The organism is Kitasatospora sp. NPDC001261, assembly GCF_042896795.1.
GTDB lineage: Bacteria > Actinomycetota > Actinomycetes > Streptomycetales > Streptomycetaceae > Kitasatospora.
The window spans coordinates 55,991-111,243 of record NZ_JBIAXP010000029.1 but is presented as its reverse complement, the minus strand read 5'-3'; the positions used below and the strand labels follow the sequence as shown (position 1 = coordinate 111,243).

Below are 55,253 nucleotides of genomic sequence, written 5' to 3'. Positions count from 1 at the left end.
CGTCGGTGGAAGTCGGCGGAGCGGCGCAGCAGTCGCAGGGCCGGCGGGAGGAGCGGCAGTCCCACGGCGACCAGGCAGAGGGCGAGGACGACGAGCAGCAGGCAGAGCCCGACCAGCGCGGCCAGACCGGTGCCGAGGCTGAGCAGGAGGTAGCGGGCGGCGGCGGGGAAGCGGCGTGCCGCGGACCGGGCGAAGGCGCGCGGGCCCGGGCGGCCCGGGTGGACGGTCGGCCGGGCCGTGGACCCGTCAATCCTCGGCGTCCGCACGACTGTTCAGTGCCTCCGAGCCCCGAGCCGACTTTTCGATCACCCTAGCACCGGCCCCGGGACCGCCCTGGAATCGCTCCGCAGGCCGCCCCGAGGGCGAAGGCCCTTCCGCCGCCACGCGGGGCGCCTCCACAATGGGCGGATCGATCGCGGAAGTGGGGGACCGGGATGGAGTGGCTGCTGGGGATCGGTGGAGCCCTGCTGCTCGGCGTGGTGACCAATCTGGTGTACGACTTCGCCAAGTTCGGCGGGTCCCGGCTCGGCTCCCGGGTGCCGGTGCCGCGGGTCCGGCGGGCGAGCCTGACGGTGGCGGCCCGGGCGCACGACGTGCGGGCGGACGGGCTGGCGCCGCTGATCACCTGGTCCGCGGCCCGGCCGCTGGTGCCGGGCACGCTGGTGACGGCGCACCGCGGGCGGGTGGAGCGCCCGCACGCGCTGGACGCGGCCGGGTGGGCCGAGGAGGTGGCGCGCCAGCGGGCGGCCGGTGCGGCGGGCCGGACGGCGTACATCTCGCGGCTGACGGTCGATCACGGCGAGCACGGCGGCGCGCGGGTCTGCGAGGTGGACATCGCCGAGAGCGACTACGCGGAGTGCATGGCCACCACCCGGCTGGGCCGGGAGGACCCGGCGGCGGCCCGGCTGCTGCGCGCGGCCCTGGACGAGGGACTGACGAACTTCGTGGCCGTCGCCCCGCCCACGATGGTCAGCGCCTGCGTCGCGGTGCGGGACCGGCTGGGCCGGCTGCTGCTGCTCCGCCGCTCGCTGGCGGTCAACACCTTCCCGGCGCAGTGGACGGTCGGGATCAACGAGACGATGAAGTACCGCGACGAGCCCGGCGCCGCCGAGGACTTCTACGGGCTGGTCCGGCGGGCGCTGGAGGAGGAGCTGGGGCTGCTGCCGGACGACGTCGGGCCGGCCGTGATCACCTGGCTGGGCTGGAGCGAGCCGGCCTCCTGCTACACGCTGGTGGCCACCGTCCGGTCCCGGCTCGACGCGGCCGGGATCGACCGCCGCCGCGAGGCCTGCCACAGCAGCTTCGAGCACGACATGGCCGTCTGGGTGCCCTTCACCCGCCGTACGGTCTCCGAGCTGGTCGAGGGCGGCACCTGCCCGGACGGCTCGCGGCGCTGGTCGTACCTCGCGCCGCTGGTCGCCTGGGAGGCCTGGCGGGCGGCGCAGCAGGAGCGGGCGTAGGCCGGAACGGGCATTCCCGAGAACGCCCGTTCCCGAGAGCGGGCATTCCCGGGAACGGGCGTTCCGCATGCGGAACGAGCGTTCTCGGGGCGGCCGTGGTCAGCCGACGGCGGCCCGCCAGTCCGCCGGACCGCTCGCCGGGAGGTGCCCGGGCAGGCCCGGCGTCCAGCGCTTCGAGCCGTCCGGCAGGACGGCCAGGGCCTCGATGCCGGGTCGGCGGGCGGCCCAGGCGAGGGCGCGGTCCGGGCCCATGGCGAACGCGGCGGTGGCCCAGGCGTCGGTGCGGGCGATGCCGGTGCCCGGGGCGCCGACCAGGGTGAGCGAGGCCAGGCCGTGGGCCGGGCGGCCGGTGTGCGGGTCGAGGATGTGCGCGCCGCGCTCGGCGGTGCCGGAGGTGGCCACGGCGAGGTCGTCACCGGCGAGGACGGCGGCCAGCAGCCCCGGCTGCCGGGGGTCGGCGATGCCGATCCGCCACGGGCCGCCGGCGGTCTGCACGTCCCCGCCGCCGCTGACGCAGTACTGCCGGGCGCCGGAGGAGCGCAGCAGGCCGGCCGCCTGCTCGACCGCCCACCCCTTGACCCAGCCGCTCGGGTCCAGCCGCCCGCCCGGCCGCTCGCTGAAGTGGCCGTCCGTCTCGGCGGCCACGTCGCGGCAGGCCGCCAGCACGGCGCGGACCTCCGGATCGCAGTCGTCCAGGGCGAGTTCGCCCCGGTCGAGGCGGCTGATGTCGCTGTCCGGCCGGTAGGTGGAGAACACCGCGTCGATCCGGTGCAGCCGTTCGGCGATCCGCTCCAGCGCGGCGGCGGTGCCGGGGCCGGGGTCGCGGACGGCGATCGAGAAGACGGTGCCCATCACGGGCTCGGCGTGGCGCAGCACTGGGCGCCTCAGCCCTTGGCCCGGTCGAGGGCGCTCTGGAGAGAGCGGACGTAGCCGTCGCTGGTGTACGTCGCGCCGCTGACCACGTCGATGGCGGCGCTCTGCGCGGATATCGCCTCGCGGTTGAGCACGGGCAGCGCGGAGCTGTTGATCTCGCGGTCGCGCCGCTCGGAGTTCGGGTACTTGACCACGTCGACGGCGGTGATCCGGCTGCCGGCCAGGGTGACCTGCACCTGGACCGGCCCGTACCGGGTGTTGACGGTGTCGCCGCTGACCTTCCGGGTGGTGCCCGTGGCGGAGGCGGAAGAGGAGGGTGCTGGGGCCTCCGACGGCTGCGAGACATCGGAACCGGAACCGGTACCCGCCCCCGAGCCGATCACCGGGGCGGGCCCGGCCGCCTCGTGCGGCTTGAGGGACAGCAGCAGCACCACCCCGGCCGCGGTGGCGGCGCTGGTGACGACGGCTCGGCGCATGGAAATCAACGCTCCTCAGGTGCTTGGCGAGCCGAACGGGCTCAGCGGGCGGAAGGACTCGGCGGGCGAACGGACTCAGTGAGCGGACGGGCTCAGAACGAAAAGCTCTCGTGGTGGATGCGCCCCCGCCGCACCCCCGCGGCCCGCAGCGCGCGCACGGCCTCCTCGGCCATCGCCTCCGGGCCGCACAGGTAGACCTCGTGCTCGGCGAGGTCCGGGAGCAGACGGGCCAGCGCGGCCCCGAGGTCGCCGACCTGCTCGCGCGAGCCGAGCAGCTCGTGCACCGCCGCACCGCGCCGCCGGGCGACATCGTCCAGTTCCGCCCGGAACAGCACGTCCTGTGGCCGCCGGGCCCGCTGGACCAGGGTCAGCTCGCCCGGCAGCGTCTCGAACAGGGCGCGCAGCGGGGTGATCCCCACCCCGGCGCCGAGCAGCAGCACCCGGCGCCGCCGCAGCCGCCGCCCGGTGAACGCCCCGTACGGGCCCTCGGCGCGCACCCTGGTCCCCGGGCGCAGGGCGGCCACGGCGGCACTGTGCCCGCCGAGGTCCTTGACCGTGAAGCGCAGGAAGCGCGGGTGGGGCGGCGCGGACAGCGAGTACGGGTTGGCGGCCCAGCGCAGCCCGGGGGCCTGGAACTGGAGCCGGAAGAACTGGCCCGGCTCGGCGCGGAGTCCGTCCAGCCGCCGCCCGGTCAGGAAGAGCGACACCACGCCGGGGCCCTCCGGCCGTACCTCGGCGACGGTCAGGCCGTGCCGCCGGTCGAGCAGCCACGGCCGCAGCAGCCGGAACCAGCCGAGCAGCGCCGCCGTCCCGAAGTAGAGCGCGTACCAGGCGGCCCGGCCGGGGCCGCCGCCCAGGTCGGCGCCGGTGGCGAGCTGGTGGGAGAAGGCCAGCGCCACCGCGAGGTAGGTCGCCAGGTGCAGGTAGTACCAGGTCTCGTACGGGAGGCGGCGTCGCGCGATCCGGGCGGAGACGGCGCCGGTGCCGAGCAGCAGCAGGGTGCCCAGGGCGGCCTTGACCATCTCGGGGTAGTGGAAGACGATCTCCACGCCCTCGCCGACCACCCCGCGCCCGTCGGTCAGCGCGTAGCCCCAGACGACCGTCAGCACGTGCACCGAGACCAGGGCCACCATCCACCGCCCGCCGAAGGCGTGCCAGCGCGCCAGCCGGTCCGCCCCGACCCCGCGCTCCACCGGCGGCAGCCGGGCCATCAGCAGGAGCAGCACCGGCGCGGCGTAGCCGGCCAGCAGTCCGGTGATCCGGCCGGCGCCGGTCAGCCAGCCGGCCGCGCCGACCACCGCCGGAGTGCCCGTCCACCACAGCGCGAGCACGCCGAGCGCGCCCACGCAGACCAGGCCGAGCGCCGCGCGCGGGTCGAGGGCGAACGGCGGTCGCGGCGCCGCCCGGTGCCTCGGGCGGTCGGGTGCAGACCGGGGCCCGGGCCGCGACGTCGGTGCGGCGGCAGTGCTCATCGGGAACCTCCTCAGCGCCCGGCGGCGAGGGCCGCCGGGCCGCCCACGATCGCAGCGCAAGCTCTGAGCCGGCTCTGAGTCGGCCGGCCGACGGGACCCGCCGTGAAGGCGTTCATGCAGGTCAGTGGCGGTGTGATGGTTCACGAACCACTTTCCGGGGTCTCAGCGCTTTCTCATCGGGGCGGGCCAGGATGAGCACCGCGCAGCACGAGATCGAGGGAGCCCCCATGGACGAGACCGCCGGCCGCCCGGACTGGCGGGTCCTGGTCGTCGACGACGAACCGGACCTGGTCGAGGTGGTGTGCGGGGCCGTCCGCTACGAGGGCTGGCAGGCGCGCGGCGCGACCACCGGCCTGGCCGCCGTCGAGGCCGCCGCGGCCTGGCGGCCGCACGCCGTGGTGCTGGACGTGATGCTGCCCGACCTCGACGGCCTGGAGGTGCTGCGCCGCATCCACGCCGGGCAGCCCGAGGCGCGGGTGCTCTTCCTCACCGCCCGGGACGCCGTCGAGGAGCGGATCGCCGGCATCGCGGCCGGCGGCGACGACTACGTGACCAAGCCGTTCAGCCTGGCCGAGGTGGTGGTCCGACTGCGCGGCCTGCTGCGCCGGGCCGCCCCGCCCGCCGCGCCCGGGCAGCCGCCCCCGCACGCCCTGGTGCTCGGCGACCTGGTGCTGGACGACCGGGCCCGCGAGGTCACCCGGGGCGGGGAGGCGGTCGAGCTCAGCCCCACCGAGTACGCGCTGCTCGCCCACCTGATGCGCCACCCCCGGCAGGTGCTCAGCAAGGCGCAGATCCTGGACGCCGTCTGGTCGTACGACTTCGGCGGGCAGGCGCACATCGTGGAGCTGTACATCAGCTACCTGCGCAAGAAGGTGGACGCCGGGCGCAGTCCGATGATCCACACGGTGCGCGGCGCGGGTTACCTGATCAAGGCCGCGACGTGAGCGGCGCGCAGGCCCGCGACGCGAAGCGCCTGAAATCCCGTGACCCGAAGCGCCTGGGGTCCCGCGTCGCCCGGCTGGTGCCCCGCACCCTGCGGGCCCGGCTGATCGCCGGACTGCTGGTGCTGCTCGTCGTCACCTGCGCCGCCGTCGGCCTCGCCACCACCGCCGCGCTGCGCCACTTCCTGGTCGACCGGCTGGACCAGCAGCTCACCGAGTCCGGCGGACGCTACGCCGCGAGCCTGGAGCACACCGCCCAGGGCGCCGGCCCCGACACCCGGGCCCAGACCCCCGGCACCCTCGGCGTACGGCTGCTCGGCGGCCGGGTCACCGCCGCGGGCGTGGTCGACGGGGACGCCGACGACGTGGACAGCCCCGGCGACGAGGACGACCGGGTCGCCTTCACCCCCGACCAGCAGCACGCACTGGCCGCCCTGTCCGTCGACGGCCCGGCCCGCACCCTCGACCTCGGCCGGGCCCTGGGCCGCTACCGGGTCCGCGCGGTCACCGGGCGGGACGGCGACGTGCTGGTCAGCGGCCTGCCGCTGCGCCCGGCCGAGGACACCGTCGAGCGGCTGGCGACCCTGGAGCTCACCGTGTTCGCGATCTCCGTCGCCGCGGCGGGCGCCGCCGGGGCCGCCTGGGTCGGCGTCTCGCTGCGCCCGCTGCGGCGGGTGGTGGGCATGGCCGAGCGGGTCAGCGCGCTGCCGCTCGCCAGCGGCGAGGTGATGCTCGCCGAGCGCGTGCCCGACGACGACCCGCGCACCGAGGTCGGCCGGGTCGGCGCCGCGCTCAACCGGATGCTCGGGCACGTCGGCGGCGCACTCGCCCGCCGCCACGCGGTGGAGGAGCGGCTGCGCGGCTTCGCCGCCGACGCCAGCCACGAGCTGCGCACCCCGGTCGCGGCGGTCCGCGGCCACGCCGAGCTGGCGCTGCGCCACCCCGGGCCGGTGCCGCCCGAGGTGCGGCACTCGCTGGAGCGGATCGACGCCGAGGCGCTGCGGATGGGGGCGATCGTCGAGGACCTGCTGCTGCTCGCCCGGCTGGACGCCGGCCGCCCGCTGGCCGAGGAGGAGGTGGACCTGACCCGGACCGCCCTCGACGCGGTGGCCGACGCCCGTGCCGTCGGGCCGGAGCACCGCTGGCGGCTCGTCCTGCCCGAGGAGCCGGTGCTGGTGCGCGGGGACGGGCACCGGCTGAGCCAGGTGGTGGCCAACCTGCTGGCCAACGCCCGGAGCCACACCCCGCCCGGCACCGAGGTCGAGCTGCGGCTCGAACGGGCGGACGGCCAGGTCGAGTTGAGCGTCACGGACGACGGCCCGGGGATCGCGTCGGAGCTGGCCGAGCGGGTCTTCGAGCGCTTCGTCCGGGGCGACCGGGCCCGCTCCCGGGCCACCGGCTCGACCGGGCTCGGCCTGGCGATCGTCCGGGCCGTGGTCGGGGCGCACGGCGGCACGGTGACGGTGGCGAGCCGGCCCGGCCGTACGGAGTTCACCGTCCGGCTGCCGTGACGGTCGCCCTGGCAGTGGTGGGGATCGCGGTGGGTGCGGCAGCCGTCCGGAAGCGCTGCCGGTAGTCGGTCGGCGTCGTCCCGAGGCGGCGGCGGAAGGCGCGCACCAGGGTGTCGACGGTGCCGAACCCGCAGGCGGTGGCGATGCGTTCGAGCGTCGCGTCGGTGGACTCCAGCCGGTGGCGGGCCAGTTCGACCCGGGCCGACTCGACGTAGGCGCTCGGGGTGGTGCCCAGCTCCGTCTTGAAGATCCGGGTCAACTGCCGTTCGCTGACGTGGGCGTGGGCCGCGAGGTCCGGGACGGTGAGCCGTCCGGAGAGGTTGCGCAGGATGTGGTGGCGCAGCTCCTCGATCCGCCGGGTGGTCGACACGGGCTCCAGCGGGACGCTGAACTGGCTCTGGCCGCTGGGGCGTTTGAGGTACATGACGAGCTGGCGGGCGACCCGCAGGGCCAGCTCCTCGCCGAAGTCCTCGGCGACCAGGGCGAGCGAAAGGTCCAGGCAGGCGCTGATGCCCGCGCCCGTCCAGACCTCGCCCTCGCGGATGAAGATCGGGTCCGGGTCGACCTCGATCTCCGGGTGCTCCTCGGCGAGTTGGCCGGCCGTGGACCAGTGGGTGGTGGCGCGCCGCCCGTCCAGCAGCCCGGCGGCGGCGAGCAGGTGCGCGCCGACGCAGACGCTCGCCACCCGGCGCGAGCGGGCGGCCAGCGTGCGGACCCGGTCGACCACCGCCGGGTCGGTGAGCGCGCGGACCCGGCGGCGCTCGTCCACCTCGACCGAGCCGGGCACCAGCAGGGTGTCGATCCGGCTCCGGGCGGCCTCGTCGAAGGTGAGGTCGGGCAGGATGCGCACGCCCGCCGAGGTGGTGACCGGCGCCGCCGTCTCGGCGGCGAGGACGACCCGGTAGCCGGTCGCGTCGTCGGTCTCCCGGCGGACCAGGGAGAACACCTCGGGCGGGCCGGTCACGTCGAGCAGGTCGACGCCCTCGAACAGCACGATGACGATCAGCCGTTGCGCAGCCGGTGCGGGCACTGCCTGCCCCCCTCGTTCCCCGGGGCGCTCGTCCCCGTCGATGTCGGAATCTGCATGTTAGGCGACATTGCCGACACGCGAGCGCCGCCCGTAGCGTTCTCGAAGCCGGCCGCACCAGGTGTGACCTGCGAGATCCCCGACTCCCGACCGTGAAGGCGGCACCCCATGCCCACGACGACCCTGCGCACCCTCAACGGCCTCGACGAGCAGCCCGCCGCGCTCGGCGACGCGACCCTGATCATGATCGACTACCAGAACACCTACGTGCGCGGCGTGATGGAACTGGAGGGCTGGCAGGAGGCGCTCGACGCCGGTGCCGACCTGCTCGCCCGGGCCCGGGACGCCGGCGCCCCCGTGATCCACGTGATCAACGACGGCGGCGAGGGCACCCCGTACGACATCCGGGCCGAGATCGGGCGGATCCACCCGAGCGTGGCCCCGGCCGAGGGCGAGCGGGTGGTGGTCAAGCAGGCCCCGGACGCCTTCGTCGGCACCGAGCTGGGCGAACTGCTCGACGCCGCCGGCCGCCGGGACATTGTCGTCGCCGGGTTCATGACCCACATGTGCGTGGCCTTCACGACGGCCGGCGCCTTCCTGCGGGGCAACCGCCCGACCGTCGTGGCCGCCGCCTGCGCCACCCGCCCGCTGGAGTCGGCGGGCACCGGGCTGACGGCCGCCCAGGTCCACCGCGCGGCGCTGGCGACGATCGGCGACCTGTACGGCGTGGTGGTGGAGTCCCCGGCCGACCTCGGCTGAGGCCGGACCAGGCCAGGCCAGGCCGGACCGGACCGTGCGCGGAGCCGGGGCCGAGGGCCGTGGGTCCGCTGGGATCGCCACCGATCCGCCGCCGCCTCGTTGACCAGACGGTGCACGGCGAACAGCGGTGCACGGCGAACAGCGGCGCACGGTGCGCGGTGGCGGAGAGGGGCGGGGAACGGGCATGGCGGCGAACGGGGCGGCAGCGGTGGGCGGTCCGCCGGAGCTGGCGGAGTCGTACCGGCTCTGCGAGCGGGAGGTGGCCGCCCACCAGGCCCCGCTGCGGGCGATCAGCGACACGCTGCCGCCCGAGGTGCGGCCGTACTTCCACGCCGTCAACGGCTTCGCCTCCCGGTCCGACCGGATCGCCGACGACGCTGCTGCCGACTCCGACTCCGACTCCGACTCCTACGGTGACGAGGACACCCAGGGCGCCGCCGACCCCGCCGAGCGCGAGCGCCGGTTCGCCCGCTGGCGGGCCGACACCCTGGCCGACCTCGCGGCCGGCCGCAGCGACCACCCGCTGCGCCGGGCCTTCGTCGACACCGTGCGGCGCTGGGAGCTGGACCGGGCGCTGGTCGAGGAGTTCCTGGACGCCACCCGGGCCGACGGCGCCCGCCCGCCCGCCTTCGAGACCCACGCGGACCAGCGCCGCCACCTGCGGGGCGTCGCGGGGACGGTCACCGAGCTGTGGGCCCCGCTGCTGGGCGCGCGGGGCCCGCGGGCGGCGGGCGCGCTGTCCGCGCTGGGGGAGGCCTGCCAGCTGGCGGACATCCTGGAGGACCTCCCGCTCGACCTCGCGGCCGGCCGCTGCTACCTGCCGCAGGACGACCTGCGCCGACTCGGCCTGACCGTCGCCGACTTCGGCCGGGACAAGAGTCAGGACGACCGCCGACCCGACCGCCGCACCGCCCTGGACGAGCTGGTCGAGAGCCAGCAGAGGCACCTGCACCGCCTGCTGGAGCAGGCCCTGCCCGCCACCTGGCTCGCCGCCCCCGGCTGCCGCCCGTTCCTGCACACCCTGCTGCTCGGCGCCCAGCTCCAGTACGACGAAGTGACCCTGCTGCGCTCACGCGTCCTGACCGAGGGCCTCACCCCGCTGAGCTCCGACGGCACCACGCCCCACCGCCGCGCCCGGCCCGCGCCTCCCGAGGGCGCGCCCGCCCACGTCGCCGTGATCATGGACGGCAACCGCCGCTGGGCCGAGGCCCGTCGGCTGCCCGCCCGGCACGGCCACCGGGCCGGGCAGCGGGCCGCGCTGCGCCTGGTCAACGCGGCGCTGCGGCTGGGCATCCGCCACCTGAGCCTGTACGCCTTCTCCACCGAGAACTGGGACCGCCCGCCCGAGGAACTGACCGCGCTGTTCGACTCGCTGGCCGACGGCCTCACCCGCAGCGCGGAGGGCCTGCACGCGCTTGGCGTGCGGATCCGCTGGTGCGGCCGGCGGGACCGGGTGGAGGAGTCGCTCGCCTCCTCGATCGCGCTGGTGGAGAGCCTGACGTCGAACAACGGCACGCTGACCCTGACGGTCTGCGTGGACTACGGCGGACGGGAGGAACTGGCCGCCGCGGCACGGAGCCTGGCCGCCGAGGCGGTGGCGGGCCGGATCAGCCCGGAGGTGATCGGCCCGGCCGACCTCGCCCGGCACCTGTACGCCCCCGACCTCCCGGACGTGGACCTGCTGATCCGCACCTCCGGGGAGCAGCGGATCAGCAACTTCCTGCCCTGGCAGCTCGCCTACGCCGAGCTGCTGTTCGACCCCACGCCGTGGCCGGACTACGACCTGGCCCGGCTGCGCGGGGCGGTCCGGGCGTACGCGGTGCGCGAGCGGCGCTTCGGCGGCGGCGTGCCCGCCCAGTCCCGGACGCCCCGCAACGACCGGCCCGCTACGGCTTCTGCTCCTGGGCGGCCGGAGGAGGGGTGTACGTCCCCTGGGCCGTGACGTAGGCGAGCACCGTGTCCACGGTGACCGGGTGCGCGCCGAAGTTGGCGGTGTACGCGTCCACCGCCTCCTGGGTGGGGCGCAGCGGCACCCCGCTGAGCCGGACCTTCATCGGCTTCCCGGCCGGCACCGGATCGGCCGTCAGCTTGCCCTCGGTGAGGCCGCAGCGGAAGGCCGAGCGGTGCCCCATCTCCGCCCCGCTCACCTCGCACCGGCCCGAGCCCAGGCCGTCCTTGATCGCGCCGGACAGGTTGACCACCCGGTAGTCGCCCTTGGAGGTGCGGACGGAGACCCCGCCGTCCAGCGCCCCGTCGCCGTGCGCCTTCGGCGGGTTGGCGAGGGACGGGTCGCCCACGGCGGAGCGGATCGGCAGGTGGACCGCCGGGCCCCGTTGGTCCAGCACCATGCGCGCCGGGGCGACGACGTCCACCATCGCGTGGAAGCGGTCCAGCTGGGCCTGTGCCTCCGGGGTCCAGCGCACCTCCACCCAGCCGTCGGAGAGCGTGCCCAGACTCCCGGTGCGGTCGGTGCCGCCGTCAACGGCACCGGCCGCCGTCCCGGTGAGCCACCCCAGTAGCGGGGCGCCCAGCGCCGCGCCCAGCAGCGAACGCCGCGTCGTGCCCATCGTCCCGAACCGTCCTTCCCTGGCCGCCCGGTACGGCCCCGGAAGCGATCATCCGTCCACCGACCGTCTCCGGGGCCGAGGCGGGGGACGAAACCACTCGTGCGGGGGGAGCGGGGAGCGGGCCGGGGTGGTTCGTCCAGGCGCGGAAGCCCCCCGGGACGGCCGCCCGCCGGGTGCCCGCCGGGTGTCCGGTCCGGCTCTCGGGTCTCCCGCCCGGCAATGGATTCGGTTCTCGCCGAACGGTCTTGCGGCGGTGCCGCATCCGGGCGACGATCGCGACCGTGCTGCGAATCTTCTTCGGTACGGACGACCTGGAGCGGCTCCGGGTGGCGGAGCGCCCCGACATGTCGATGGAGCTCTCCCTGAGCGTGCACGCCCTGGTCAGCGGGGTGCGCGACCCGCGCTTCCAGGCCTGGCGCGAGCAGCTGCGGGCCTCCTGGAACCCGCGCACCGCGCTGCTCTTCGACCTCTACACCCCCACGGCGATCCCGGAGTTCCTCGCGGTGCGGCGCGACCCGGGCGCCACCGAGAGCGCCACCGCCCAGGCGCCCGAGGCGCCGCTGCGCGACCACCTGCGCTCGGTCGGCGGGGAGCGGCAGTTGAGCGCCTTCGCCCGGGGTGTCGCGGCCGGCGACCGCCGGGCCCGCAGGCTGCTGGGCAACGTCACCGCCGACTACCAGACCCGGGCGATCGACCCGTACCGGCGGCAGATCGAGACCATCGTCACCACCGAGCACGGGCGCCGGCGCCGGATCGCCGAGCCGGACCGGGTGCTCGGCTCGCTGCACCCGACGGTGTCCTGGCGCCGCCCGGTGCTGAGCTTCCCGCTGGCCGGCGGATGCCGGCACGACGTGCGCCTGGACGGCCGGGGGCTGCTGCTCCAGCCGTGCGTGTTCGGCCCCCGCAGGCCCGTCATCGCCCGTTTCGAGGACCCGGCCCAGCAGCCGGTGCTCCTCTACCCCGCCCGGATCGGTGGTCCCTTGCGCGCCGAGCCCGAGCCGACCCCCAGTCGCACCCTCACCGCGCTGCTCGGGCAGACCAGGGCCGCCGCCCTGGAGGCCATCGCGGCCCACGGGCCCTGCTCGACCAAGGACCTGGCGGGCCATCTCAACATCTCCACCGCCTCCGCGAGCGAGCACGCCACCGTCCTGGCCGACTCCGGCCTGACCACCAAGGACCGCACCGGCCGCTCCGTCACCCACCGCCCCACCGCGCTCGGCCACGCCCTGCTGGCCGGCCGCGTCCCGGCCCCGGACCCCGAGGACGACCCGGCCTGACCCCGTCTCCGCCACGGCCGGGGCCCTTCTCCGCCACACCCTGACCCCGCCTCCGCCACGCCCGGGGCCCGCGCTCGCGCAGCGCGGGCCCCGGGCGTTCGCGTACCCCGCCCACCCCTCCAAGCCCCGAGTTGAACACGTTCAAAGTCGTGCGCCATGATGAGGACGCGCGAGAAAACCCCGCCGCGGCCCGCGGCGAAGGGCGGTCCCGTGCTGCCCCGTCACGCTCCGAACCCCCCTACCCGACCACGGAGTCGACCGTGCGACACCTGCTGCAACGCCACCCCTTCGCGATGCGCACCCGCTTCGCGCACTCGCTCGTCCTCACCTACGCCCTGCCGCCCCGCCTGCTCGCCCCGCTGGTGCCGCCCGGCCTCGCCCTCGACACCTACACCGACCCCGACGGCGCCGAGCACGGCTTCGTGGCCGCCGCCGTCGTGGACGCCCGGGCACTGCGCCCGGCCGCCCTGCCCGCCCGCCTCGGCCGGGACTTCATCCTGACCGGCTACCGGGTCTTCACCCGCTTCCCGACCCCCGGCGGCCGCACCATGCGCGGCCTGCGCATCCTGCGCTCCGACACGGACAGCCGGATGATGGCGCTCGGCGGCAACGCCTTCTCCCGCTACCACTACCGGCACGCCCGGATCGGCACCCGGGTGGTCGACGGGACCCTGGAGTTCAAGGTGGTCAGCGGCGACGGCCGCGCCGACCTGCACGTGCGCGCCGACCTCGGCAGCGCCCCCGCCGCCCTCCCGCCGGGCAGCCCGTTCGCGGACGCCCGCGCCGCGCGCCGCTTCGCCGGCCCGCTGCCCTACACCTTCGAGTACGAGCCGCAGACCCGGTCGATGATCGTGGTCAAGGCCACCCGCGCCCACTGGGAACCCGCCCCGGTGGCCGTCGAGGTGCCCCGGCTCACCTTCTTCGACCACGGCCCGCTGGCCGGCAGCCGGCCGGTGCTCGCCAACGCCTTCCACGTCGCCGGCCTCGACTACGGCTGGCACGCCGGGGAGCGCCGCACCCTCACCGGAGCCGCCCGATGACCGCACCCGCAGCCCCCGCCGCCTCCGTCGCCGCTCCCGCCCCCGGTCCCGTCCCGGACGGCCCCCGCCCGTCGGGTGTGCGCGAGGTCGTCCGCTACAACTGGCCGATGTACGCCGCCGGCGCGTTCACCGTCGTCGCCGGCGGGGTGCTGGCCCGCCGGCTGCCCGGCCCCGCCGCCGCGCTCTCCCGGGCGGCCGCCGCCACCGCCGCCGGGTACCTCGCCCTCGGCACCCTCGCCACCTGGTGCGTCTACGACCGCTCCGGGCTCCACAGCTACGACTGGCTACCCGCCCTGCTGCCCGACGGCCCCGGCGACCACCTGGTGATCAGCACCGGCCTGGACGAGGCCGGCCGCCCGCTCGCCGCCCGCCACCCCGGGGCCCGCGGACGGCTCGCCGACCTGTACGACCCGGCGCTGACCTCCAGCGGCTCGATCCGCCGCGCCCGCCGCCACGCCCCGCCCGCCCCCGGCGGCATCCCGTCCCGGCCGGACGCCCTGCCCGCCGCGACGGGCACCCTGGACACCGTGTTCGCCGTCTTCGCCGCCCACGAACTACGCCGCCCCGCCGACCGCACCGCCCTGTTCGCCGAGGCCGCCCGCACCCTGCGCCCCGGCGGCACCCTGCTGCTGGTCGAGCACCTGCGGGACGCCGCCAACACCGCCGTCTACGGCCCCGGCGCCTGGCACTTCCTGCCCCGGGCCACCTGGCTCCGGCACGCCGCCGAGGCGGGCCTGCACCCGGCCGCCGAACGCCGGATCGCCGGCCTGGTCACCGCCTTCGCCCTCCGGAAGCCCGCCTCATGACCGGGCCGACCGGACCGACCGGACTGGCCGAGCTGACCGCCCTGGCCGAACTGACCGGTACGCCCGGACTCCTCACCCTCGAGGCCCAGTTGCGCCTGGTCGGCGCCGCCCTCGTGACCGCAGGCCTGGCCCACGCCGTCCTGCCCCGCGCCATCGGCTGGCCCGCCGACCTCGCCGGCACCACCCTGCTGACCCGCCAGGTCTCCTACGCCCACCTCTTCTTCATCGGCCTCGCCTGCGCGCTGCTCGGCCTGCTCCCGCTCTGCCTGGCCCCCGACCTGCTCGCCGGCGGCCGGCTCGGCACCGCCCTGCTGGCGGGCCAAACTCTGTTCTGGGGCCTGCGCTGGCTCTTCGAGTTCGCCTACTTCTCGCCCCGCCTGTGGCGCGGCGACCGCCTGCGCACGGTCGCGCACCTCGGCCTCTCCGTCCTGTGGACCTGGGTGACGGCGGTCTTCGCGGCCGCCCTCTGGCACACGGTCTAGGATCAGTCCCGACCCCGGCAGCCCACACAACCCCTCAAGGATCATGCGGTGACCGTTGCTTTCCCCCGTGCTCGCGCCGTGCGGTCGGCCCTGTCGGCCGGCGTCGTCCTGCTGGCGGCCACCTCCTGCTCCGGTTCGGCCGACGCCCCGCTGACCAGCGCCCAGGCCAAGCAGAAGACCGACACGTACTTCACCGAGATCTTCCTCGCCTTCCCGAAGCCGATCTCGCCGGTCGTCGACCGGGACGCCGAGGAGAAGTGCTTCAAGAAGGACGCCCCCTCGGAACCGGACGGCCGGGTCAAGGCCGTGACGTACCGCTTCCTGCGGGACATCCCGGCCGACCACCACGACACGATCTTCGACACCTTCCGCGGCCACCTCGTCGTGGCCGGGTTCAAGGTCACCGACAGCAGGCCCGGCGTGATCGTCCTCACCAACCCGGACAACGGCTTCAAGGCCTCCATCTCGGACGGCGACAACTGGCCCACCACGCTGGTCGTCGGCTTCGAGTCCCCCTGCGTCTGGCCCAACGGCACCAAGCCGCCCACCGGCTGATCCGGCCGCACCGCCCCCGCGGCCCTCACGCCCCCAGGTAGCGCAGCACCGCCAGGACCCGCCGGTGGCCGTCCACGTCCACCGGCAGGTCCAGCTTGGCGAAGATGTTGCCGATGTGCTTGTTCACCGCCGCGTCGCCCGCGGGGCCCCGGTGCCTCAGGGGTTGGCCGGGAGGGTCGGGGCGCGGCGGGGCTGGGGTGGGAGGGGGAGGGTGAGGGCTTCGCGGGAGGCGGGTGGGAGGGCGAGGGCGGAGGCGGTTTCGGCGGGGAAGGGGTGGAGGCCGAGGAGGGCGGTGGTGAGGCGGGTGGTGGCGCGGTGCCAGTCGGGGAGGCGCTGGAGCATGGCGTGGCCGCTGCCGGTGACGGTGTAGCCGCAGACCCGGGCACCCGCGGCGCGGCTGCGGGCGGCGAAGGCGCGGGTTTCGGCGGGCGGGGTGACGGTGTCGCGGTCGCCGTGCAGCAGGAGGACGTCCCGCCCGGCGAGTTGGTCGCACGGGTCCTCGGGCGGGCACCACGGTGCGAGGGCGACCAGGCCGGTGACGGCGGGGTGTCCGCCGGCCTGGAGGGCGGCGCGCCCGCCCATCGAGTGGCCGACCAGGACGGTCGGCACCGGCCCGAGCAGCGCGGTGAGTTCGTCGAGCGCGGCGGTCGCGTCCCGTGCGGCGTCGGCCCGTTCGCCGTTCCAGCCGCGGTGGCGGTAGCGGACGGTGCCGATGGCCACCCCGTCCCGCGCGGTCGCCCTGGTGAGCGCGCGCAGGAAGCCGTGCATCCGCAGCAGCGGGAGGTTGAGGCGCCCGGGCCGGGCGACGTTGTGCTCCTCGCCGCCGTGCAGGACCAGGACGGCGGCCCGGGCCGCTTCCGGTCGGACCCGCCAGTGCAGCGCCCGGTGGTCCACCGCGTGCTCCGCCGCCGTACCGCCCACTTGCCGCACCGTCCCGTCCGTCCCGCCCCGTGGCCCGTCCCCCGGACCGCCACTGTACGCGTGCGGACGGCCGGAGCATTCACCCGAGGGGACCATCCCGGACACCGGGCGCGCGCGGCCGGGGCGGGCGCCTGCTATCCACGAAGGGTGGGGGGCCGAAGCGCCCGCTCGTGGCGCCGTGTCACCGAGTGGAGGACTCCGTGGCTCAGCAGCTCGCACTGTCCGTCGATTTCGGGTCGGGCTTCACCGAGGCCTGGTCGAAGATCGCCAAGGTCATTCCGCAGTTCATCGCCTTCCTGGCGATCCTGGTCGTCGGCTGGTTCGTGGCCAAGGCGATCGCCAAGATCCTCGACCGGGTGCTGCGCAGGGTCGGCTCGGAACGGGTCGCGGAGCGGTCCGGAGTGGCCGCCCACCTGCAGGGTTCCAAGTACGACATGACCGGCATCATCTGCAAGGTCGTCTACTACATCGTCCTGCTGATGGCCCTGCAGCTGGCGTTCGGCGTCTTCGGCTCGAACCCGATCAGCACGATGATCCACAGCATCGTCGCCTGGCTGCCGCGCGGCATCGTCGCCGTGGTGATCGTGGTGGTCGCGATGGCCATCGCCAACGCGGTGCGCGACATCGTGGGCAGCACGCTCTCCGGCGCCTCGTACGGCCGGACGGTCTCCACCCTGGTCTGGGCGTTCATCGTCGGCCTCGGCGTGATCGCCGCGCTGGGCCAGGCCGGGATCGCCACCTCGATCACCGGGCCGGTCCTGATCGCCGCGCTCGCCACCATCGCCGGTGTGCTGGTGGTCGGTGTCGGCGGCGGCCTGATCATCCCGATGCGCCAGCGCTGGGAGCGGTGGCTGGACGGCGCCGAGCGGGAGACCGCCCGGCTGCGCGGCACCGCCTACCAGGCCGGCCGCTCCGACGCGCTGTCCAACCAGCCGGTCCGGCCGACCGCCCAGACCGGTCCGGGCACCCCGCCCGCGCCGGGCATCGAGGGCGACCAGAACCGGTAGCCCGCCGCACCGGGCGGTCCGGGAGGGCCTGCCGGGGCTCAGACCCCGAGCAGGCCCTGCTCGCGGACCAGCCAGCAGATCGCGGTGAGCCGGATCACGGCGTAGTCGTGGCCGACCGGCTCCCGCCAGCCGATCTCGGCGAGCGCGTCCAGGAAACCCAGCGCGTAGTCCGACAACTCCTCACGGTCCAGGGGCCGGGGCGCGAGCTCCGGCCCCTGCGCGTACAGCAGCTCCCGCAGCATCGCCGCGTGCTGGTCGACCGCCGCGACGAAACCGGGCTCGAAGGCGAACTCGGCCAGCCGGGGCGTGAAGGCCGTCACGATGCCGGGCAGCGGACAGCCGGCCGGCTCGTCGGGGGAGCGCCGGAAGGACTCGTCGGGGGTCGCGAACATCCGTCCACGGTAGGCGACCCTCCGAGCGGGAACGGGCGCCCGTGACGGTTCCGTACTGAGACCTTGGCCACCCCTGCCGCCCCACCCGGCCGGATCGGAAACGGTCCGTGGCGCGGCGGACGCGCTGTGCCGATCACCGGTCGGTCCGTACCAGAATGGCCGGCATGGATCTCCGCGTCTTCACCGAACCCCAGCAGGGTGCGAGTTACGACACCCTCCTCAAGGTCGCCCGCACCGCCGAGGAGCTCGGGGCCTTCAGCGCCTTCTTCCGCTCCGACCACTACCTGAAGATGGGCGACGTCGACGGCCTGCCCGGGCCCACCGACGCCTGGATCACCCTGGCCGGCCTCGCCCGCGACACCAGCACCATCCGCCTGGGCACCCTGATGACCGCCGCCACCTTCCGCCTGCCGGGCGTCACCGCGATCCAGGTCGCCCAGGTCGACGCGATGAGCGGTGGCCGGGTCGAGTTCGGCCTCGGTGCCGGCTGGTACGAGGCCGAGCACACCGCGTACGGCATCCCCTTCCCGAAGGAGAAGTTCGGGCGGCTGGAGGAGCAGCTGGCGATCATCACCGGGCTGTGGAACACCAAGCTCGGCGACACCTTCGACTTCGCCGGCGAGTACTACACGCTGACCGACTCGCCGGCCCTGCCCAAGCCCGCCCAGGAGCACGTCCCGGTGCTGGTCGGCGGCCTCGGCCCCAAGCGCACCCCGGCCCTGGCCGCCCGCTTCGCCGACGAGTTCAACCTGCCGTTCGCCTCGGTGGACGACACCGCGGCCCAGTTCGGCCGGGTCCGCGCCGCCGTCGAGGCGGCCGGGCGCTCCGCCGACGACCTGGTCTACTCCAACGCCATGGTGGCCTGCGTCGGCCGCGACGACGCCGAGGTCGCCCGCCGGGCCGCCGCGATCGGCCGCGAGGTCGACGAGCTGAAGGAGAACGGCCTGGCCGGCACCCCGGACGAGGTGGTCGAGAAGATCGGCCGGTACGCGGCGGTCGGCAGCGAGCGGTTCTACCTCCAGATCCTCGACCTGGACGACCTCGACCACCTGGAGCTGATCGCCTCCCGGATCGCCCCGCAGCTGGGCTGACACCCGCCGCCGGGCCTCGGCGCCGCCACGCTCCGGGCCCGGCCGTGGTCGTCCGTACCCGCTCCGACCTCCGCCCTTTACTCGTTCTTGGGAATGAGCGATGCTCCTCGAAGGGGAACGGCGGGGGGAGACCGGGTGAGTGGGACGAGAACGGTGCGGACGGCGGCGGCGCCGAGGGTGCCGCCGCCGCGCACCGCCGGGGAGCGGGTCGTCCTGCCCGCGCCGGACGACCCGTCCGCATCGCACGCGCCGCACGACCCGAGCGCCCGGCACGAGCTGCGCGGGCCCGGGCCGGCGGTCCTGCGCTACCCGGCCGGGGACCTGCTGGTCGTCACCGGCCTGCCCGGCAGCGGCAAGAGCACCCTGATGCGCCGCTGCGTCCGCGCCCCGCTGATCGACTCCCAGCTGGTCCGCGAGGAGTACGCGGCCCGGCTGCCCGGCCGCCTGCCGTACGCGCTCTACCGCCCGCTGGCCCGGCTCGCCCACTACCTGCGGTTGCGCCGGGCCGTGCTGGACGGCGGGCCGCTCGCGGTGCACGACTGCGGCACCCAGCCCTGGGTGCGGGCCTGGCTGGTGCGGGCCGCCGCCCGGCAGGGCCGCCGGGTGCACCTGCTGCTGCTCGACGCCGACCCGACCGAGGCGCTGGACGGGCAGCGGCGGCGCCGGCGCGGCGTCTCGCGCTACGCCTTCGCCCGGCACCAGGCCGCCGTCGCCCGGCTGCGCCGCCGGATCCTGGAGACCGGACGGCTGCCGGCCGGCTGTGCGTCGGCCGTGGTACTCGACCGGGCCGCCGCGCGCGCCCTGCGGGGGATCGACTTCACGGCGTCGTAGTCTCGGCGGGTCCGCGCCGGGCGCCGGCGGGTCCGGCCGGAGCAGGCCACGGGCGCGGCCGACACACCGTCAACTCCCCTGTCAGGAGCGCTGATGCGCCGTACTGCCCGGGTGCGCTCGCGTGCCCCACGCCTGTTCCCCTGCGCCGCCGCGCTGGTCGCCGCGGCCGGTCTGAGCCAGTTCGCCGCACCGGCCGCGCACCGCGCCGCCGTCGCTCCGGCGGTGGAGCGGTGCGCGGACGACGGCGTCGGTCCGGACGACGTCGTCGGTGCGGGCGGTGTCGCGGCGCGGCTGCCGGCCGGCAGCCGGCCGGACCGGGACCCGAACGCGGTCAGTCCCCGGCAGGCCCGGGCGATGCAGGCGGACCTCGCCCAGCGGCTCGCCGAACTGGGCGTCGGCCGGGTCCGGTCCGCCGCCCCGACCACGATCCCGGTCTACTTCCACGTGATCCACGACGGCGACGAGGGGCGGCTGGACGCGGCCGCCGTCGCGGGCCAGATCGACCACCTCAACGAGAGCTACGGCGGCCAGGGCGAGGGCAACGTCCCGAGCCCGTTCCACTTCGAACTGGTCGGCACCGACTGGAGCGACAACGCCTCCTGGTACACCGGCATGACCCCGGGCTCCTCGGCCGAGCAGGCGATGAAGACCGCCCTGCGCAAGGGGGACCAGGGCACCCTCAACCTCTACACCGCCCGGCTCGGCGACTCCCTGCTCGGCTGGTCGACCTTCCCGAACGCCTACCGGACGCACCCGACCGACGACGGCGTGGTGGTGCTCGACGCCTCGCTGCCGGGCGGCTCCGCCGTCCACTACGACGAGGGCGACACCGCGACCCACGAGATCGGCCACTGGCTCGGCCTCTTCCACACCTTCCAGAACGGCTGCCGGGCCCCGGGCGACTACGTGGAGGACACCCCGGCCGAACGCACCGCCGCCTCCGGCTGCCCCGAGGGCCGGGACACCTGCCCCGGCCCGGGGCTCGACCCGATCCACAACTTCATGGACTACAGCTACGACTCCTGTATGACCAGGTTCACCCCGGGACAGGTCCAGCGGATGGTCAACATCTGGGCGGCCTACCGGAGTTGACGGTGGCAGTGGATCAGCAGTGCACCACGAGGTAGAGCAGCGTCCGGTCGCCGGAGGCCCGGAACTCGTACGCCAGGTACTCCAGGGCGGAGGCGTCCAGCCAGGCGGCCGGCCGCTCCTCGGGGGTGAGCAGGGCGGGCACGAAGACGCCCGGGGAGGCCTCGTGCAGCCGGCCCCACAGGCCCAGCGTCATCTCGTCCGCGTCGACCGCCAGCCGCTTCGCCAGCCGCCGGTCCACCGGGCCGCGGGCCAGCCGCCAGTAGCGCCCCCCGGCGTCCACGAAGCCGCCCGACGCGAGCGGGTCGTCGAGGTTCCAGTACTCGTGCTCCTCCTTCGGCGGCAGGGCGGCCAGGACCTCGGCGAAGCCGCCGGTGCGGCGGCGGGGCTTGTGCGGCATCCGGGGATCCTCGCAGGCGTCGCGGGCCGCGCGCACTGGAATTGAATGCGGCGGGCCGCTTCCGGCGTGGCAGATACCGACCGTTTGTCCGATTTGATCTATGTTCGGAGGGTCGGGACCGATCAGGAGCAACCGAAGGAGCAAGGGCATGAGTGCCAATCCCCGGATCGTCGTCGGCGTGGACGGCTCGCCCGCCTCGGAGCAGGCGCTGCGCTGGGCGATCGACTACGCGCGGGCCGTCGGCGGGACGGTCCACGCGATCGCCGCCTGGGAGTACCCGGCCTTCTACGGCTGGGCCGGCGCGGGCGTGCCGACCGTCGAGGCCTTCAACCCCGAGGAGCTCGCCGGGAAGACCCTCAGCGAGACCGTCGCCAAGGTGGCCGGCGACGACGCCGGCGTGCGGATCACCGAGAGCGTGATGCCCGGCAACGCCGCCCAGGCGCTGCTGGAGGCCGCCAAGGGCGCCGCGCTGCTCGTCGTCGGCAGCCGCGGCCTGGGCGGCTTCTCCGGCGTGCTGCTCGGTTCGGTCAGCCGCCACCTCACCGAGCACGCGCCCTGCCCGGTGGTCGTGGTGCGCGAGGCCCACGGCGCCGCCGATCAGTCGGAGTAGCGCCCCCCGGGGGCGGTGCCCCGGCGGGCCGCCGCGCGGACCAGAATGGAGGCATGCCAGAAGGTGACTCCGTCTACCGCGTGGCGGCCCACTTGCACGAGGCCCTCGCCGGACAGCCGCTGACCAGCGCCGACCTGCGGGTGCCCGCGCACGCCACCGCCGACCTCACCGGCCGCCGGGTGCTGGAGGTCGCCCCGCGCGGCAAGCACCTGCTCGCCCGCTTCGAAGGCGGCCTCACCCTGCACACCCACTTGAGGATGGACGGCCGTTGGGTGGTCTACCGTCCCGGCGAGCGGTGGACCGGCGGCCCGGAGTGGCAGATCCGCGCCGTCCTCGGCACCGACCGGGGCACCGCCGTCGGCTACCGGCTGCCCGTCGTGGAACTGCTGCGCACCGCCGACGAACGGCGGATCGTCGGCCATCTCGGCCCCGACCTGCTCGGCTCCGACTGGGACCCGGTCGAGGCCGTCCGCCGGCTCCTCGCCCGCCCGGGCCGCCCGGTCGTCGAGGCCCTGCTCGACCAGCGCAACCTCGCCGGGATCGGCAACGTCTACGCGAACGAGCTGTGCTTCGTCGCGGGCGTGACGCCGTGGACCGAGGTCGGCGAACTCCCGCACCCCGACCGGCTGGTGGAGCGCGCCCGGCAGATGCTGGAGGCCAACAAGCTGCGCCCCGGCCACATCACCACCGGCGACACCCGGCCCGGCTACCAGCACTGGGTCTACGGCCGGGCCGGACGGCCCTGCCCGCGCTGCGTCACCCCCGTCGTCACCGGGCGCCAGGGCTCGCCGCCGCGCGACCGGACGGTGTTCTGGTGCCCGTACTGCCAGCGCGGCCCGGCCCCGGAGGTCACGGCCGCTCGACCAGCGCGGGGTGGCGCGGGTCGTCCACCCGGACGGTGACGTCGGCCGTCGCGGCGGGCCCGGTCTCCGCCTCGTAGCGGGCGAAGGCGGGCAGCGTCCACTGCTGGTCGGCCGGGGTGCGGCGGGCCAGCGCGGCCGGGCCGAGCGCCAGGTGGACGGTCAGCTCCAGCGGCAGCCAGCGGCCGAGCAGCAGCGCGCCGTCCAGCAACAGCACGCCGCCGGGCGGGAGTTCGGTGTACGGGGCGCGGGTCGACCGGTCGGTGGCCGGGTCGCGCAGGGAGGGCAGGACGCGGCCGCTGCCGCCCGGCTCCAGCGGGTCGAGCACCTCGCGGGCCAGGGCGCCGTCGTCCAGCCAGAGGTCGTGGAAGGCGTCCGCGTCCTGGTGGCCGTACTCCAGCCGGATCGAGGCCGGGCGCAGGAAGCCGTCGGCCGAGACCCGCAGCGTCGGGTGGCCGCGCAGCCGCAGCGGCTCCACCAGCGCGTCGGCGAGCGCCCCGGGGCGGGCGGCCGGCGCGCCGTCCACGGCCACCCGCAGGCGCCGGCCGCGGGCGTCGGGCAGGGCGGAGATGCGGTCGGCGAGCAGCTCGGCCAGGTTGTCGGGGGAGATCGGGCGTACCTGCATCGGGCCGTCCTGCCGTGTCGTGGGGGGCGCTCAGTTCAGGGGGAGGGCGTGCAGGACGTCGTCGTGGCCCGCGTAGAGGCGGGTGCCGTCGAACTGGTGGGCCGCGTCGGTGGCGAGGGTCCAGACGTCCTTCCCCGGACCGGAGTCGTGGAAGGTCCACCCCAGCTCGCCGGTCGCGGGGTGGATCGCGCTGACCCCGCCGGCCGCCGTACCCGGGACGAACAGCGTGTCCCTGGCGACCAGCGGACGGCTGCGGCGGTCCAGCGGGAACGGCAGCCGGCAGGACCAGAGCTCCGCGCCGGAGGACAGGTCGAGGCAGCTGACGACACCCTGGTCCCACGGGACGTACACCCGGCCGCCGTGTTCGAGGGGCGGCAGCGCCCGCCAGGACTCGCCCCGGTGGGGCGCGTAGGTCCAGCCCGGCTCGCCGGCGGGAAGCAGCCTGCGCACGCCGCCGTTGCCGTCGGGGACGAAGAAGCCCCCCGAGCCGGCCACGCACCAGCGCAGGTCCTCCTCACCGGGGGCGGTCCACAGCTCGCGGCCGGTGGCGGCGTCCCGGGCCACCACCTCGGCGCGGCCGCCGAGGAAGCGGAGGCAGGCGAGGAGGCCGCCACCGATGTGGGTGGCGGGCGTGACCGGCTGCTCCGTCTGCTCGGTGCGGACGGACCAGAGCAGGGAGCGGTCGGTGACCCGCAGCGCGAAGAGGCGGTTCTCCGTCCGGGTGCCGTCGGACCGCGGGCGGCCCCAGGCGTAGCCGTAGAGGATGCCGGGGGCCTGGCGGTCGTAGCCGGCGAGGCGGACCTGCCCCTGGAGCTCGTCGGGCAGCGGCAGGCTCCAGTCGCCGGCCGGGTCGGTGAAGTGCCGGGCGTCGAGGTGGCCCTCGTAGATCGTGAAGAGGTGGTCGGGCCCGACCACCACCTTGCCGAGCACGTCGCCGTCGATGGGCCAGCTGCGGGCGGCCGGCGGGTCGAAGACCAGCAGCCGGGCCGCGGTGCCCTTCTCGTGGTCGAGGACCTGCAGGCCGTTCCTGGAGAGGTAGACCGGGTGGCTCGGCGGGTCGGTGAGGCGCTCCGGGGTCATCGCCTCCGGGCCGCGGTACGTCCAGAGCGGCGTCGGCCCGGACAGCGCGGTCGGGACCGGCTCGGTCGGCCCGGGCGAGGGGAAGGCCCCGCCGACACCCGAACGGCCGAACGCCCAGGCGGCCCCGCCCGCCGCGAGCACCCCGGCCCCGAGCAGCAGCCGGCGCCGGCTCGGCCGCGCGCGCTCCCCGCCGCCCGCGATCACGTCCTCGGGGGCCCCGCCGCCGTCGGTCTCCTCGTCCCACTGCCACGCCGTCCCGCTCGCGGGACCCCCGGACGACGACTGCATACGGCTCTCGCTTCCCCACCGGCGGCCCCACGCCGCCACCCGCCCGGAGAATATCGAACAGTCCGCTATGCATACGAAATGGTGGAAGAGGTGGGGAAAGCGGATCACGCAGGCGGGTGGTCGGCCAGGTCGGCGAGGACGTCGGCGTGGCAGGGGAGCGGGGCGCACCAGCAGCCGAGGCGGTGGCCGCGCAGGGGTGGGACGAGGGCGAGCAGGTCGGGGTGGGCGAGCAGGTGGGCGCGGTACCTGGCGACCATCTCCTCGCGGGTGAGGTCCGGGCCGGGGCGGTACGGGCAGTGCAGCGGGGACTCGGCGAGGTGCCAGCCGCCGCGGTGCATGGCGCGGCCGACGTAGACGACGTCGCGGTACCCGGGGTCGTCGCGGTGGCCCTTGAGGTTGACCACGGTGGTGCGGCGGGGTTCGCTCGGCATGCCGTCCATGCTGGCGCACGGCGGGCCCCGGGGCAGCCCGGGGCCGGTGCGGGCTCGCCTTGACACCGGTGCGGGCCGGGCGTAGCAAAAGAGCATGCGCCATCCGCACGCGACCGGCGGGGCCCCTGGGGCGCGGCCGGGCCCGGACCGGCCGCCGGAGCCCGGGGCCGGCGCGGAGACCGGCCGGGCGGCCCCGCCGTCCGTCCGGGAGACGGCCCGGCGGGCGGACCACCGGCGCGACGAGCTGCTCGCCCTGGCCGCGCGCCGGGTGCTGGAGTCGACCGGGGCGTACGGCTCGCTGGTGTACCTGCGCTCGCGGGACCGCCGCTCGCTGGTGCTGCGCACCATCGCGGGCGTGCCGCTGTCGGTGATGGGCCCGTTCCGGCGGGTGGCCGCCGCGGGGCCGCTGCCGGTCGCGGTCGCCTTCCGGACCGGGCGCGCCGTCGTCCTCACCGACGCCGAGGACACCATGCGGCGCTTCCCGCAGCTCGCGGTCGGCCTGCCGTACGACTTCGTCTCCGCCTGCGAGCCGGTGGGGCGCGGCGGGGAGACGTTCGGGGTGCTGACCGCGCTGTGGCCGGCCTCGGACGACGGGGTGGCGGCGCCGGCGGCCCGGCGGCTGGCCGAGGCGGCCGCCCAACTGGCCGACGGCCTGGCCGGGTTGGCGGAGTCCGGGCAGTCGGTGGAGCCGGACTGCGAGGCGGCCGTGGTGGAGCTGCCGCCGCCGTCGGTGCCGACCACCCGGGTCGGGATGTTCGACTGGGACGTGGCCACCGGGTCGCTCGCCGCCGACACCCAGTTCCTGGAGATCTTCGGTTTCGGACCCGGGGAGTTCGACGGCACGGTGGCCGCCCTGGGCCGTCGCGTCGCCCCCGGAGACCTGCCCGGGTTCCGGGCCGCCGCCCGGATCGCGCTGGAGCGCGGCGAGGTGCTGGCCGCCCGGGTCCGGGTGCTCGGCCCGGACGGCCTGCCGTACCCGGTGGAGCTGTGGGCCCGGGTGCCCCGGGCGATCTCCGACGGCCGGACCCACCTGGTCGGCGCGGTGCTGGACCTCCGGAGCCTGACCGCCGCCGCGGCCGCCGTCGACCGGCTGCCCGAGGGCGTGTTCGCGCTCGACCAGGACGGCCGGATCGGCTACGCCAACCGCGCCGTCGAGCCGCTGCTCCGGGCCCGCCGCGAGGACCTGGTCCACCGCCCCCCGTGGGAGGCGCTGCCCTGGCTCGCCGACCCCTTCTACGAGAACCGCTACCGCGCCGCCCAGCTCTCCCAGCGGCCCACCGCCTTCCTGGCCGCCCGACCGCCGGACGGCTGGCTCGCCTTCTCGCTCTACCCGGACCCGCACGGCGTCACCGCCCGGGTGGTCGCGGCCGAGGCCCCGCCCGGCACCGCCGAGCCGGCCGCCGTCCCGCCGCCGCCCGCCGCCCGCACGGGGATGGGCGGCACCCACCACCTGCTCCAACTGGCCAGCGCGCTCACCGAGGCGGTCACCGTCCGGGACGTCTGCCGGGCGGTGGCCGAGGAGCTCCTGCCGGCCTTCGGCGGCCAGGAGCTCGCCATCTACGCGGTGCGCGAGCAGCGGCTGCACCTGCTCTCGCAGACCGGCTACCCGGACGGCTTCCTGGACGCCTTCGAGGGCATCCCGATGGACACCCGGGTGCCCGGCGCGGAGACGCTCCGCACCGGCACCCCGGTCTTCTTCGAGTCGGTGCGCGAACTCGCCGCCACCTACCCCGGCCTGGCCCTGGACGAGATGGGCGCCTGGGCCTTCCTGCCGCTGATCGCCTCCGGCCGTCCGGTCGGCACCTGCATCGTCGGCTTCGACCTGCCGCGCCCGTTCACCGTGGAGGAGCGCGGCCTGCTCACCGCGCTCGGCGGCTTCATCGCCCAGGCCCTGGAGCGCGCCCGGCTGTACGACGCCGAGTTCGCCCTGGCCCGCGGCCTGCAGCAGGCGCTGCTGCCGCACCGGCTGCCCGAGGTGCCCGGCATCCGGATCACCGCCCGCTACCTGCCCGGCACCCAGGGCATGGAGATCGGCGGCGACTGGTACGACGCGATCGTCACGGGCGAGGACGTCACCCTGGTGATCGGCGACGTCGAGGGCCACAGCGTCGGCGCGGCCGCCACGATGGGACAGCTGCGCAGCGCCGTGCGCGCCTTCGCCACCGGTGGCGACCCGCCCGACGAGGTGCTCGCCCGCACCAACCGGCTGCTGCTCGACCTCGACCCCGGGCTGCTCGCCAGCTGCTGCCTGGTCCGGCTCACCCCGGCCGTCGGGCTCGGCCGGATCGCCCGGGCCGGGCACCTCCCGCCGGTGCTGCGCCACCCCGGCGGGCGGGCCGAGGCGCTGTACGTCCCGGGCGGGCCGCTGCTCGGGGTGGACGAGCGGGCCGACTACCCGGTCAGCGACCTGCGGCTGGGCAGCGGGGCGGTGCTCGCCCTCTACACCGACGGGCTGGTGGAGGACCCGGCGGTGGCGATCGACCAGGGCGTGGACCGGCTGCGGGCCGCGCTGGCCCGGGCGGTGGCGGGGGAGGGACTGGAGCAGGCGGCCGAGCGGCTGCTGCGCGAGGTCGGCTCCGCCCGCCGGGTGGACGACGTGGCCCTGCTGCTCACGGCCTTCGGCTGAGCGGCCACTCCGTTCGGACCCGGCGGCCGCGCCGTGCGGACAGGGCGGGCAGGCCACCGGGACGGGGCCGACCAGGCGACTTTCGTCGGCGGGGGCGGCGACGAAGGAGGACGGCGGATGACCCGGCCGGACCGATAGCCTCGACGGGTGGAAGCGATCGCACGGGCCTGGAACACGGCGGTACGGACGGCGCTGCCGGGGCCCTGGCGGCCCCGGCGGGTCGTGGGCGAGGCACTGCTCGCCCTGATGATGGGCGGCTTCGCCGCGCTGATGGAGCTGCTCTCCAACACCGGCCAGGCGGTGCTCGTCGGCGTCGGGGTCGCGGTGGCGTGGGTGCTGCGCAAGGGACTGCCGGCCACCGTGCTGGTCGTCGTCGCGGCCGCCGCCGGCTGGGCGGTCGGCCCGATCCCGATGCTGGTTTGCGCGGGCTGGACGGCCGGGGCGCGGATCCGCCGGGTCTGGTCACTGGTCGGCACCTTCGTGGTGGGCTGGGCGCTGTTCACCATGACGGGCGTGCTGAAGGAGGGCGCCTCGTTCTCGCCGAAGCTGCTGCTGCCGCTGTCGTTCGGGGCCTTCCTGGTGGTGGCCGTGCTGCCCGCGCTCTACGGCCGCTACCGGGCGCAGCGCCGCGCCCTGCTGGACGCGCTGCGCGAGCGCAACGAGCAGCTGCTGCGCGAGCGGGTCATGGTGGTGCACCAGGCGCGGCTGCGCGAGCGGCACCGGATCGCCCAGGACATGCACGACAGCCTGGGCCACCAACTGGCACTGATCTCGGTGCACTCGGGCGCGCTGGAGGTGGACCGGACGCTCACCGACCGGCAGCGCGAGGCGGTCGGGGTGCTGCGGCAGGCGGCGGTCGCGGCGATGCGCGAGCTGCGCGAGGTGGTCGGGGTGCTGCACGACGAGTCGACGGCGGTGCCGGCCACCGCCCCGGCGGCCGCCGGGGTGCCCACCGCCGGGTCGGCGGCCACCGGGGCGGGTGCCGGGGCGCCGGCCCGGGGCGGGGTGGACGGGATCGAGGGGCTGGTGGAGTCCTCCCGGGCGGCCGGGGCCGGGATCGACCTCACCGTGGAGGGGGAGCGGCGTCCGCTGGCGGCCGCCGTCGACCACGCGGCGTACCGGATCGTGCAGGAGGCGCTCACCAACGCGCACAAGCACGCCCCCGGCGCGCCGATCGGCGTCGCGCTGCGGTACGAGCCGGACGCGCTGGTGGTGGAGGTCACCAACGCCCGCGCGCCGGAGCTCGTGGGGGCACGCGTCGGGGTGGGCGCGGCCGTCAGCGGCGGTCAGGGGCTGACCGGCCTGCGGGAGCGCGCCCGGTTGGTCGGCGGCATGGTGCACGCCGGGCCCACGCCGGAGCAGGGCTTCCGGCTGGCGGCGGTGCTCCCCTATGAAGGGGAGGAGCAGGACGCGGCGGCGGACGGGGCCGAGGACTGGATGCTGGACGGCCTGCCGCCCGTCGAGGAGCCGGAGCGCAAGCGGCGCAGTCCGGCGATGGGCTGCGCCCTCGGGGTGGTCGCGATCGCGGTGACCGTGCTCGGCCTGGCGGTCTGGGGCGTGGTCGCCTTCGTCAAGGGCACCAACGACGCGACCGTGCAGCAGCCGATGTACGACCAGATCAGGGTGGGCACCGCCGAGTCCGAGGTGCTGCAGACGCTGCCGCGCGGCAACGACTTCATCACCGACACGTATAAGGGGACAGGGCCCGAGATCCCGGAGGGCGCGCACTGCCGCTGGTTCGCCCTGAACGGGGCGCCCGGCGCCGGCTGGAACGAGGAGCACGTGGCGCGATTCTGCTTCCGGGACGGGGCACTGGTGGAGAAACAGGAGTACGTGATCAGCGGTTGAGTGCCCCCGTGCGCGGGCGAGTGCCCCGGCCGGGCGGGCCGGGCCGGTTTCGGATCACGGTGGTCCGGATCGGGGTGGTTCGGAACGGTCCTGCCGGGATGTGAGGATGGTGCCGCAGCCCACAGCACCGTTCGAGGGGAATGACCAGCGTGATCCGAGTCCTCGTCGCCGACGACGAGCCGCTGATCCGGGCCGGAATCAGGATGATCCTCGGTTCCGCTGAGGACATCGAGGTGGTCGCGGAGGCCGCCGACGGGCGGGAGGCGCTGGAGCTCGCGCGGGCGCACCGGGTGGACGTGGTGCTGCTGGACATCCAGATGCCGGTGATGGACGGGCTGACGGCGCTCGGGGAACTGGCGAAGGTCGCCCCCGGCGCGCGGGCGCTGATCCTCACCACCTTCGGGGAGCGCGAGAACGTCCTGCGCGCCGTGACCGAGGGCGGTGCCGGCTTCCTGCTCAAGGACACCGCACCGCACGAGCTGATCCAGGCCGTCCGGGCGGCGGCGGGCGGGAACGCCTTCCTCTCGCCGGCCGCGACCCGGCACATCGTCGACTCGCTGGCCTCCGGGCGCAGCGCCTCGCTGGCCGCCCGCGCCGTCGCGGCGCGGCGTCGGCTGGAGGTGCTCACCCCGCGCGAGCTGGAGGTGTTGGCCCTGCTCGGAGAGGGTCTGTCCAACGCCGACGCGGGGGCGCGGATCCACATGAGCGAGGCGACGGTGAAGACCTACGTCAGCCGGATCCTGGCCAAGCTGGGCTGCGACAACCGGGTCCAGGCGGCGCTGTTGGCGCGGGACGCGGAGCTCGACGGCCGTCGCTGAAGGTGTTCGCGCGGTCGCTGTACGTGTTGGACGTGACGGATGCCACTCGACGGCGGTGCGGAACCGGGAACTCCGGGTGCGGTGGTGACGGTGCGTCAGCTGACGGTTCCTCCGCGTGGATGGTGTGACGGCTTTCTCGGGCGGACAGGTGTGAGTGAGGGCACGGAATTTGACCGTTTGATCTTGGAAATCTGGTCAAAAATGGTCAAATCGGGCATGATTTTTTGACCCGTACCGCCGGTAACAGTCAACTGACCTGCGACGTCGAAGAATTGCTTGCTGCGTCCGGGTGATGCCCCCTAGCTTCATTGGCGGCGCAACGAGCGCCACCCGGGTTCACCCCGACGCACTGCCCGCCGACTGACCCGCGGCGTGAGGGCGGTGCCCGCCGACGAGACCGGCTCGAACAGGCCGTCGGCGTGCGGAGGTGACCGGGGCGGCACGACACGTCCGACACGTGTCCGGCCGCCCGTCGAGTGAGGTGAGCGAAAGACTGCCGGCCCATGTCCCGGGCCTGGTTCCGCATGCCCACCCGGGACTTGTCGAGAGGAACTGTATGAATCCCCGTCACGAGACCGCCGCTGCCACCGACACCACCGCCACCACCAAGCGCCACCGCGTGCGGATGGCGGTCCTCGCGGGCGCCGCCGTCGCGGCCCTGCCGGTGGCCGGCCTCGTCACGGCCACCTCGGCCTCCGCCGCTACCTCCTCGACCTGGGACGCCGTCGCCCAGTGCGAGAGCGGCGGGAACTGGAGCACCAGCACCGGCAACGGCTTCCACGGAGGACTGCAGTTCAGCCCGTCCACCTGGGCCGCGTACGGCGGGACCGCGTACGCCTCCCAGGCCAACAAGGCGACCAAGGCGCAGCAGATCGCCGTCGCGGAGAAGGTCCTCGCCTCGCAGGGTGCGGGCGCCTGGCCCGTCTGCTCGCAGAGGGCGGGCCTGGGCAAGGGCGGCACCCCGGCCGTCGCCGACACCTCGGGCGGCACGGCGGCCAAGGCGGCCAAGCCCGCCGCCAAGCCGGCCACGAAGGCCGCCAAGCCCGCGGCCAAGCCCGCCGCCAAGCCGGCGGCCGCGCAGCAGGCGCCCAAGGGGCAGCCCTCGGCCAAGCCGGCGCAGTCCGCGCCGGTCGCGCCGAAGAACACCGCCGCGGGCGGCTACACCGTCAGGAGCGGTGACACCCTGACCGACATCGCGGCCAAGTTCGGCACCGACACGGACAGCCTGTACCAGAAGAACCTGCGCACCATCGGCGCCGACCCGGACCTGATCTTCCCGGGCCAGACGCTGACCGTCTGACCGACTGACGGCTGTCCGACCGTCCGAGCGGCCGCCCCCCCATCAGGGCGGCCGCTCGGACGGTCCCGGCGCGTTCGCGGTCCGTTCCCGGGGGTCCCGGGTCGGGCGGCCGGCGGTCGGACCGCACCACCGGTGGTCGGCGCACACGCCGGGGCACGGGAGCGCGTCGCGACTTGGTTGAACGTTGAACGCAACGTCCGAATACCGCCGGAGGTTTGGAGGGCCCCGGGCCAGGATCGAGTCATGTCCGAGATCGGAACGAGGAGTTCTGGAGATATGACGATGAACGGTGCGGCAGTGCTCGACAGCCTCGACGGCAAGGTGGCCCTGGTGACCGGCGGCAGCCGGGGGATCGGGGCGGCGGTCGCCCTGCGGCTCGCCGAGGACGGCGCCCACGTGGTGCTGACCTACCAGGGCGGCGCGGAGCGGGCTGAGGAGGTCGCCGCGAAGATCACCGCGATGGGGCGGACCGGCTGGGCCGTACGGGCGGACAGCGCCGACCCGGAGGCGGTGCGGGGCGTGGTCGAGGCCGTCGTCGAGCGGTTCGGGAGGCTGGACGTCCTGGTGAACAACGCGGGCGTCGGCGTCCTCGGCCCGATCGGCGACCTCACGCTGGAGGACGTCGACCGGGTCCTGGAGGTGAACGTCCGGGCACCCTTCCTGTACGCCCGGGCCGCCTCCGCGCACCTGACCGAGGGCGGGCGGATCGTCAACCTCGGCAGCTGCATAGCCCAGCGCGTCGCCTTCCCCGGCGCCACGCTGTACGGGACCAGCAAGGCCGCGCTGATCGGCCTGACCAAGGCGCTGGCCCGGGAGCTCGGGCCGCGCGGGATCACCGCCAACCTGGTCCACCCGGGGCCGATCGACACCGACATGAACCCGGCCGGCGGCCCCGCGGCGGAGGGCCAGCGCGAGCTCACCGCGCTCGGCCGCTTCGGCACCGGCGCGGAGGTCGCCGCCGCGGTCTCCTACCTGGTCGGCGAGGGCGGCCGGTACGTCACCGGCGCCGAGCTGGCGGTGGACGGCGGCTTCGCCGCCTGACGCGGGTTCGACGGCAGGCCCCCGGGGCGTGTCCCGCAGGCCCGGCAGGGATCCGCGGGGCGCGCCCCGGGCGGCGGCGGGCCCGGTGTCGCGCCGGGCGGTTGTCGGCGCACGCGCTTACGATCGCCCGGCACGACCCGTGCTCCCGGACCGGGACCCGTACCGAGAGGTGTGCCATGACCGCAGCGGAAGACCCGATCGGGCTGCTCGCCCGGGCGCTCGCGCAGACCGCCGGGCTGATCGACGGCACCGGCGTCGAGCTGGCCGGCCACCCGACGCCCTGCCGCTCCTGGGACGTCGGCGACCTGGTCAGCCACCTCCTGCACGACCTGCGGCAGTTCACCGTCCGGGCGAAGGGCGGGCAGCCGGACTGGTCGCAGCCCTTCGAACGGGTCGAGGAGGACTGGCTGCACGCCTTCGAGGCCGGGGCGGAGGAGCTGGTCGACGCCTGGCGCGCGGCCGGCGACCTCGGCGGCACCCTGGAGGTCCCCGGCGTCGGCACCCTCCCGGCCCGCTTCCCGGTGGACCAGCAGACCACCGAATTCGCCGTCCACGGCTGGGACTTGGCCCATGCCACCGGCCAGTCCACCGAGGGCCTGGACCACGAGGTCGCGCTCGCCGCGCTCGCCTGGGCGACCGGCGCGCTCAAACCCGAGTACCGGGGCGCCGAGGAGGAGCAGCACGCCTTCGGGCCCGCCGTCGACGTCCCCGAGGACGCCCCGGCGTACGACCGGCTCGCCGCCTTCTTCGGCCGCGACCCGGCGGCCACCTGACGGGGTCGGCGCCTACCGGCGGCTCCAGCGGAACTCGATCTCCGGGTGGCGCGGGGACGGGGCGTCGAGGAGCGGGGCGGGGCGGTCGCGGAGGAAGTGGTCGACGAAGGCCCGGACGTAGGTGCGGGTGAGCGCGGTGGCGCGGGCGGGCGCGATGGTGCCGAGCAGGGCGGCGTAGAGCTCGGGGGGCAGGTGGCCCGGGAGGTTGCCGGGGACGGCGGCGTGCGGCAGGTCGGTGAAGCTGAAGTGGCCCGCGCCCAGGGTGCGCAGTTGGCGGCCCCAGGCGTGGTGGTGCTCGCGCCAGCGCCGCCAGGTGTCGTGGTCGTCGAGCGAGGTGAGCAGCAGGAACGGCCGGTCCAGCCCGAGCTCCGGGACGGGGGAGCCGAACAGGCCGCCGTCCAGGTCGAGGCCGATCCGGAAGCGCGGGTCCTGGCGCAGCGCCTCGGCGGCCGCGGCTCCGCCCATGGAGTGGCCGAGCACGCCGATCCGCGCCTCGTCGACCCGGAACGGCAGCCGGCCGCCGGTCAGTCGGCCGGTGACGAAGCGCAGGTCGCCGACCCGCGCGGCGATCTCCTCGCGCTCGGCGGCGTCCCAGTCCGGTGGCTCCTCCGACAGGACGCTGCGCACCAGCCGGCCGTCCGGGAACTCGACGGCGGCGGCGTCGTAGGTGTGGTCGAGAGCCGCGACGAGGTAGCCGTGCGCGGCCAACTCCTCAGCCAGCGCGGTGCAGTTGCTGCGCCCGCCCTTGCGGCCGTGGCCGAGCAGCAGCAGGGGGAGCGGGCCGGGGTGGGCGGGCGCGCCGGCGCGGGCCGTGGGGCGGACCAGGCCGAGGGTGCCCGGGTCCAGCGGCAGGGCCTGTTCGATCACGGCCGCGACCCGGGGGGTGGTGTACGGCGCGCGGGGCCGGCCGGCGGTGCCGCGCGCCGGGTACCAGAGCTGCACCATCAGCTCGCGCGGGCCGGGCGTGGGCGCGAAGGGGTCGAGCCGGTCGTGGTCGACCAGGTGCAGGCTGACGGTGCCGACCGGCCGGCCGACGGTGGGCGCGGGGAGGTCGATGGTGCGCGGCGGGGCGGTCGGGGCGACCGGCGCGGCGAGGGCGGGCGCGGCGGGCAGCAGGGCGGCGGTCCCGCCCAGGCCCGTGAGGGCGAGCAGTGAACGGCGCCTGATCATGCGTCATCCTTGCCGGCTCGGCGACGGGGCCCGGTCAGCCTAGGTGGTCTGGACCGGTGGCGCCAGGGTTCGGAGCGGCGGAGGACCGACGGAAAGTCGGCCGCGGGACCGAACCCGAACCCGAACCCGGGCCCGGGGCTCAGGGCTTGGCGCCCTGCCGGGTGGCGGCCTGCTTGATCGCCTCGCGGATGCGCGGGTACGTGCCGCAGCGGCAGATGTTCTGGATCTGGTCGATGTCCGCGTCCGTCGGGTTCGGGGTGCGGCGCAGCAGGGCGACGGCGGTCATGATCTGGCCCGGCTGGCAGAAGCCGCACTGGGCGACGTCGCAGGCGAGCCAGGCCTCCTGGACGGGGTGGAGCACCTCGCCGTCGGCCAGGCCCTCGATGGTGGTGACGGTGTGGCCCGCGCAGTCCTTGACGGAACGGGTGCAGGGCTGGAACTCCTGGCCGTCCAGGTGGCTGGTGCAGGCGCGGCAGACGCCCACCCCGCAGCCGTACTTGGGGCCGGTGACGCCGAGCTTGTCGCGCAGCACCCAGAGCAGGGGCATGTCGTCCGGGGCCTCGACGGTCACGGGCTGCCCGTTGAGGACGAAGGTGTGGCTGGGCATGGGGGTCGCGGTTCCTCGGCTGGCTCGGCTGGTGGTCAGAAGTTGATCGGGAAGGAGCGCGGGCTGGTGCCGGTCGCGCGGGCGTAGGCGTTGGCGACGGCGGCGGAGGCGGCCGGGACGCCCAGCTCGCCCGCGCCGCCGGGCGGTCCGCTCGGCGGCATCAGGTGGATCTCGACCACCGGCGGGGTGTGCCGCTGCCGGGCGTAGTGGAAGTCGCCGTAACTGCTTTCCCGGAAGGCGCCGTTGTCCAGGTGGTTGCCGGCCTGGAGGATCACCGAGATGCCGTCGACCAGCGCGCCGGTGAGCTGGGCCTCCAGGCCGGTGGGGTTGATCACCCGGCCGACGTCGGCGACGACGACGGCCTTGGTGACCCGGGGGTTGGCGCGGTCGGTGGCGTCCAGCTCGACGAGGTAGGCGACGCAGGCGCTGTGCTCGTCGTGGTAGCCGATGCCCTGGGCCTGACCGGGGGGCATCGGGCGGCCCCAGCCGCCCCGCTTGGCGAGCTCGTCCAGCACCGCCCGCCCGGTGGTGCTGCGCATCCGGTCGCGGCGGAAGGCCAGTTCGTCCTGGCCCATCCGGCGGGCGAGTTCGTCCATCATGATCTCGTCGGAGACCCGGACGGTGCCGGAGTAGACGGAGCGCCAGCTGCCGGTGTGCAGTTCCAGCGGCACCTCGGCGAGCAGCTGGTTGGTCACCCCGACGTCGTACGGGATCTTCTCGGTGAGCAGGAAGAACAGTTCGGCGCCGGTGAGTCCGGCCAGCGGGAGCTTGTAGCCGGCGGCGGTGAACATGTCGCCGAGGCCGTGCCCGAGGTCGGTGCGGACGCCGGCCACGTGGTGCTCCCAGCTGAACACCTGGCCGAGGCCGTAGGTGGCCCGGACGATGTGGTGGCTGGCCGGGCGCATCCGGCCGTGGCGCATGTCGTCGTTGCGGGTCCACATCAGCTTGACCGGGCGGCCGGCGGCCTTGGAGACCTGGGCGGCCTCCAGGGCGGCGTCGAAGAACAGCCGACGGCCGAACGAGCCGCCGCCGCGCACCACGTGGACGGTGACGGCGTTCGTCGGCAGTCCGAGTTCGGCGGCGATGGTGCCCTGGGCGAGGATCGGGCTCTGCGCGGCGAACCACAGCTCGGCCCGGTTCGGCCGGACGTCGGCGACGGCGGTGAGCACCTCCATCGGGGCGTGGTTGACGAAGGCGAAGTCGAACTCGCCCTCCAGCCGGTGGGAGAGCAGCGGCGGCGGGAGGGACGGCAGGTGGGCGGCGCGCAGCCGGGACCGTACGTCGGCGTCGGACAGGCCGGCGACCGGCCCCGGGTTCCAGGTGGTGCGCAGTGCGTCGCGGGCCTTGAGCGCCTGGTCGAAGGTCTCGGCGAGGACGGCGACGCCGGTCGGGATCCGCACCACCCCGAGGACTCCGGGCATGGCGCGGGCGGCGGAGGCGTCCAGGGACTTGAGGGTGCCGTTGACGGTGGTCGGGCGGGCGACCACGGTGGGCACGGCGCCCGGGACGTCGAGGTCCCCGGCGTACTTGGCACGGCCGGTGACGATGTCGCGGGCGTCGATCCGGCCGGTCGGCCGGCCGACCAGGCGCAGCTGGTCGGGGGTCTTGGGGAGGGCCGGGACGGCGGGGGCGGCGACGGTGGCCGCCTCGGCGGCGAGGTCGCCGTAGCCGAGCCGGCGGCCGTCGGGGGCGAGGACGGCGGAGTCGGCGGTGCGCAGGGTGGGCGCGGGAACGTTCCAGCGCCTGGCGGCGGCGGTCACCAGCCGGGCCCGGGCGGCGGCGGCCGCGGCGCGGACCGGGTCGTACAGCGAGCGGATCGAGTTGGAGCCGCCGGTCAGCTGGTTGAAGAGCAGTTCGGGGCGGGCGTCGGAGAGCGGGACGTCGACGTCGGAGAGCCGGGCGTCGAGCTCCTCGGCGACGATGACGGCGATCGCGGTGGTGAGGCCCTGGCCGACCTCCAGCCGGGGCAGGTGCAGCACGGCGCGTCCGGCGGGGGTGACTTCGAGGACCAGCAGGTGGGCGGTCGGCAGCCCGGCGATGATCATCGCGTCGCCGAGGTCGACGATGTCCGGGATGCCGGGCAGGCCGATCAGCTGCTGGGGGAGGGCGGTCTCGCGGACCGGCACGGCGGCCGCGGCGGGGGACGGGACGGGGCGCGGGGCGGCCTGTGCGGTGGCGGGTGCGACGGCGTCGGCGCCGAGGCGGGCGCCGACGGTGAGGGTGGGCGCGGCCAGCAGGTAGGTGAGGAAGCGCCGGCGGCGGGTGCCCTCCGGGCCCGGGGCGTCCGGGTCGGCCGGAGCGCCGGAGGTGCCCGGGGCGTCCGTGGCAGCAGCCGTACCGTGCGGGTGCCCGGCGTCGCGCGGTCGGCCGTTGGAGTCCGAGGGGGCGAGGGAGGTGCTGATGGGAGGACACCCTTCGGGCCGGAGACGGCGACGGAACGGGCGGGCGGGGCGGCCCCGGGCCGGTGCCGGATCGCGAACGCCGTTGAGCATAAAAGGAGGCTACTGACGGGTCAACACGGTCAAAGTTGGCCCTTGGTCGGCCCGATCACGGTTGTGCGACGGTCGGCGGGAGCGGAGTCGGAGCGGGTACGGACGGCGCTTCGGAGCTGCGGGCGGGGCCGGGGCAGGGCCGCCGGGACGGGCTCGGAGGTGCCAACTGGCGCCCCTCGCACGCGGGTTCAGGGGTCGGTCGACGGTGCGGCGGCAGGGGGAATTGGCCCAGGAAATTCCTTGATCACTGGACCGTTCCATTGGGCCGGTTCTTCCGTAGGCTGGGGGCGCACCCGAACCGGCGGTTGCGAAGACCGACTCCGCGCGCCGCCCGTCCGGGGGCCGCGAACAAGGGTGACGGTCCGTGAGGCGTTTACGGCCGCGGGGCGTTGACGGCCCTGGGGGCGCGCGCGGGCGACCGCCCGGACGCCTCCGGCCGGTGGCGCCCGCGAACGAGTGAAGGAGGGGCATGCCGTCCGACCGAACCGCCCGTTGGGGCGCCCTGCCGCCCGCCGGGCCCCAGCGGACCCTCGCGGCCGCCCAGTTGGCCGCCGCCGTGGGCGACGGCGCGTACTACACCTGCTCCGCCCTCTACTTCACCCGGGTGGTCGGGATGTCCCCGACCGCCCTCGGGCTCGGCCTCACCCTCGCCTGGGCGCTCGGTTCCCTCGCCGGCGTCCCGCTCGGACACCTCGCCGACCAGCGGGGCCCGCGCCGCACCTCGATGGCGCTCGCGCTCGGCACGGCGGCCGTGGTCGCCGCCTTCCTGGTGATCCGCTCCTACCCGCTGTTCCTGCTCGCGGTCTGCCTCTACGCCACCGCGCAGTCCGGCCTGACCGCCGCCCGGCAGGCGCTGGTCGCCGCCCTGGTGCCGCCCGCGCAGCGGACCGCGCTGCTCGCCCACATCCAGTCGACCCTCAACGGCGGACTGGCCGTCGGCGCGGCGATCGGCGGCATCGCGCTCAGCGTCGGCACCCGCGCCGCCTACCTGGCCGCCTTCGCCGTCACCGCGCTCGGCTTCCTGATCGGCGCGCTGGTCCTGCGGCGGCTGCCCGAAGCCCCGCCCGCGACCGGGCCGTCGGACGCCGGGCCGCGCCTGGCCGTGCTGCGCGACCGCCGGTACGCCGCCGTCACCGCGGTCAACGCCGTCCTGCTGCTGCGGATGCCGCTGCTCAGCCTGATCATCCCGCTCTGGATCGCCGCGCGCGCCCCCGGGATCGGCTGGCTCGGCTCGGCGCTGTTCGTGCTCAACACCCTCGCGGTGCTGGCCTTCCAGGTCCGGGCGGCCCGCGGCATCACCGGACTGGAACCGGCCGCCCGGGCGGTCCGCTCCGCCGGGCTGCTGCTGCTCGGCTCCTGCGCCGTGTTCGGGCTGTCCGCGCTGGACGTGCCGGTCTGGGCGGTCGGCGCGCTGCTGGTCGCCGCCTCCGTCCTGCAGGTGGCCGGGGAGATGCGGCAGTCGGCCGGCAGCTGGCAGATCGCCTTCGACCTCGCCCCGCCCGGGCGGATCGGCCAGTACCAGGGCTTCTTCGGCACCGGCGTCGCCGTCGCCCGCACCCTCGGACCGCTGCTGCTCACCGCGCTGCTGCTGGAGGGGGGCCTGGCCGGCTGGCTGGTCCTGGGCGGGGTGTTCCTCGCGGCGGGGTACGCGATGGGGCCGGTCGCCCGCTGGGCGGCCCGGGACCGCGGTCACGCGGTGTCACCGCCGGCGCCCCCGGTGGTGGCGGGAGCGGCGCCGGGGGCCTGACCGTACCGGACGGGAACCCCCAAGGCGGCCCGGGGAGCGTCCGACGGGACCGGACCGGGCCGGAAACCCGGTGGCCCCGGGCCGCCGCCCGCTGGCATGCTGGCCGCGTGGACCGACCCCAGATCCAGCTCGACTTCGCCCCCGAGCTGCACCTCTTCGTCTCCGCGCCCCGGCGGGCCGGCCGTACCGCGCTGCGCACCGACGGCGCCTCCACCCTCGGCCACGTCGTCGAGTCCCTGGGGGTGCCGCTCACCGAGGTCGGCGCCCTGCTGGTGGACGGCCGGGCGGTGCCCGACAGCCACGTCCCGGCCGACGGCGAGGAGATCACCGTCCGGGCCGTGGCCAGGCCGCAGCCCTCGCCCGTCCCGGCGCGCTTCCTGCTGGACGTCCACCTCGGCACCCTCGCCCGCCGGCTGCGCCTGCTCGGCGTGGACGCCGCGTACGAGAACCCCGACATCGGCGACGCCGCCCTGGCCGCCCGCTCGGCCGCCGAGCAGCGGATCATGCTCTCCCGCGACCGCGGCCTGCTGCGCCGCCGCGAACTGTGGGCCGGCGCCTACGTCTACAGCCACCGCCCCGCCGAGCAACTGCGCGACGTGCTCTCCCGCTTCGCGCCGCCGCTCACCCCGTGGAGCCGCTGCACCGCCTGCAACGGCAGGCTGCACCCGGCCACCAAGACCTCGGTGCGCGAGCAGCTGCGGGACGGCACCGAGCGCTCGTACGACGCCTTCGCCCAGTGCGAGGACTGCGGCCAGGCCTACTGGCGCGGCGCCCACCACGCCCGGCTGGAGGCGATCGTCGCCGAGGCGGTGCGCGACTTCGGCCCAGGCCGGGCCGACGGACCGGGCCAGGAGCCTGGGCCAGTAGGGGAGTTCGGGGAGGTCCACGGGTCCGGGGAGGGCCAGGGCCGGATCGGGGTCGTCTCAGGGTAGCGCGCTCTGGCGGACGGCCCGGCGCCCGTGGTCCCATCGGCGGTGGGGGACGAGACCACGCTACTCACTCGCAGGAGAGAGGCCAGGTCGTCGTATGAGTACTCAGCCAGGGCAACAGCCCTTCCGCACCACGGACACGGGGGACACGGACACCGCGGTGGTGACCATCCCGGTCGGGGCCGAGGCACGCCCGGAAGAAGGCGCCCGGAAGGCGACCGTCCGATGAGGCGGGGAGTGCTGCGCCGCCCGCTGGCGGCGCTGGTCGCCGCCGCGGCCGTGCTCGGGCTCTCGGTCGCCCCGGCGGCCGCCGCCGGGCCGTCCGGGCCCGCCGAGCCGCATCTGCGGTCGCGCTACGTGACCATGCCGGACGGGGTCCGCCTCGCCGTCGACGTCTACCTGCCCGAGGGCACCCGGGCCGGCGCCGACCTGCCCACCGTCCTGGTCACCCAGCGCTACTGGCGGGCCAGGGTCAAGGCCGGCCAACCCGGCGGCACCAGTGGCGAGGCCGAGCGGTGGACCGCCCGCGGCTACGCCTACGTGGTCGCCGACCTGCGCGGCACCGGCGCCTCCTTCGGCACCCTCACCTCCGAACTCGGCGCCGACGTGACCGCCGACAGCGGCCCGCTCAGCGACTGGATCGCCGCCCAGCCCTGGTCCAACGGCCGGATCGGCACCACCGGCATCTCCTACGGCGGCGACACCGCGATGCTCGCCACCTCCCTCGGCAACCACCACATCACCGCCGCCGCCCCGATCTCCTACGACTTTGACCCCTACGAGGACCTGGTGCGCCCCGGCGGCCTGCTCATCGAACCCCGGGTCGCCCCGTACGCGCTGCTGCTGCGCATCCTCGACCAGGCCGGCGGCACCACCTGCGAGACGGACGAGGACACCCGGCAGCTCTGCGCGCGCATCGGCCTCACCGGCCTCCAGCCCCGGCCGGTCGACGGGCCCGACGGCCCCGCCCTGCTCGCCGCCGCGCGCGCCGAGCACGCGAACAACGCCAACCTGGTCGAGATGGCGCACTCCGGTGTCCACCGCGACTACCGGGACGGGCCGAAGAGCTGGACGGTCGGCAGCGTCGGCGAGCGGACCGACGCCGTCGAGGCCGGCGGGGTGCCGGTCCTGACCAGGGCCGGCTGGCTCGACGCGGGCACCGCGAACGGGGTGCTCTCCCAGTTCACCGGCCTGTCCAACACCCAGGACGACTGGATCGGCCCGTGGAACCACGGCGCCGGCTGGTTCGCCGACCCGTTCCAGCCCGCCCGCCCGCTCACCGGGCAGGAGCACCAGGAGAACGACCAGCGGGTACTCGACTTCTTCGACCGCTACGTCCGCGGCGACGCCCGCCCCGACGGCACCCGACGGGTGCACTACTACACCTTCAACGAGGGCGTCTGGCGCACCACCACCCGCTGGCCGGTGCCCGGCACCCGCACCCGGCGGTTCGACCTCGGCGCGGGCCGCTCGCTCACCGACCACCCGCCCACGGGCCGTTCGTCCGTCGACGGGGCGGACGACCGCCGCGGCGGCTCCGACCAGCTGCTCCTCGACCCGACCGCGGGCACCGGCCCGCTGGACCGCTGGAACACCAACCTCAGCGGCGACGAGGTCAGTTACCCCGACCGCGCCGCCGTCGACGCCAAGCTGCTCGGCTACACCACCGCACCGCTGGGCGCCGACACCCGGGTCACCGGCAACGGCAAGGTCACCCTCGACGTCACCGGCCTGGCGGGCTCGGCCCGCGGCGCCCTGCACGTCTACCTGGAGGACGTCGCGCCGGACGGCCGGGTCACCTATCTGACGGAGGGTCAACTCTCGCTGGCCGACCGGGCAGTGGCGGACCGCTCGGACAATCCCGACTGGCGCCGGCTGCGCACGCCGCGCAGCTACGCGGCCGAGGACGCCGAGGACTTCCCGCAGGGCCGCGCGCAGCGCGTCACCATCGACCTCCAGCCGGTCTCGGTGCTGTTCCGGGCCGGTGAGCGGATCCGGCTGACCGTCGCGGCCGCCAACCCCGACTCCTTCCAGCTGCTCCCGGCCGACGGGAAGGCGGGCTACCGGATCGGCTGGGGCGGCGACCGCGGCTCGGCGCTGGAGCTGCCCGTCGTGCGCTGAGGGGTGCGACGCGGGGCACCCGGTCTCGGCCGGGCGCCCCGCGTCGGCACCTCACCTCACGTCGTGCCGCGCCGGGTCAGGCGTCCACGACCTCCAGGCCGTACGCGGTCACGGCCTGCCGCAGCCCGCCCGGGTACCCGGCGAGGGCCGGGGTGAACTCCCAGTCCCCGGAGGGCTCGCGGTCGAACCGGCCGAGCCGCATCGCGGTGTTGGTCTCCGCGCCGTCCGCCAGGTGCACCACGGCCGCGTCCTGTCCGGCGCCGGCCTCCAGGATCAGCGCGGGCCCGGCGAACCCGCCCATGGTGGCCCCGGGGTGGTTCTCGGTGTCGGCGGCGGCGATGACCACCAGCCGGTCGACGTCGGCGGGCAGCGCGTCGAAGTCGACCATCAGGCAGGCGTTCGCGTCGCCGTAGCCGGTCACCAGCCGCACCGAACCGTCCGGCGTGGAGCCGTTGTTGTAGAACACCAGGTGGTCGTCGGAGAGCGCCACGTTGCCCCGGCAGACCAGGGCGGCGATGTCGTACTCCTCCTCCCCGGTCCAGTGCAGGAGCAGCCGGGAGGGCTCGGCGGCCACCTCGATCGCGGGCAGTCCGTCCAGGGCGCCGGCCTCCGCGGAGGCCTCGTCCTGGACGGCCGCGAAGACCTCGTGGAAGCCGTGGTGCTTGAGCAGACCGACCAGCTCGGAGCCGTTCAGCAGGGTGATCGGCTTGCCCGCGACGAACTGGTGCGAGCTGGGGCCGAACCTGCTGGTGGTGACCAGGACGGCCTTGGTCGCGGCCTGGTCGTGCCGCAGCGTCCCGTACAGGTCCCGCACCGCGGTGGGCGCCACCGTGTCCCGGTACCGCTTCACCTGCACGATGACGTTGCCGCCGCGGAACGGGTCGGGGTCGATGCCGCGGACGTCCACCCCGCCGTCCCGGGACCGGGCGGTGAGCTCGACCTTCATGCCCATCGCCTCCATCAGCCGGGCGATGAGGCCTTCGAACTCGACCGGGTCCATCGCCAGCAGGAGCTGGAGTTCGCGGACGCGCCGGGCCATCCGGCCGCGGTTGGCGTTGGTGTCGTCGCGGAGGTGACGGAAGAGCGCGCGCTGGGCGCGGCGTTCGTCGGCGTCGGGGTTGCTGAGGCGGTGGAGCTTCCGGCTCCGGGACATGGGCGTGCCCCCTCTTGCATGGTGACGGCTGTTGCAGGCGTCACCGTAGAGGAATCGTGGACGAAGAATTGTCGGGCCGTCACTTCCGCCGCACAATCGAGACCTGGCGCACGGGCACCGGCGTGCGCACGGGCCTCGGGCGGCGCGGGGGCGGCTCGACGGCGGGGGTGCTTCCGGTGGCCGTCCGGACGGCGGACAATCCCCCCAGGAGCCGAGGAGGAGGCCAGCGGTGGAGTTCGAGGTCATGATCGAGACCCCGCAGGGGTCGCGGAACAAGTACGTGATGGACTTCGTGGCGGGCCGGATCCGGCTGGACCGCACCCTCTTCACGGCCACCGCCTACCCCGCCGACTACGGCTACGTCGAGGGCACCCTCGGCGGCGACGGCGAGCCGCTGGACGCCCTGGTGCTCGGCGGCGAGCCGGCCGTCCCCGGCTGCGTGCTCACCTGCCGGGCGGTGGGCGTGTGGGTGATGCGCGACGAACGCGGCCCGGACCAGAAGGTGCTCTGCGTCCCGGCCCACGACCCGCGCTACGCCGACCTGCGGGACATCGGCGACCTGCGCGAGTTCGACCTGCTGGAGATCACCCACTTCTTCCAGGTGTACAAGGACCTGGAGCGCGGCAAGTCCGTCGAGGGCTCGCACTGGGCGGGCCGCGACGCCGCCTACGCGGAGATCGCCGAGTCGCGGGCCCGCGCGGCGGGCACCCGCTTCGCCGACCCGGCGTAGCGGGCGCCCCCCCGGGCCGCCCCGGACCGTCCGCGGACCGTCCCCGGGGCGTGCCCGGACGGTCCGTCAGAGCCTGGCGGCGCTCAGGATCGCGCGGACCTCGTCGCCGATCGCGGCCTCGTTCTGCTCGAACTCCGGTGCGGTGAGCCGGTCCGGGTCGGCCGGCAGGCCGTTCAGGACCGGGGTGTGCAGATGGCCGCCGGGGAGGTCCGGGGCGAGGAACAGGCGCAGCCGGTTGGAGCGGTAGGCGACCTCGTTGGAGAGGTACCCGCCGCCGCCACCGGAGACCGCGCGGGAGCCGGGGGTGGGGCCGTCCGGCCGGAAGACCGGCCCGGTGGCGCCCGCCGGGATCTCGGTGACGAAGGTGTCGAGCAGCACCGGGAAGGGCTGCTGGACGGCCCGCATGGCGTCGGTCGGCAGGGTGGTTCGGACGAACTGCGGCCCGGGGGCCAGCCCCGGGGCGTCCACCGGGTGCTGGGAGGTGCCGCCGGAGAGCGCGGCCACGTTGTCGGTGGCCGGGTCGGCGGAGCGGGCGCGCCCGGCCCACTCCTCCAGGGTGAACTTGCCCGGGTAGCCCTGGCTGATGCTGGTGATCAGGTCGGCGGACTGCCGGCCCGGCCGCAGGTGCGGGGTGAAGGTGCGCTCCACGATGCCCTTGTCGAAGTCCCCGTAGCGCACCGGCAGGACGACCGCCCGGACCTCGGCGGCGCTGCCGTCGGCGAGGGTGATCCGCTGCCCGTGCAGCTGCAGGACGGCGGACCCGGAGGGGTTGGCGCGGCGCGCCTCGGCGTCCAGGCCGAACGGGTCGAAGCCGCTGACGAAGATCCGCCGGACGCCGGGGGCGGCGCTGAAACCGTCGTCCAGGCCGCGCGAGGCGTCCTCGAAACGGGCCCGCAGCGCGGCGTGGTCGACGTCGAACCGGGGCTGCCAGCGGGCGAGCTGGACGGTCATGGCGAGCCTGGTCCAGTACAGCGGGCGGTCGTCCCGGGCGGGCAGTTCACCGCTCGGCCGCCGGCCCTGGGCGCGGTCCACGCCCGCCTGCCAGAGCGTCCGGCCCCAGGTGTCGGCCACCCGTTCGGCCTGCCGGGCGTTGCGGGCGGCGCACAGCGCGGAGGGGAAGCCGCCGAGCAGCTCGCCCAAGCCGGAGTGCTCGGTGAAGCCGGCCGTGCGGGCGTCCTGGAGGCGGGCCTGCTCGGCGTCCAGCGGCACCGTGGCGGAGGTGCGGCAGCCGGCCGGGGCGGCCTGGGCGGCGGCCGGGGCCAGCAGGGCGACGAGGGTTCCGGCGAGCGCGGCGGCCAGTCCGGCGGTGCGGCGTAGACATGTCATGTGCGCTGACAATAGGTCCGGACCTGACGGCCCGCCAGAGTGCCGACCCGGCACGCCGTACGCCGGTCCGGGGGGCCGCCGGACCGGCCCGCCCGGCACCGGAAGGCGCCGCCGGGGGCCCCTCGGGCGGCGTTCCGCCGCTGGTGGGACGGCGTTCCGGCCCGGACGGAAAGCCGGCGGTTCGACCGGGAACCGCCGCGAGTTCTACAGCGTTGTCGTGGTCGAACAGCGGTACTCGTACGGTGGTGGAGGAAGTTCCATGAGCGTGGCCCTGACGAAGGGTGGCAACGTCTCCCTGGGCAAGCAGGCCCCCGGGGTGCGGGTGGTGCGGGTGGGCCTGGGCTGGACGGCCGGTGACGGGTACGACCTGGACGCCAGCGCGCTGCTCTGCGGGGCGGACGGGAAGGTCGCCTCGGACCAGCACTTCGTCTTCTTCAACAACCTGCGGAGCCCGGACGGCTCGGTCCGCCACCTGGGCGGGGCCGGCGGCGGCGCCGACCGCGAGCAGGTCGAGGTCCGGCTCGCGGAGGTCCCCGCCGGGGTGGAGAAGGTCGTCTTCGCGGTGGCGATCTACGACGCGGCGCAGCGGCGGCAGTCCTTCGGGCAGGTCCGCGGCGCCCACATCCGGGTCGTCGACCCGGACAGCGGCACCGAGGTGGCCCGGTACGACGTGGCGTCGGAGGCCGGCAGCGAGACGGCGATGGTGTTCGGCGAGCTGTACCGGCACGGCGCGGACTGGAAGTTCCGGGCGGTCGGGCAGGGGTACGCCGACGGGCTCGCGGGCATCGCCACCGACTTCGGGGTGGACGTCCTGCAGCCGGCGCCCGCCGCCGCCCCGCCCGCCCCGGTGAAGCCGCCGGTCGCGCCGCCCGCCCCGCCCGCCGCGCCGCCGGCGCCGGTCGCGGCCCCCGTGCCGGCCGTGCTGCCCGCCGCCGCGCCCGCCGTTCCGATGACCCGGCAAGGACCAGGGAGTTACCCCGTGACGTGTTTCTTCGACCCCTCGCACGGCGCCGGCACCACGGCGGTGTACTGGTCGCCGCAGTGGGGCGTGCCGCGCCAGATCGAGGCCTGCGTGGCCTGCGCCCAGCGGGTGCAGACCAACGTCCCGCCGTTCTACACCCCGGCGCAGGCGGGCTACCCGCAGCCGGTCCAGCAGGGCCAGCCGCCGCAGGTGCCCGGCCAGCAGGCCCAGGGCGGACGGCGCTTCGGCACCGGCGCGCTGATCGGCGCCGGCGCGGCCGGCCTGGTCGGCGGCGCGCTGCTGAACGAGGCCTTCGACGACGACCCGCAGGTGGTCGTCAACAACTACTACGAGGACGACGGCTTCTTCTAAACCGTCTTCTGAACCGTCAGGTCGCGGCCGCGGCGAGGGCCGCCGGGGGAGCCCCCCGGCGGCCCTCGCCGTCGGTCGGATGATGTCGGAGCGTCGTTCCGGCCTTCCAGGGCCCTCGCCGCGCCCGGCGGCCGCACAACGCTTCGGCGCTGTGCGGCCGTTCGCGTTCCTAGCCGTCCCGGCGCCGGTACGCCCCGGCGCGGGCCGCCGCCGCGGCGGCCTCCGCCGCGCGGTCCGCTGCGGCCTCGTCCAGCGGCTCGGCGGTGGTGAGCATCCGGTAGTAGAGCGGCGCCGAGACCGCCCGGACGACCTCGAACCCGTCGGTGTCCGGCGGGAGTTCGCCGCGCTCGACGGCCGCGGTGACGCACGGCGCCCACTCCTCGACCCGGCGCCGGTAGAAGTGCCGCAGGGCCTCGGCCGCGTCCGGGTCGCAGGTCGCCGCCACGATGACGGCGCGGAACAGCGCGCCCTGCCGGGGGTCGGCCAGGGTGCGCCGGACGAGCCGGGCGTTGGCCCGGAGGTCCCCGGCGAGGGAGCCGCTGTCGGTGCGCGGCAGCGACTGCTCGGCCATGTCCGCGAGCAGGTCGGCGACCAGCGCGGTGGTGCTGCCCCAGCGGCGGTAGACGGTGGTGCGGCCGACCTCGGCCCGCTGGGCGATGTCGCCGAGGTCGAGGCCGCTGAAGCCGCGCTCGACCAGGGCATCCTCGGCGGCGCGCAGGACGGCGGCGCGGACCCGGGCGGTCCGGCCGCCGGGGCGGACCGTGCCGGGCGTGGAGGGCTCGACGGCCATTAACGGGATTCCTGTTCCATTAGATGGGTGGAGTCTGTTAGGTTCAGAGCATCCTAACGGAACAGCGGTCCCATTAGGGGCTTCGAGGGGAGAAATCCGCCATGACCATCGCCACCGACATGGAGTACCGCCGACTCGGCGCGTCCGGACTCAAGGTGCCCGCGCTCAGTCTCGGCACCGGCACCTTCGGCGGGCGCGGCCCGCTGTTCGGCGCCTGGGGCACCACCGACGTCCAGGAGGCCCGCCGGCTCCTCGACATCTCCATCGACGCCGGGGTCACCCTCTTCGACACCGCCGACGTCTACTCCGACGGCGCCTCCGAGGAGGTGCTCGGCCAGGCGGTCCGCGGCCGCCGCGACCAGGTGCTGATCTCCACCAAGGCCGGACTGCCCACCGGCGACGGCCCGCAGGACGCCGGCACCTCCCGCGCCCGGCTGGTCCGGAGCGTCGACGACGCGCTGCGCCGCCTCGGCACCGACTACCTGGACCTGTTCCAGCTGCACGCCTACGACGCCGGCACCCCGATCGAGGAGGTGCTCGCCACCCTGGAGGATCTGGTCCGGGCCGGCAAGATCCGCTACACCGGCGTCTCCAACTTCTCCGGCTGGCAGCTGATGAAGTCCCTCGCCCTCGCCGACCGGCACGGCCGCCCCCGGTACGCCGCCCACCAGGTCTACTACTCGCTCGTCGGCCGCGACTACGAGTGGGAACTGATGCCGCTCGCACAGGAGGAAGGCGTCGGCGCCCTGGTCTGGAGCCCGCTCGGCTGGGGCCGGCTCACGGGGAAGATCCGCCGCGGGCAGCCGCTCCCGGACGGCAGCCGGCTGCACGACACCGCCGACTACGGTCCGCCGGTGGAGGACGAGCTGCTGTACCGGGTGGTCGACGCGCTGATCGAGGTCGCCGCCGAGACCGAACGCACCGTCCCCCAGGTGGCGATCAACTGGCTGCTGCGCCGTCCGACCGTCTCCTCGGTCATCATCGGCGCCCGCAACGAGGAGCAGCTGCGCCAGAACCTCGGCGCGGTCGGCTGGTCCCTGACGGAGGAGCAGGTGGCCCGGCTGGACGCGGCGAGCGCCCGCACCGCGCCGTACCCGTACTTCCCGTACCGGCGGCAGGAGGCGTTCGCCCGGCTCAACCCGCCCCTGGCGGGCTGAGACGCGCAGGGAGGGGCGGGGAGGGGCGTGGCGACCAGCGGAGGCGCGGGAGGCCCGAGCGGCGTGGGCCCCGGCCCGGGAGATGTCCGGGCCGGGGCCGGACCGGCTGTCGCGGGGCGGCGGTCGGCCCCGTGCCGGTGGACTCCGCGTCGGCGCCGCTACCGCTACCGCTGGTGCCAGGCGGCGAGGAGTTCGGCCTCCCGCTCGGGGTCGAGGGTGCCCGGCACGCGCTCGAACGGCTGGATGTCGCGGGCGCTGTCGGCCACCGGCCGGAGGGCGAGGCCGGTGGCGAGGGCGGCCGCCGGGTCGGCGGTGCTGGTGGCGCGGCTCTCCGGGTCGGCGGGCCAGAGCGGGAGGGCGCGCTCCTGGACGCCGGCGGCCCGGAGGAAGTCCTCGTCCACCCACGTGAGGGTGGTGCCGGGCGGGGCGACCTCCGCGGCGACGGCGTCGAGCAGGTCGCCGATGCCGAACGGCGGGGGAGTGGCGGCGTGGTAGGCGCCGGAGGCACCCCGCTCCAGCAGGGCGAGCATCCAGGCGGCGAGGTCGCGGACGTCGACCACCTGGAGCGGCGCGTCCGGCCGGCCCGGGGCGAGCACCTCGCCGCCCCGGGTGAGGCGCTCCACCCAGTAGTCGAAGCGGTGGGTGTAGTCGCGGGGGCCGATCACGTACGTCGGGCGGACCAGCAGGGTCTCCGGGCCGAAGGCCTGCCGGGCGGCGCGCTCGCACTGGACCTTGAGGACGCCGTAGGTCTCGGCGGTGATCTCCTCGGCCTCCGGGCCGTCGGCGGGGAGCAGGGCGGAGTCCTCGGCGTAGCCCGGGGCGGGCGGGACGTCGTAGACCGAGAGCGAGGAGACCAGCAGGTAGCGCCCGGCGGCGCCGGGGTCGAGGGCGGCCGCCAACTCCCGGACCTGGCGCGGGTAGTAGGCGCAGAGGTCGACGGTGGCGTCCCAGTGCCGGCCGCGCAGCGCGGACAGGTCGGCGTCGCGGTCGGCGATCAGGTGGGTGGCGTCCGGGAGGAGTCCGGCGCCGGAGCGGCCCCGGTGCACCACCGTGACCTCGTGCCCGGCGGCCAGTGCCGCCTCGGCGAAGTGGAATCCGATGAAGCGGGTGCCGCCGATGACCAGAATGCGCATTCGGACATCGTGCCAGTCCGCCCCGGGGCGGGGCCAGCCGGTGGCCGGTTGTTGCCCAAGTTGTGGGTGGGGTGGGTGAGTCGGGGCCCGGTGTGGACGGTTCCGGGGGGAAGAGTGTTCGACGGTCAACGGTGCGGTACGGTGACGGCCGGGGGCGGCGGGCCGCAGCAGGCGGATCGGCGCTGGTCAACGGCTCGACGGCCGGGGCCGGATGAGCAGCCGTGACGGCCTCGTAACGTCTGATCTCCTGTCAAAGTTCCTTGTTTCCCGGCGAACTTGTGTGAAGTCCCTTTAAGCTCCCGTTAACAATGGCGGCTTTCCGCCACTCGCGAACTCGCTCCCGAGGTCGGGCGGCAGGCCCAACTGGATGATGAGAGCAGGGATGACGACGACAAATGATCGAACCGTCGGTGCCGCGCGCGGCTCCGGCGGGCGGCGGACGGGTCCACCCGGCCGCCGCGCCGCGGGCCTTCGCACCGCGGGCGGCGCGGTGACGCTGGCCGTACTGGCCGGTTCCTGGTCCCTGGCGGCGGCCCCGCCGGCCTTCCCCCAGACCGGCGACGGCACGGTGGCGGTCCACGTGATCCGGGCCGTGGACACCGACGGTGTGTGGACGCCCGGGCTGGAATCGGGCATGGCGGGCGTGAAGGTGACGCTCACCGACGAGGCCGGGGTCGCCATCGAGGGCACCACGGCGGCGGACGGCACGGTGACGCTGGCGCCGGCCGCGAGCAAGCTGACCGGCGGCAAGTACCGCGTCCAGGTGGTGAACCCGAAGCCGGGCGTGCTCTACCCGGCCTTCGCCTCCCGCGAGGGTCTGGACGGCGGGCCGAACAAGCTGAGCTCCAACGAGGAGTTCGTCGACCTCTCCGGCGGCAAGAAGGTGGAGATCACCACGGGGCTCTGGAGCCCGGGTGACTACTGCCAGAAGAACGCGCCGCTGGTGTCGACCTGTCAGAACCCGCCCCAGGACGGGGCCGCCCAGCACACGCTGGTGTCCTTCCCGTACGAGTCCCGGGGCACGGCCGGCACCGGCTTCACCCTGACCGACGTGGCCACGGCCGGGCAGACCGGCAACCTGTACGGCATCGCCTGGAACAAGGCCGACAAGCGGGTGTTCTCCTCGGCCCAGGCCAAGCGGACCACCGCCTACGGCCCCGGCGGCCCCGGCGGGATCTACGTCACCGACTGGGCGACGAAGAAGACCACGCTGTTCGCCACCGTCCCGGACGCGGGCACCACCCCGCACGGCCCGGGCAACGACGACGGCTTCCTGGCCCCGGTGGGCAAGGAGAGCCTCGGCGGCATCAAGATCACCGACGACGGCAAGGACCTCTTCGTCGTCAACCTGAACGACCGCAAGCTCTACCGCTACGACGCCACCGCGGCGACGGCGGCCGCGCCCAAGGCCGCCTACGCCATCCCGGACCCGGGCTGCCCGGCGCCGGGGGACTGGCGTCCGTACGGCCTCGGCATCCAGGACGGCAACGGCTTCCTCGGCGGCGTCTGCTCGGGCGAGTCCACCGGCAAGGCCACGGACCTGCGCGCCGTGGTGCTGCCGTTCGACCTGTCCACCGGCGCGTTCAAGCCGGCCGTGCTGAACCAGCCGCTCGACTACCCGCGCGGCACCACGGTCGGCGGCCCGTGCCCGGGCACCGCCTGGTTCCCGTGGCAGGACACCTTCCCGACCACCCAGAACGGCCAGGCCTGCGGGGCCAACTACCTGGCCAACCCCGAGCCGGCGGTCGCCGAGATCGCCTTCGAGACCGACGGCTCGATGCTGCTCGCCTTCCGGGACCGCTTCGGCGACCAGTCGGCGGCCAGCCCGACGGGCAGCGCGATGTCCAAGGTCCTGCCCGGCGGCGACCTCCTCAAGGCCTGCCCGGAGAACGGCACGTACGTGCTGGACACCAACCTGGGCTGCGGGTCCAAGGCCCGGGGCCAGCGGTTCTTCGACAACGCCCGGATCGGCCACAACAACCCCGCCAACGCCGGGATGGCGTTCTCGAAGGTCGAGGACTCCATCGTGACCTCGGGCTACGACAGCGACAGCCAGGCCTTCGGTTACGGCAGCGCCTTCCAGAAGCGCGACGGCAAGGCGGACGGCGGCGTGCGGCTCAACGCGGGCCCGGGCATCCCGCCGTTCGGCAAGGGCGCCGCGATGGGCGACCTGGAGGTGCTCTGCGACCAGGCGCCGCTCCAGATCGGCAACCGGGTCTGGTACGACCCCGAGCGCAGCGGCCTCCAACTGCCGGGCCAGAAGCCGGTTCCGGGTGCCACCGTCCACCTGTACGACGAGTCGGGGAAGCTCGTCGGCACCACCAAGACGACCAAGCGCGGCGAGTACTACTTCGACGACAGCAACGTCGACGGCGGCCTCAAGCCGAGGACCAAGTACACGATCAAGCTGGACAACCCGGCGGACTACGCCAAGGACGGCCCCCTCTTCCAGTGGGTGCCGACCGACCACGACGTCGGTGACAACCACTTCATCGACTCCAAGGGCATCGTTCCGAAGGACGGCAAGTTCCCGGAGCGGGCGCTGACCACCGGCGGCCCCGGCGAGAACGACCACACCTACGACTTCGGCTTCCGGCTCCAGGAGGGCGCGCTGCGCCTGGTCAAGCACGACCAGGACGGCAAGCCGCTGGCCGGCGCCAAGTTCCAGCTGTGGCACGAGACCAACGGGACCGACGGGCTCCAGCCGACCGGCGACAAGCCCGACACCAAGGTCGGTGAGCCCTGCACGACCGGCGCCGACGGCATCTGCCAGGGCACCGGCGTGCCGGGGACGTACTACTGGCAGGAGCTGAGCCCGCCGGACGGCTACGCGGCGCCGGAGGTCACCGTCTTCGGTCCGCTGAAGCTGACCTCGGCGAACCTCGACGCCGGTGTGGAGGTGACGGCCGTCAACAAGCTGATCCCGACGCCGACACCGACGCCCACCCCGACCGAGACGCCGACCCCGGCGCCGACGACGGCGGCCCCGGTGCCGCCGGCCCCGGCGCCCCCGGCGTCCGGGCACCTGCCCAACACCGGTGCGGGTGAAGGGATGCCGATCGTGTTGACCAGCGCGGCGGCGCTGATCGCCCTCGGCACCGCCACGGTGCTGGTGGCCCGCAGGCGCAAGGCCGCTCAGCGCGGCTAGCCGCAGACGGGGTGTTCGTACCGGGCCCGGTGCGGGGAGACCGGCACCGGGCCCGAATCGGGCGGGTTCGTGGGACCGTTGGTCCCCGGGCCCGCCCGACTGTCGTGTCCGACCGAGGAGAGGGAGCGGCTGCATGCCCCGCAAGACGAAGGCCGACGGCCGCGGGCCCCGGCGGTCCCACTGGCTCAAGGCCCTGATCGCGATCGTGGTGTGCGGCGCCGCGGCGGGCGGCGTGGCCGTCTACCGGACGGTCTCCGACGAGGCCGTCGAACGCCCGGTGACCACCGACGAGGCCGGCCGGCTCGCCCTGTCGCGGCTGAACCTCTACCAGGCGAGCCCGGTGGCGGTGACGCTCACGGCCGAGGAGGGCGGGGGCGTCACCATCCGGGTCGACGGGGTCGTCGACTACCGCAACCACCGGGGGGTCGGCCGCTACCGGACCACCGGCGCGAGCGGGGCGCTGGACCACGGCCTGATCGTCTGGGACACCGGCGGCCTCGGGCTGGCCCCCGACCAGGCCGGCACCGCCCCCGCCACCGACGCCCCGGCCTGGGAGCAGGCCGAGCGCATCCCGCGCCAGGGCTGGTCGCCGCGCACCTACACGGCGGATCCGCTGGACGCCGGACTGAACCTGCTGGTCCAGCTCGGCGCGGACCGCCCCGACAACCCGCTGCTGCTCGCCCAGTCGGGGGCCCGCTGGCTGGGCCGGGACCGGATCGACGGCAAGGGCTACGACCGCTTCGCCGGTCCGCGCGCCCAGGGGGCCGCGCCCGACGGCGCCCGTTCGCCGCTGACCTACTGGGTCGACGGCGACGGCGGGCTGCGCCGGGTGACGATGCGGATGCCGGGGCTGGGCACCCCCACCACCGTCGAGCTCGCCGGACGGCAGGCGGACGCCAAGCTGCCCGAGGCCCCGTGGCTCACCGGCTGACCGGCGCACCGGCCGGTCGGCTGACCGGTTGACCGGAGACCAGGCCGGCCCGGTACGGCCGGAAGCCGCAGGACAGGGCGGTCAGCCGTACAAAAATCGTTGGTGAGGCAGCAATAGCTTCATCATCTTCCGTTCACCCGGACCCGGCTGCCAGCATCGGCGCACCGTCACCGCCCGAGGGAGTAGCCGATGAACCGCCCCCGTTCCCTGCGCTGTCTGGCCGCACTGTCCCTGGTCGTCCTGGCCGCCACCGCCTGCGGGCGCTCCGACCAGGGCGGCTCCCCGGCCGCCGGCGCGGCCCAGGCCGCGCAGAACGCCGGGAAGAGCGCCGCCGAGCTGCTCCCGGCGAAGAACAAGCAGAGCGGCGTGCTCAGAGTGGCCACCTCCGTCGGCTACCCGCCGATGGAGATGTACAAGCCCGGCACCACCGAGCTGACCGGGGTCGACCCGGACCTCGCCGCCGCCGTCGCCGGGAGGCTCGGCCTGAAGCTGGAGCTCGCCAACTCCTCCTTCGACGGCCTGATCCCCGGCCTCCAGGCCGGCCGCTACGACCTGGTGATGTCCTCCATGACGGACAGCGCCCAGCGCCGCCAGGCCGTCGACTTCGTCGACTACTTCCGCACCGGCGGCGTGATCATGACGAAGAAGGGCAACCCCGAGGGCATCAAGTCCCTGGAGGACCTCTGCGGGAAGAAGGTGGTCCTCGCCAAGGGCAGCTCCAACCTGGAGATCGGCGAGCAGCAGAACGCCAAGTGCGCCACCAGGATGACGATCTCGCAGAGCGAGGACGCCCCGACCGGGCTGCTCCAGCTGGACAGCGAGCGGGCCGTGGCCACGATCGTGGACTACCCGGTGGCGCAGATGTTCGTGCAGAGCAGCGGCTCCTACGAGGTGCTGCCGGACCAGTACGGGACGGCGCCTTGGGGCATCGCGGTGGCGAAGAAGGACTCCGGGCTGCGCGACGCGGTGCAGAAGGCGCTCCAGGAGCTGATCGAGAGCGGCGAGTACCGCAAGGTGCTGGACACCTACCAGGTCGGCGGCAGCGCGGTGGAGCGCGCCACCGTCAACGCGGCGCAGTGAGAACGGCGGCACCGACGAGATGAGCACCGACATGAGAGACCCCGCGATGCCCGCACCGGCCGGCCGAGTCCCGACCGCCGAGGCCGCGGCCGACGACGACCTGGCCTTCGAGGTCACCGGCCGGCCCCG

General features: G+C 75.4%; 50 protein-coding genes and 1 pseudogene (2 of these 51 running past the window's edge). 32 read left to right on the top strand and 19 right to left on the bottom strand.

Going from position 1 to position 55,253, the window contains the following annotated elements; all coding sequences use genetic code 11:
* Positions 1-266 carry the 5' end (the start) of a sensor domain-containing protein gene (locus ACFY4B_RS32810; protein WP_387974113.1) on the bottom strand. It extends 1,060 nt beyond the left edge of the window, so 266 of the gene's 1,326 nt are visible here — the first part of the coding sequence; its start codon is at positions 264-266; its stop codon lies beyond the left edge, outside the window.
* A gap of 168 nt (positions 267-434) precedes the next feature.
* Between ACFY4B_RS32810 and ACFY4B_RS32805 the strand changes: the two genes are divergently transcribed.
* The gene (locus tag ACFY4B_RS32805; RefSeq protein ID WP_117492864.1) at positions 435-1,460 is read left to right on the top strand and encodes a hypothetical protein; all 1,026 of its coding nucleotides are present in this window, start codon (positions 435-437) and stop codon (positions 1,458-1,460) included.
* Between the two features lie 99 nt (positions 1,461-1,559).
* Here ACFY4B_RS32805 and ACFY4B_RS32800 read toward each other — a convergent pair whose 3' ends face one another.
* From ACFY4B_RS32800 to ACFY4B_RS32790, 3 genes are all read right to left on the bottom strand, one after another.
* Entirely contained in the window at positions 1,560-2,312 is a 753-nt protein-coding gene (locus tag ACFY4B_RS32800; protein WP_117493080.1) for an FAD:protein FMN transferase, read from the bottom strand.
* Between the two features lie 32 nt (positions 2,313-2,344).
* Positions 2,345-2,809, bottom strand: a complete 465-nt coding sequence (locus ACFY4B_RS32795; RefSeq protein WP_387974110.1) for an FMN-binding protein — start codon at positions 2,807-2,809, stop codon at positions 2,345-2,347.
* Between the two features lie 92 nt (positions 2,810-2,901).
* The gene (locus ACFY4B_RS32790) at positions 2,902-4,281 is read right to left on the bottom strand and encodes a ferric reductase-like transmembrane domain-containing protein (RefSeq protein WP_387974107.1); all 1,380 of its coding nucleotides are present in this window, start codon (positions 4,279-4,281) and stop codon (positions 2,902-2,904) included.
* Positions 4,282-4,508: 227 nt separating this feature from the next.
* On the opposite strand from ACFY4B_RS32790, the gene ACFY4B_RS32785 reads away from it, so the two are divergent.
* Positions 4,509-5,225 (top strand): response regulator transcription factor, encoded by a 717-nt coding sequence (locus ACFY4B_RS32785; protein WP_387829579.1) that lies wholly within the window; start codon positions 4,509-4,511, stop codon positions 5,223-5,225.
* Positions 5,226-5,278: 53 nt separating this feature from the next.
* Positions 5,279-6,733, top strand: coding sequence for a sensor histidine kinase (locus ACFY4B_RS32780; protein ID WP_387974156.1), 1,455 nt, complete (start codon positions 5,279-5,281; stop codon positions 6,731-6,733).
* On the opposite strand, the gene ACFY4B_RS32775 is transcribed toward ACFY4B_RS32780, so the two are convergent.
* Positions 6,714-7,763, bottom strand: coding sequence for a GlxA family transcriptional regulator (locus ACFY4B_RS32775; RefSeq protein ID WP_387829581.1), 1,050 nt, complete (start codon positions 7,761-7,763; stop codon positions 6,714-6,716). The genes ACFY4B_RS32780 and ACFY4B_RS32775 overlap by 20 nt on opposite strands.
* A 165-nt stretch (positions 7,764-7,928) precedes the next feature.
* Between ACFY4B_RS32775 and ACFY4B_RS32770 the strand changes: the two genes are divergently transcribed.
* Positions 7,929-8,519: a cysteine hydrolase family protein gene (locus tag ACFY4B_RS32770; RefSeq protein WP_387974104.1), complete on the top strand. Its 591-nt coding sequence runs from the start codon at positions 7,929-7,931 to the stop codon at positions 8,517-8,519.
* 184 nt (positions 8,520-8,703) lie between these two features.
* A complete protein-coding gene (gene uppS / locus ACFY4B_RS32765) occupies positions 8,704-10,461 on the top strand; it encodes a polyprenyl diphosphate synthase (protein WP_387974101.1) in 1,758 nt (585 codons plus the stop codon).
* On the opposite strand, the gene ACFY4B_RS32760 is transcribed toward uppS, so the two are convergent.
* Positions 10,406-11,086, bottom strand: coding sequence for a hypothetical protein (locus tag ACFY4B_RS32760; protein ID WP_181970893.1), 681 nt, complete (start codon positions 11,084-11,086; stop codon positions 10,406-10,408). The two genes, uppS and ACFY4B_RS32760, sit on opposite strands and share 56 nt — an antisense overlap.
* 281 nt (positions 11,087-11,367) lie before the next feature.
* On the opposite strand from ACFY4B_RS32760, the gene ACFY4B_RS32755 reads away from it, so the two are divergent.
* The 5 genes from ACFY4B_RS32755 to ACFY4B_RS32735 all read left to right on the top strand — a co-directional run bounded on the left by ACFY4B_RS32755 (position 11,368) and on the right by ACFY4B_RS32735 (position 15,246).
* The gene (locus tag ACFY4B_RS32755; RefSeq protein WP_387974098.1) at positions 11,368-12,363 is read left to right on the top strand and encodes a hypothetical protein; all 996 of its coding nucleotides are present in this window, start codon (positions 11,368-11,370) and stop codon (positions 12,361-12,363) included.
* A gap of 260 nt (positions 12,364-12,623) precedes the next feature.
* The gene (locus tag ACFY4B_RS32750) at positions 12,624-13,403 is read left to right on the top strand and encodes a DUF2071 domain-containing protein (RefSeq protein WP_198959501.1); all 780 of its coding nucleotides are present in this window, start codon (positions 12,624-12,626) and stop codon (positions 13,401-13,403) included.
* Positions 13,400-14,209 carry a class I SAM-dependent methyltransferase gene (locus tag ACFY4B_RS32745; protein ID WP_387974095.1) on the top strand — a complete coding sequence of 270 codons (810 nt, stop codon included), beginning with the start codon at positions 13,400-13,402 and terminating at the stop codon, positions 14,207-14,209. The genes ACFY4B_RS32750 and ACFY4B_RS32745 overlap by 4 nt, the downstream gene beginning before the upstream one ends.
* Complete coding sequence (locus ACFY4B_RS32740; RefSeq protein WP_387974092.1) at positions 14,206-14,691, top strand: hypothetical protein; 486 nt, start codon at positions 14,206-14,208, stop codon at positions 14,689-14,691. The genes ACFY4B_RS32745 and ACFY4B_RS32740 overlap by 4 nt, the downstream gene beginning before the upstream one ends.
* A 48-nt stretch (positions 14,692-14,739) precedes the next feature.
* Positions 14,740-15,246 carry a hypothetical protein gene (locus tag ACFY4B_RS32735; RefSeq protein ID WP_147409341.1) on the top strand — a complete coding sequence of 169 codons (507 nt, stop codon included), beginning with the start codon at positions 14,740-14,742 and terminating at the stop codon, positions 15,244-15,246.
* A gap of 156 nt (positions 15,247-15,402) precedes the next feature.
* On the opposite strand, the gene ACFY4B_RS32730 is transcribed toward ACFY4B_RS32735, so the two are convergent.
* Positions 15,403-16,167 carry an alpha/beta hydrolase gene (locus ACFY4B_RS32730; protein WP_387974089.1) on the bottom strand — a complete coding sequence of 255 codons (765 nt, stop codon included), beginning with the start codon at positions 16,165-16,167 and terminating at the stop codon, positions 15,403-15,405.
* A 200-nt stretch (positions 16,168-16,367) separates the two neighbouring features.
* Here ACFY4B_RS32730 and ACFY4B_RS32725 point away from each other — a divergent pair, with 200 nt between their 5' ends.
* Positions 16,368-17,174: a hypothetical protein gene (locus ACFY4B_RS32725; RefSeq protein ID WP_387974086.1), complete on the top strand. Its 807-nt coding sequence runs from the start codon at positions 16,368-16,370 to the stop codon at positions 17,172-17,174.
* A 38-nt stretch (positions 17,175-17,212) separates the two neighbouring features.
* Here ACFY4B_RS32725 and ACFY4B_RS32720 read toward each other — a convergent pair whose 3' ends face one another.
* Positions 17,213-17,566, bottom strand: coding sequence for a DUF6401 family natural product biosynthesis protein (locus ACFY4B_RS32720; protein WP_049659067.1), 354 nt, complete (start codon positions 17,564-17,566; stop codon positions 17,213-17,215).
* A 164-nt stretch (positions 17,567-17,730) separates the two neighbouring features.
* Here ACFY4B_RS32720 and ACFY4B_RS32715 point away from each other — a divergent pair, with 164 nt between their 5' ends.
* The 3 genes from ACFY4B_RS32715 to ACFY4B_RS32705 all read left to right on the top strand — a co-directional run bounded on the left by ACFY4B_RS32715 (position 17,731) and on the right by ACFY4B_RS32705 (position 20,580).
* Positions 17,731-18,657 (top strand): LLM class F420-dependent oxidoreductase, encoded by a 927-nt coding sequence (locus tag ACFY4B_RS32715; protein ID WP_049659071.1) that lies wholly within the window; start codon positions 17,731-17,733, stop codon positions 18,655-18,657.
* Positions 18,658-18,792: 135 nt separating this feature from the next.
* Positions 18,793-19,488 (top strand): AAA family ATPase, encoded by a 696-nt coding sequence (locus tag ACFY4B_RS32710; protein ID WP_387974083.1) that lies wholly within the window; start codon positions 18,793-18,795, stop codon positions 19,486-19,488.
* Positions 19,489-19,581: 93 nt separating this feature from the next.
* Complete coding sequence (locus ACFY4B_RS32705; protein WP_387974081.1) at positions 19,582-20,580, top strand: zinc metalloprotease; 999 nt, start codon at positions 19,582-19,584, stop codon at positions 20,578-20,580.
* 13 nt (positions 20,581-20,593) lie between these two features.
* Here ACFY4B_RS32705 and ACFY4B_RS32700 read toward each other — a convergent pair whose 3' ends face one another.
* Positions 20,594-20,977 carry a hypothetical protein gene (locus tag ACFY4B_RS32700; protein ID WP_049659206.1) on the bottom strand — a complete coding sequence of 128 codons (384 nt, stop codon included), beginning with the start codon at positions 20,975-20,977 and terminating at the stop codon, positions 20,594-20,596.
* A gap of 148 nt (positions 20,978-21,125) precedes the next feature.
* Between ACFY4B_RS32700 and ACFY4B_RS32695 the strand changes: the two genes are divergently transcribed.
* Positions 21,126-21,587, top strand: coding sequence for a universal stress protein (locus tag ACFY4B_RS32695; protein ID WP_387974078.1), 462 nt, complete (start codon positions 21,126-21,128; stop codon positions 21,585-21,587).
* Positions 21,588-21,640: 53 nt separating this feature from the next.
* Complete coding sequence (locus ACFY4B_RS32690) at positions 21,641-22,489, top strand: DNA-formamidopyrimidine glycosylase family protein (protein WP_049659204.1); 849 nt, start codon at positions 21,641-21,643, stop codon at positions 22,487-22,489.
* On the opposite strand, the gene ACFY4B_RS32685 is transcribed toward ACFY4B_RS32690, so the two are convergent.
* From ACFY4B_RS32685 to ACFY4B_RS32675, 3 genes are all read right to left on the bottom strand, one after another.
* The gene (locus ACFY4B_RS32685) at positions 22,437-23,072 is read right to left on the bottom strand and encodes a uridine kinase (RefSeq protein WP_387974075.1); all 636 of its coding nucleotides are present in this window, start codon (positions 23,070-23,072) and stop codon (positions 22,437-22,439) included. The genes ACFY4B_RS32690 and ACFY4B_RS32685 overlap by 53 nt on opposite strands.
* A gap of 30 nt (positions 23,073-23,102) precedes the next feature.
* Positions 23,103-24,440 (bottom strand): PQQ-binding-like beta-propeller repeat protein, encoded by a 1,338-nt coding sequence (locus ACFY4B_RS32680; protein WP_387974072.1) that lies wholly within the window; start codon positions 24,438-24,440, stop codon positions 23,103-23,105.
* Positions 24,441-24,544: 104 nt separating this feature from the next.
* Positions 24,545-24,871 carry a DUF4326 domain-containing protein gene (locus tag ACFY4B_RS32675; RefSeq protein ID WP_117493083.1) on the bottom strand — a complete coding sequence of 109 codons (327 nt, stop codon included), beginning with the start codon at positions 24,869-24,871 and terminating at the stop codon, positions 24,545-24,547.
* A gap of 94 nt (positions 24,872-24,965) precedes the next feature.
* Here ACFY4B_RS32675 and ACFY4B_RS32670 point away from each other — a divergent pair, with 94 nt between their 5' ends.
* The 6 genes from ACFY4B_RS32670 (at position 24,966) to ACFY4B_RS32645 (ending at position 33,277) form a co-directional block, all read left to right on the top strand.
* A complete protein-coding gene (locus ACFY4B_RS32670) occupies positions 24,966-27,497 on the top strand; it encodes a SpoIIE family protein phosphatase (protein ID WP_387974069.1) in 2,532 nt (843 codons plus the stop codon).
* Between the two features lie 147 nt (positions 27,498-27,644).
* The gene (locus ACFY4B_RS32665; RefSeq protein WP_387974066.1) at positions 27,645-29,345 is read left to right on the top strand and encodes a sensor histidine kinase; all 1,701 of its coding nucleotides are present in this window, start codon (positions 27,645-27,647) and stop codon (positions 29,343-29,345) included.
* Positions 29,346-29,494: 149 nt separating this feature from the next.
* The gene (locus ACFY4B_RS32660; RefSeq protein ID WP_049652130.1) at positions 29,495-30,163 is read left to right on the top strand and encodes a response regulator transcription factor; all 669 of its coding nucleotides are present in this window, start codon (positions 29,495-29,497) and stop codon (positions 30,161-30,163) included.
* A 556-nt stretch (positions 30,164-30,719) separates the two neighbouring features.
* Positions 30,720-31,463, top strand: coding sequence for a transglycosylase family protein (locus ACFY4B_RS32655; protein WP_387974064.1), 744 nt, complete (start codon positions 30,720-30,722; stop codon positions 31,461-31,463).
* A 276-nt stretch (positions 31,464-31,739) separates the two neighbouring features.
* Entirely contained in the window at positions 31,740-32,504 is a 765-nt protein-coding gene (locus ACFY4B_RS32650) for an SDR family NAD(P)-dependent oxidoreductase (protein ID WP_198959499.1), read from the top strand.
* A gap of 176 nt (positions 32,505-32,680) precedes the next feature.
* Positions 32,681-33,277: a TIGR03086 family metal-binding protein gene (locus ACFY4B_RS32645; RefSeq protein ID WP_387974061.1), complete on the top strand. Its 597-nt coding sequence runs from the start codon at positions 32,681-32,683 to the stop codon at positions 33,275-33,277.
* Between the two features lie 12 nt (positions 33,278-33,289).
* Here ACFY4B_RS32645 and ACFY4B_RS32640 read toward each other — a convergent pair whose 3' ends face one another.
* The 3 genes from ACFY4B_RS32640 to ACFY4B_RS32630 all read right to left on the bottom strand — a co-directional run bounded on the left by ACFY4B_RS32640 (position 33,290) and on the right by ACFY4B_RS32630 (position 37,546).
* The gene (locus tag ACFY4B_RS32640) at positions 33,290-34,447 is read right to left on the bottom strand and encodes an alpha/beta hydrolase (protein ID WP_387974058.1); all 1,158 of its coding nucleotides are present in this window, start codon (positions 34,445-34,447) and stop codon (positions 33,290-33,292) included.
* A 139-nt stretch (positions 34,448-34,586) separates the two neighbouring features.
* On the bottom strand, positions 34,587-35,054 hold the full coding sequence (locus ACFY4B_RS32635) for a (2Fe-2S)-binding protein (RefSeq protein ID WP_049652133.1): 468 nt from the start codon (positions 35,052-35,054) through the stop codon (positions 34,587-34,589).
* Between the two features lie 35 nt (positions 35,055-35,089).
* Positions 35,090-37,546: a molybdopterin cofactor-binding domain-containing protein gene (locus tag ACFY4B_RS32630; RefSeq protein WP_387974055.1), complete on the bottom strand. Its 2,457-nt coding sequence runs from the start codon at positions 37,544-37,546 to the stop codon at positions 35,090-35,092.
* 469 nt (positions 37,547-38,015) lie between these two features.
* On the opposite strand from ACFY4B_RS32630, the gene ACFY4B_RS32625 reads away from it, so the two are divergent.
* The 3 genes from ACFY4B_RS32625 (at position 38,016) to ACFY4B_RS32615 (ending at position 42,343) form a co-directional block, all read left to right on the top strand.
* Positions 38,016-39,293 (top strand): MFS transporter, encoded by a 1,278-nt coding sequence (locus ACFY4B_RS32625; protein WP_074005760.1) that lies wholly within the window; start codon positions 38,016-38,018, stop codon positions 39,291-39,293.
* Positions 39,294-39,400: 107 nt separating this feature from the next.
* On the top strand, positions 39,401-40,225 hold the full coding sequence (locus ACFY4B_RS32620; RefSeq protein ID WP_387974052.1) for a Mut7-C RNAse domain-containing protein: 825 nt from the start codon (positions 39,401-39,403) through the stop codon (positions 40,223-40,225).
* A 222-nt stretch (positions 40,226-40,447) separates the two neighbouring features.
* A complete protein-coding gene (locus ACFY4B_RS32615; RefSeq protein WP_074005759.1) occupies positions 40,448-42,343 on the top strand; it encodes a CocE/NonD family hydrolase in 1,896 nt (631 codons plus the stop codon).
* 76 nt (positions 42,344-42,419) lie between these two features.
* On the opposite strand, the gene ACFY4B_RS32610 is transcribed toward ACFY4B_RS32615, so the two are convergent.
* Positions 42,420-43,496, bottom strand: a complete 1,077-nt coding sequence (locus tag ACFY4B_RS32610; protein ID WP_049652136.1) for a restriction endonuclease — start codon at positions 43,494-43,496, stop codon at positions 42,420-42,422.
* A gap of 229 nt (positions 43,497-43,725) precedes the next feature.
* On the opposite strand from ACFY4B_RS32610, the gene ACFY4B_RS32605 reads away from it, so the two are divergent.
* Positions 43,726-44,226, top strand: a complete 501-nt coding sequence (locus tag ACFY4B_RS32605; RefSeq protein WP_049652137.1) for an inorganic diphosphatase — start codon at positions 43,726-43,728, stop codon at positions 44,224-44,226.
* Positions 44,227-44,292: 66 nt separating this feature from the next.
* Here the strand turns inward: ACFY4B_RS32605 and ACFY4B_RS32600 are convergent, their stop codons facing one another.
* Complete coding sequence (locus ACFY4B_RS32600) at positions 44,293-45,552, bottom strand: pyroglutamyl peptidase (protein WP_387974049.1); 1,260 nt, start codon at positions 45,550-45,552, stop codon at positions 44,293-44,295.
* Between the two features lie 259 nt (positions 45,553-45,811).
* On the opposite strand from ACFY4B_RS32600, the pseudogene ACFY4B_RS32595 reads away from it, so the two are divergent.
* A pseudogene (locus ACFY4B_RS32595) lies at positions 45,812-46,363 on the top strand (TerD family protein); the annotation flags it as partial.
* 691 nt (positions 46,364-47,054) lie between these two features.
* On the opposite strand, the gene ACFY4B_RS32590 reads toward ACFY4B_RS32595, so the two are convergent.
* On the bottom strand, positions 47,055-47,675 hold the full coding sequence (locus ACFY4B_RS32590; RefSeq protein WP_387974047.1) for a TetR/AcrR family transcriptional regulator: 621 nt from the start codon (positions 47,673-47,675) through the stop codon (positions 47,055-47,057).
* Between the two features lie 119 nt (positions 47,676-47,794).
* Between ACFY4B_RS32590 and ACFY4B_RS32585 the strand changes: the two genes are divergently transcribed.
* On the top strand, positions 47,795-48,832 hold the full coding sequence (locus ACFY4B_RS32585) for an aldo/keto reductase (protein WP_049654646.1): 1,038 nt from the start codon (positions 47,795-47,797) through the stop codon (positions 48,830-48,832).
* A gap of 164 nt (positions 48,833-48,996) precedes the next feature.
* Here ACFY4B_RS32585 and ACFY4B_RS32580 read toward each other — a convergent pair whose 3' ends face one another.
* Positions 48,997-49,965: an NAD-dependent epimerase/dehydratase family protein gene (locus ACFY4B_RS32580; protein ID WP_387974044.1), complete on the bottom strand. Its 969-nt coding sequence runs from the start codon at positions 49,963-49,965 to the stop codon at positions 48,997-48,999.
* A gap of 490 nt (positions 49,966-50,455) precedes the next feature.
* Here ACFY4B_RS32580 and ACFY4B_RS32575 point away from each other — a divergent pair, with 490 nt between their 5' ends.
* From ACFY4B_RS32575 to ACFY4B_RS32560, 4 genes are all read left to right on the top strand, one after another.
* Positions 50,456-53,113 carry an SdrD B-like domain-containing protein gene (locus tag ACFY4B_RS32575; RefSeq protein ID WP_387974041.1) on the top strand — a complete coding sequence of 886 codons (2,658 nt, stop codon included), beginning with the start codon at positions 50,456-50,458 and terminating at the stop codon, positions 53,111-53,113.
* 133 nt (positions 53,114-53,246) lie between these two features.
* Entirely contained in the window at positions 53,247-54,044 is a 798-nt protein-coding gene (locus tag ACFY4B_RS32570) for a hypothetical protein (protein WP_074005754.1), read from the top strand.
* A 189-nt stretch (positions 54,045-54,233) separates the two neighbouring features.
* Positions 54,234-55,124, top strand: coding sequence for an ABC transporter substrate-binding protein (locus tag ACFY4B_RS32565; protein WP_387974039.1), 891 nt, complete (start codon positions 54,234-54,236; stop codon positions 55,122-55,124).
* 31 nt (positions 55,125-55,155) lie between these two features.
* Positions 55,156-55,253, top strand: the 5' end (the start) of a protein-coding gene (locus ACFY4B_RS32560) for an amino acid ABC transporter permease (protein WP_259316988.1). 883 nt of this gene lie beyond the right edge of the window; 98 of the gene's 981 nt are visible here — the first part of the coding sequence; it begins with the start codon at positions 55,156-55,158; the stop codon falls past the right edge of the window.

What these genes read in the sequence shown, in the direction of transcription:
- ACFY4B_RS32805 (WP_117492864.1), top strand. Translation starts at nt 435, where the DNA reads ATGGAGTGGCTGCTGGGGATCGGTGGAGCCCTGCTGCTCGGCGTGGTG.
- ACFY4B_RS32800 (WP_117493080.1), bottom strand. Translation starts at nt 2,312, where the DNA reads ATGGGCACCGTCTTCTCGATCGCCGTCCGCGACCCCGGCCCCGGCACC.
- ACFY4B_RS32795 (WP_387974110.1), bottom strand. Translation starts at nt 2,809, where the DNA reads ATGCGCCGAGCCGTCGTCACCAGCGCCGCCACCGCGGCCGGGGTGGTG.
- ACFY4B_RS32790 (WP_387974107.1), bottom strand. Translation starts at nt 4,281, where the DNA reads ATGAGCACTGCCGCCGCACCGACGTCGCGGCCCGGGCCCCGGTCTGCA.
- ACFY4B_RS32785 (WP_387829579.1), top strand. Translation starts at nt 4,509, where the DNA reads ATGGACGAGACCGCCGGCCGCCCGGACTGGCGGGTCCTGGTCGTCGAC.
- ACFY4B_RS32770 (WP_387974104.1), top strand. Translation starts at nt 7,929, where the DNA reads ATGCCCACGACGACCCTGCGCACCCTCAACGGCCTCGACGAGCAGCCC.
- uppS (WP_387974101.1), top strand. Translation starts at nt 8,704, where the DNA reads ATGGCGGCGAACGGGGCGGCAGCGGTGGGCGGTCCGCCGGAGCTGGCG.
- ACFY4B_RS32760 (WP_181970893.1), bottom strand. Translation starts at nt 11,086, where the DNA reads ATGGGCACGACGCGGCGTTCGCTGCTGGGCGCGGCGCTGGGCGCCCCG.
- ACFY4B_RS32745 (WP_387974095.1), top strand. Translation starts at nt 13,400, where the DNA reads ATGACCGCACCCGCAGCCCCCGCCGCCTCCGTCGCCGCTCCCGCCCCC.
- ACFY4B_RS32740 (WP_387974092.1), top strand. Translation starts at nt 14,206, where the DNA reads ATGACCGGGCCGACCGGACCGACCGGACTGGCCGAGCTGACCGCCCTG.
- ACFY4B_RS32720 (WP_049659067.1), bottom strand. Translation starts at nt 17,566, where the DNA reads ATGTTCGCGACCCCCGACGAGTCCTTCCGGCGCTCCCCCGACGAGCCG.
- ACFY4B_RS32715 (WP_049659071.1), top strand. Translation starts at nt 17,731, where the DNA reads ATGGATCTCCGCGTCTTCACCGAACCCCAGCAGGGTGCGAGTTACGAC.
- ACFY4B_RS32705 (WP_387974081.1), top strand. Translation starts at nt 19,582, where the DNA reads ATGCGCCGTACTGCCCGGGTGCGCTCGCGTGCCCCACGCCTGTTCCCC.
- ACFY4B_RS32700 (WP_049659206.1), bottom strand. Translation starts at nt 20,977, where the DNA reads ATGCCGCACAAGCCCCGCCGCCGCACCGGCGGCTTCGCCGAGGTCCTG.
- ACFY4B_RS32695 (WP_387974078.1), top strand. Translation starts at nt 21,126, where the DNA reads ATGAGTGCCAATCCCCGGATCGTCGTCGGCGTGGACGGCTCGCCCGCC.
- ACFY4B_RS32690 (WP_049659204.1), top strand. Translation starts at nt 21,641, where the DNA reads ATGCCAGAAGGTGACTCCGTCTACCGCGTGGCGGCCCACTTGCACGAG.
- ACFY4B_RS32685 (WP_387974075.1), bottom strand. Translation starts at nt 23,072, where the DNA reads ATGCAGGTACGCCCGATCTCCCCCGACAACCTGGCCGAGCTGCTCGCC.
- ACFY4B_RS32680 (WP_387974072.1), bottom strand. Translation starts at nt 24,440, where the DNA reads ATGCAGTCGTCGTCCGGGGGTCCCGCGAGCGGGACGGCGTGGCAGTGG.
- ACFY4B_RS32675 (WP_117493083.1), bottom strand. Translation starts at nt 24,871, where the DNA reads ATGCCGAGCGAACCCCGCCGCACCACCGTGGTCAACCTCAAGGGCCAC.
- ACFY4B_RS32670 (WP_387974069.1), top strand. Translation starts at nt 24,966, where the DNA reads ATGCGCCATCCGCACGCGACCGGCGGGGCCCCTGGGGCGCGGCCGGGC.
- ACFY4B_RS32655 (WP_387974064.1), top strand. Translation starts at nt 30,720, where the DNA reads ATGAATCCCCGTCACGAGACCGCCGCTGCCACCGACACCACCGCCACC.
- ACFY4B_RS32650 (WP_198959499.1), top strand. Translation starts at nt 31,740, where the DNA reads ATGACGATGAACGGTGCGGCAGTGCTCGACAGCCTCGACGGCAAGGTG.
- ACFY4B_RS32645 (WP_387974061.1), top strand. Translation starts at nt 32,681, where the DNA reads ATGACCGCAGCGGAAGACCCGATCGGGCTGCTCGCCCGGGCGCTCGCG.
- ACFY4B_RS32640 (WP_387974058.1), bottom strand. Translation starts at nt 34,447, where the DNA reads ATGATCAGGCGCCGTTCACTGCTCGCCCTCACGGGCCTGGGCGGGACC.
- ACFY4B_RS32635 (WP_049652133.1), bottom strand. Translation starts at nt 35,054, where the DNA reads ATGCCCAGCCACACCTTCGTCCTCAACGGGCAGCCCGTGACCGTCGAG.
- ACFY4B_RS32630 (WP_387974055.1), bottom strand. Translation starts at nt 37,546, where the DNA reads ATGCTCAACGGCGTTCGCGATCCGGCACCGGCCCGGGGCCGCCCCGCC.
- ACFY4B_RS32625 (WP_074005760.1), top strand. Translation starts at nt 38,016, where the DNA reads ATGCCGTCCGACCGAACCGCCCGTTGGGGCGCCCTGCCGCCCGCCGGG.
- ACFY4B_RS32615 (WP_074005759.1), top strand. Translation starts at nt 40,448, where the DNA reads ATGAGGCGGGGAGTGCTGCGCCGCCCGCTGGCGGCGCTGGTCGCCGCC.
- ACFY4B_RS32610 (WP_049652136.1), bottom strand. Translation starts at nt 43,496, where the DNA reads ATGTCCCGGAGCCGGAAGCTCCACCGCCTCAGCAACCCCGACGCCGAC.
- ACFY4B_RS32600 (WP_387974049.1), bottom strand. Translation starts at nt 45,552, where the DNA reads ATGACATGTCTACGCCGCACCGCCGGACTGGCCGCCGCGCTCGCCGGA.
- ACFY4B_RS32590 (WP_387974047.1), bottom strand. Translation starts at nt 47,675, where the DNA reads ATGGCCGTCGAGCCCTCCACGCCCGGCACGGTCCGCCCCGGCGGCCGG.
- ACFY4B_RS32585 (WP_049654646.1), top strand. Translation starts at nt 47,795, where the DNA reads ATGGAGTACCGCCGACTCGGCGCGTCCGGACTCAAGGTGCCCGCGCTC.
- ACFY4B_RS32580 (WP_387974044.1), bottom strand. Translation starts at nt 49,965, where the DNA reads ATGCGCATTCTGGTCATCGGCGGCACCCGCTTCATCGGATTCCACTTC.
- ACFY4B_RS32570 (WP_074005754.1), top strand. Translation starts at nt 53,247, where the DNA reads ATGCCCCGCAAGACGAAGGCCGACGGCCGCGGGCCCCGGCGGTCCCAC.
- ACFY4B_RS32565 (WP_387974039.1), top strand. Translation starts at nt 54,234, where the DNA reads ATGAACCGCCCCCGTTCCCTGCGCTGTCTGGCCGCACTGTCCCTGGTC.